The following is a 57671-nucleotide window of genomic DNA, read 5'->3' as shown; positions in this document are numbered from 1 at the left end:
AGATTCTCTTTTGAGTTCAATAAATCGGCTTTAGCCTTTTCTAATTGAGCAATTGATGCCGATAAATTACTCTTTTTTGTAGCTAGCTCTACCTCTCCAATAATTCCTTTTTCCACCAAAGGCTTTACCTGAGCTACTTCCAATTCAGCTCTTTCTACATTAGCTTTGGCAACCAACACCAATGCTTCTGCTGCTCTTACAGTCTGTTTCTGGTTTTCGCTATTAATAGTAAATAGCACGTCTCCTTTTTTTACTTCCTGCCCCTCAATAATGTTGCAACTTTCAATAAAGCCTGAAGTTTGTGGGCGAATTTCGATAGTCTGTATTCCTTCAATATTGGTAGCATACTGACGAGAAATTTCGACATTAGAAGTGTTTACCGATTTTGTTTTTAGATGAAGTTCTTGTTGCTGCGCGCGCTGTTGTTTAGGACCGCATGCACTTAAGCTTGCAGCCAATACAACAACACCCAAGCATTGTTTAGTAAAATTCATAATAGTTGTAGTGTATAAATTAAGTATTGTTAAAATTTATCTTTCCAAAAAGAATTTAAATCTTCGATAAACTTTTCTATTGTTTCAATTTGCTTAGTAAGGTACTTTGTGTAATTAGATGGATTAACCAATGGCAGTTCTAGTTTATCATCATCGTTTAAAATTTCATTCGCCTCTACTTTAAAAAGGTTAATCCTATGATGCATTTCTAAGGAGTTCTTAGCCTTTTCTAATTCATCTTCAAGATTATTAATAAAGTGTTTGGGGTTTGGTCTAAAATAGCGTTTTCTATCACCTGGCTTGGTATAAAAGGAAGCCATCTTTTTGTCTTCTAATGTTTTTAATGCACCTGATACGGTAGCTTTACCGGCTCCTATTGTACTTATTATTTTATCAAAAGATAAACCTTCTGAACCTTTTATTATTAATAATGCAAAAACACGAGCAACAACAGGTGATATTTTATATGTCTTTTGAAATAATAGGCCTTGCTCTTCAACGAGCTCTTTTACGCCTAATAAAACTTCTTCTTTTGTCTCCATTTAGGTTATTTTATTTCACAAATATACAATTAGTTCGGGAATAACCGAACTAACCATACATTTATCTACCCAATTTGTTGTTTAGTCATTTTTAGATGGTTCAAGTAAACCAACTTAAACCCGTTGAAAAAATATCGAGAAGAGTACATTAATTTTCTTGAATTTACGAACAAATACAGGACTCGTTCAAAACACCCTGCCTGTTAAACACAATAATCATCTGTACTAATTATACGGTACTGTAGCTTTGTAATTTAAAATTTACACCTATGAAATACATATTACAACACCCATTACTAATTGCTTTATTAGTGTTTTTTTTATGCACAAACATCGGTAAAGCTCAAAAAACTTACTCTGTATACAAGGCTAATAGCGATATTATTATTGATGGCAAGGGAAACGACAAGGCATGGACAAATGCAGAGGAACGAAGCTTTAATAACTTCTATGATATTGAGAGGCCTAGGGATAAACAGTTCACAAAATTTAAAATGATGTGGGATGATGAAAACCTTTATCTGTTATATCAATGCGAAGACAAATATATAACGGCTCGTGAAACCGAACGTGATGGTATGCCTTTTTTAGATGATTGTGTAGAAATATTTTTAATTCCGGCAGATACTAAGTTAAACATGCATTTAGGCTTTGAAATTAATCCGTATAAAGCGAGCAATGATTTCATATACCTCAATAAAATACATAAGAACAAAAAGATGGTAATCAAATCATATAGCCCTAATTTTGATGTTGAAGTTACCATAGATGGAACAATAAACGATAACTCTGATATTGATAATGGCTGGACTTTAGAAATGGCAATCCCGTTAAAAGCATTTCATATTACCGGAAATTATACTCCAATTACAGAAGGTGTAAAATGGAATTTCTTTGCCTTGCGAAAAGACAGAAATGATATTGAAGGTGATCGCGTGAGCCAGTCAACGATATTCCCTACAGTTAGAAAACACCAACAAGTACACAACAAAAACCACTTTGGTCTAATGGAATTTATGAAATAGATTGTTTACTAAATTTGAAGAAACTATTCTTACATCATACTTAGCTTAATACATAGAATTTGGATTAGCCGATTTTTCTGGTATTTGCTGAATAGAGTCCCAATGCTCACATATTTTACCTTCTCCATCAAAACGAAAAAAATCCATGGTAACATATTGGTCATTTCCCGGCCAAATTTGATGAGTGTGCAAGGCTACTAAATTTTCTTCGGCAATACAACGTACAAATTTTATGGTTTTATCAGGATATTCGCTTTGCATTCTCTCAAAATAATCAATAAAGCCTTGTGTTCCATTGGCAACATCTGGATTGTGCTGGATATAGTCATCTCCTACATATTTTTCTACAGCTTCTCTAGGTTTGCCTTCATAGGCCATTTGATAAAAAGCAATGGCATTTTTTTTATTCACTTCTAAATTCATAACAAAGGATTTAAATTAATAGAGCCATATACAACTTACGCATAAAAATGAAAATATCAAACACTTACCTTAACTCACTGAAAGATACGACTTGATTAATTGAGAGAAAAATCATGTTTACTTGGTAAGATGAACTATCCTTCTACACTTATATGGTTTTCACATATTAATTAGCATATTTGTTTTCTTCTATTTTAAACATAACAGAATGAAAGATCAAAAAGCAATATTGCATAAATGCATAAAAAATGATGAGCCAGCATTTGTAATTGCAGGTCATGATATATCTTCAATAAAGACCCTAGAAACCTATTACATCATTGCCAAAGAGAACGGAGCAACAAGTGAATTCTTAAAAGATATGGAACTGGTAATTGAGGAATTTAAAGTGTTTCACCAACAAGAGCCTGATAAAATTAAGATGCCTACAATTAAGGACAATGAGCGTTAATGGTAATCGCTAATCGAATATTTTTTTTGTATATGTATACGCTTATAAGAACCTCATCAGAGAACCCCGATTTTCAGAAATTAGTAAACCAGCTAGACCAGAACCTAGCCAAGAAAAATGGAGACTCTAATGACTTTTTCGCCCAACATAATAAAATTGATTTGATTAAAAATGTTGTATTAGCTTATGATAAAGAAGTTGTTGTAGGCTGTGGTGCTATGAAAAGCTATGATGCATCATCTATGGAAATCAAACGAATGTTTGTACTCCCTCAGATGCGTAGTAAGGGCATTGCAACTTCAATTTTAAACGAATTAGAAACATGGGCTAAAGCATTAAAATACGAGAGATGTATTATGGAAACAGGCGCTAAAATGCCTGAAGCAATTTCTGTTTACAAAAAAAATGGTTACAGCGTAACTCCTAATTACGAACCCTATATAAACATTAGCGACAGCATCTGTTTTGAAAAACTATTGGATGCTTAACATAGCTTATATGTCTTAATTATTATACAGTACGGATATTAGGCTCATGCTTAATTGCGAAGTTACACGAATTGGCTATAAAGCACATTTCATTTGCCTTTTTATGCAATTCTTTAGCTTTTATAAGTTGATTAGCATCTGTTATAGTTACGTTTGGTGCTAGAGTTACTTCAACAAACTTACCACTACCATTGTCCGTTTCAGTCATTATTCCGCTAGCCTCATCGGTATATTCCACAACAATAATTTTATGAGCACTACAGAGGTGTAAATACCACAACATATGGCAAGAAGATAACGATGATAAAAATAATTCTTCAGGATTATATCTGGTAGACTCACCCATAAATGATGGATCAGAAGAGGCTTTTATAGTATCGTATTTCTCGCTGACTATAATCTCATGATTACGATTATATGAGTTATAACTTTTTGTACCGAAGCCCTCATTCCCTGTCCACTCAATCTGCACCTGATATTTGTGATTTTTCATTTATTTGATGAATTAGATTTATTAATACTCTTCCTTTAACTGTGTATTAGTTCGCTAGAGAAACTATTGTTACAAACAAAACTGAATCGCTTTAGTTTTGAAGTTCAACCATACTTAGTATTTTATTTCCGAGAATAAATTGAATTGAGTTACAAGAAACAGGCACTTCTGATTGTTTCGAGGAATTCTATTTTAATATAAACGACGCTAACAAATTATTTACCACACCTTGTTATAAGTGAAGAAGGGAGAAGAGCTACAATAATAGTATTCTCCCTTTATTAATTATATGATATTATGAAAGAGTCATTTTTCTTCCAAAATAAAGGATATAGGTAAATGATCGCTATAACCAGTTAAATTTGGTTTTTCTTGTCCAAAACGAACTGGAGTATTATACTTGCCTTTAACCATACCATCATACACCTCAATAGAAATGGAATCTTCATTCACTCTAAAAGTACCATTTGATTTAAGCGCCCCTTTGGCAACCATAAACTGATCAATCATCAAAGGACGACCTCCAAATATATAACTCGATGTTCGCTCACCCATTAATGGCCACATCAAATTATACAAATAAGGGTTTCTACCCGATATCACTTTAGCCTTATTCCTAGTGCTTAATGCATAATCGCTTAAAGCTCTATTGAAAGGTTCATCATTAAAATCGCCCATTACAACTATAGCTGTATCAGAGCCCTTAACCTCTTGTATTCGTTGCACAAAATAGCTCAAGGTCTCCCCTGTTATTATTCTAAAAGGTTCTGATTCGTATTGACCTGATGTACGTGATGGCCAATGATTACCGAGTAAAACCAATTCATTACCTTGCTTGGTTTTTACAGTTGCCTGAATAATTTCACGAGTAGCATACCTCTTCACAACAGCATGCTGAAAAAATTCGGTATCAATGTAGGTATACTTCTTTTTGTCGTAGATAAATGCAATATCAATACCTCTACTATCTTCGGAGTTGGAATGGATAATATCATAATCTCTATCCAATAAAGTAATCTTAGACAAAAGCTGTTTAAGTACATACTTGTTTTCAACTTCGCAAGCCCCGAGAATATCAGGTCCCATACCATTATTCATTTGCGAGATAACCCAAGCCAAATTATGTAATTTTTGCTCAAGCACATCAACTGTCCAAACCGATAAATCAGATGCAATTTTACGTTTCACACGCTCTGGTCTGCGCTCCAATGGCGCATCCTTAACATCAAATAAGTTCTCAACATTCCACCATGCAATAAAGTGATTTTCCATTATAAATAAGTTTAGGTTAAAAATTAATTGTTTCAATATCTAATTTATTACTAAAGTTTTAGATGTCAAAATTAATTTTAGCACACTCTATATCAATACATAATATTAATTAGGCAACGTATTTATCATTTGGGTATCTCATAACCATAAGAAACAATAACAAATCAACTCTAATTGAAATAATATGAAACAATACCTTGATGGAACGAAACTTTATGGTAACGACTTTTCAATTGAAGACATTGAGAAATGGTATTTTGAAGAAAACGAAGCCTATGCCAATTTAGGAACCAAGAATCGCGATTCTAATTCATATAGCTATCACTTAATAAACAATTTATATGGTTATAATAAAATCAAACAAAATCAGTTTAAGAATGTGCTTGGTTTTGGTTCTGCATGGGGTGGCGAATTTGAACCTATCATTAATAATATTGAAAGCTTAACCATTATTGAGCCTTCAGAGCAAATGGTAAGTAGCTCAGTTAAAAGCATAACACCGAAATATATTAAACCTGCCTTAGATGGAAAAATTGCCATCAACAATAACCAAATAGATTTAATAACCTGTTTTGGCACTTTACATCATATACCCAATGTATCCTTTGTTCTTAGCGAGTTAATTAGAGTTTTAAAACCCAACGGATACTTACTTCTGCGTGAGCCAATAATATCTATGGGCGACTGGAATAAAGAAAGACATGGCTTAACCAAAAATGAGCGTGGCATCCCTATTGATTTTTTTGATGATGAGTTTAACAAACATCCAGTTAAAGTGCTCTCTAAAAAACATTGCTTTACCATGAATGCATTTCTACAGCGCAAAATAGGAAGGTACTTTAAAAAGAAGCTACACTGCTACCTTCTATATATCCATTTGGATAAAGTAATATCTCAATTACTAAAAAATAATGTTACCTACCATGCCACATCAAAGTATGAGAGAATTGCACCCTCTTCTATATATTATATCATTAAAAAGATGAGTAATTAATACCATAATAAGATTAGATAAACGAATACTAATAAATTTACAAGTCAAAAAATAAGAAAGTTCATCACTACGCTATTTTCAATATCCCTATCTTTGAGGCTAACCAACAAATTATAGCATGTTCAAAATAACACTTACTTCTCTTATTGCCCTATTTATTAGCTTATCACTATCAGCTCAAATTAATGAAAGCATAAAGCAAACAGTGATCAATTATCCAAAATCTATTTCTAACTATGAAAAATTATCCAAAAGAATTAATTCTGATTATAAAACTGACAGAGAAAAAGCCAGCGCAATTTATGTTTGGATTACTCATAATATAGCTTACGATGTACCTGCTGCTAATGCCAATATAAAGCCGAAATCATATTCTTATCGCACGCAAGAAGAGAAACTGGAAATAGAAGGCAAGTACAATCATAAAATTATTACCAAGCTATTTAAAAAGAACAAGGCCATTTGCGATGGCTATTCGCGTTTATTTAAAACGCTCTGCGACTTAAGTGATATTGAATGTGTAATTATCAGCGGAACCTCGAAAACCACAACTCATGATATTGGAAAATTACCAAAAAGAAGTGATCATGCTTGGAATGCCATTAAATTAGATGGTAAATGGGAATTAATTGATTCCACTTGGGGTGCAGGAAGCGTAAATGCCCAAACCAATAAATTTACTCAAGATTACGATGAAACTTACTTTTGCACTGCCCCTGAGCTTTTCTTTTTAAAGCACTTTCCTGATGATGAACAATGGTTACTAGTTAAAAGAAACGAAAAAGATTTTGCAAACTTGCCATTGTACTATTCGTCTGCTATTAATTCTAACATACAAATAATAAAGCCGAATAATGGGGTAATAGAGAAAGTAAAAGGCGATGCCATACAATTTACAATTAATTGTGATACAGAAATAAGTAAGCTTAGTTATGCCTTTAGCAAAGATAAATATTCTACAAAGCTTAAAACTAAATACAACAAAGGAAAAACTAGTTTTAGTATACCTATAAAAAATATAAAACGTGGTTACCTAACGCTATATCATAACAACAAAGCCATTGTAGCATATAAAATCAATTTGAAATAATTTGCAGCATGATAATTCACATTAAAAAATGTTGATAATTACGCTATTATTAGCTTCGCAAATAACACATTTAAAAGAATATGGTTTTATGAAGAAGATAATCTACGCTATACTATTCTGTTTCCCACTGCAGATGATATCACAAAAAAGCACAGATGACCTAAATTTAGCAGACAAATTATTAGAGGTTAATGAAGATAACATTTTAATAAATGCGGATTATCACAATTGGGGCTCTTCTATAGTAAAAGGTGAGGATGGAAAATACCACCTTTTCTACGCACAAATGTCTGAAGAAATTGGCTTTAGCTCATGGCTTACTGATGGTATTGTTTCTCATGCTGTGGCAGACTCGCTTTGCGGACCGTATGTGCATAAAGAAGTTGTTTTAGAAGGACGTGGAGCTGGTTTTTGGGATGCCCACACCGCTCATAATCCCAGAATTAAGTTTTTTGATGGTAAGTACTACTTATATTATATGTCAACAAACACAGGAGGCAGAACCTTAACTGAATCTGAGTGGGAACAGGCCAGGCATGGTGGAATTACTAATGAGTTTAGAGCTTTAGTTCGAATGAATCAACGTATTGGAGTTGCTGTTTCTGAGAGTGTAAATGGCCCTTGGGAACGGTTTAACACTCCTCTTGTTGAACCCTCAGGCCCTATTGCACAAATTACCTGCAACCCTGCTGTAACACAAAGACCGGATGGCGGATACATAATGATTATTCGAGGTGACAAACCAGATGTTGAATATGCCAATGGCAAATGGCCTTCGCAAAATGAATTGATACGAAGTCAGGCTATAGCCTTGTCTGATTCACCCATGGGACCATGGGTAATTCAACCTAAATTGGCTGTTGGGAATTTAAATTCAGAGGATCCAGCAATTTGGTATGATGCAACTAGAGAGCGATATTATGGAATATACCATGCCTTTGGATATATGGGTATGATAACATCGGAGGATGGCCTTAGTTGGGAAAAAGCAAAACATTATAAAGTACTTGATAAAGCCATACAAAAAGCAGACGGCACTGAAATATTAGCTGGGCGACTTGAACGACCATTTATTTATATGGAGGATGGTAAAGCAAAAGTTTTAACTGTAGCCGTACTTGAAAAAAATGGCAACTCATACTCACTTTTTATTCCACTGGATTAGGTCACACTGATCTGAATAAATGAGATTCAGATTACAATTAAGATATTAATATCATTTTAAAACCACTATGGCAAAAGCTATGGTGGTTTTTTTATGTTGTTTTACATAGATACTCAAAAAAATACGCTCGAATAAAACATCCTATAAATAGTCTATTTTTCTTAACAAACTGTATTGATAACCTTTAGGGATCATGCTTACGTCTAAATAATTTAGTCTCGTTATAAATTAATATGTAAAGCATACATTTAGTCAAACCAAACTAAGCATTTGTTAATTATTTCCCTATTTTCAGGCCTGATAAAGTCATTATTCACTAAATCCAATCAATGCTGATTATTGACAAGGACGAAACACACTGCTTAAAATATTTTCTTTTACAAAAACCCAAAAGTATACGCCTAATGAAAGTTCTACTCCAATTAAGTTGCACCCTTATGGTGTTATTATTCGCTTCTTGCTCAAATAATATTTCAAACGAAATGGTTGGTAATTGGAAGGTTACAGATTTAAAAGTAGATATGAAGAACGTACCCAAACCACTAATTCAGAATGCAAAGATATTGGCTCTTGCTACTAAATATGAATTTAAAAACAATGACACTTATTGCATGACTATTTCTAAAAATGCCTTAGAAAATGGAAGAAAACACAAAGGAACCTTGTCGGTAAGTACTCTAGGAAAACAAATTACTCTTAATACTGATACATTACTTTTTGAAGAGTATGGCAAATGGAAATTGATAGAAAAAAACAATTCTAATTCGGCTATTTTTAACTCTATAAGTATGAAAATTGAAAAGGTCTCCCCTAATCAAATCATTTTATCTGAAAAAGAACACAACGGTATGATGTATTATACTTTAAATCGTTTTAAGAATTAATTAGATTTTATCATCTGCTTAGTCATACTAAATAGTAACAAAGGCATTCATAAGCGTATCTTTTTTATAATCAAAAAATCAAGCTTAATCAAATAATAAAACATTGGAAGCATACTTTAAAGATATAAAGTTTAAATACAAATGGAGACCCTATCAAAAAAGAGTACTCCTTGATTTAGAAGAGCACCTTGATGATAATCATTTGCATATTATTGCCCCTCCCGGCTCAGGGAAAACGGTTCTAGGACTAGAAGTAGCAATACGATTAAATAAACCAACCTTAATCTTTGCCCCTACCATAGCCATACGTAACCAATGGGTTCAGAGATTTTGCGAGTTATTTTTACAAGTTAATAAACAACCTAACTGGATTTCTCGAGATATTAAAAAGCCTGAGTTTTTAACGATTGTTACTTATCAAGCACTCCATGCTACTTGCACAAACACAACAATTGATGAAGAAATTGAAGACGATGAAGACGAATTAGAAAAGAGGTCTAATCGAAAAGCTACGAGAATTATTGATACGAAAGAAATTGTTAAAGCCTTAAAAGCAAAAAATATTGGAACAATTGTAGTTGATGAGGCACATCATTTAAAAAACGAATGGTGGAAATCATTAAATGCAGTTAAAACTTCAATTAAACCAACTATTGTTGGCTTAACAGCAACTCCTCCATATGATGTGTCATATAAAGAATGGGAAAGGTATATAGACTTGAATGGGCCAGTTGATGCAGAAATATCCGTACCTGAACTTGTTGTTGAAAATGATCTTTGCCCGCACCAAGACTATGTTTTAATATCTGAACCTACCGAAGGGGAACACAATTTTATTTCGCAGCATAGAAAGAAAGCATTAATAGTTTTTAATGATATTATAAAAGACGAGAGCTTTATAAATGCTCTCATGTCTCATCCCATTTATGAAGCCCCTTTAGAAAACCTTGATTCGATTTACTCTAATCTAGAATATTACTCTGCCGTACTTATTTTTCTGAAAGCAGCAGGAAAGATTGTTAGCCAACAGCATGTGGAAATAATAGGAAACAAGAAATTTGAAATTCCTCCACTTAATTATGAATGGATTGAGATTCTCCTTTCATTCTACCTATTTGATAAAAATAACTATAGTGACTATTATGAGCACAAAGAAAGTCTTATTAATAAGCTTAAAAGAAATGGATTGATAGAAAAGAAAACAATTAGGTTTAGGCATAATAAAAAGATTAATAGCTCTCTTAGCAATTCTTTAAACAAGCTAAAAAGCATTGACAAAATAGTTGATCTCGAACATGATTGCCTAAATGACAAGTTACGGATGGTTATTTTAACGGATTATATTCGTAAAGACTTTTTAATAAATGAACCTGTAAATAACCTTGCCTTAAACAAAATCGGAGTTCTTCCTATTTTTGAGCAATTAAGACGAACAAATGATAGGAATCTAAAACTAGGAGTTCTAACCGGTTCTTTAATTATTATTCCTCAGAAATCTTTACCCGCTTTTGTTGAAGCTGCAAAGGCAGTAAACATAAATAGCTTCACTCACTCTTCGGTTCCTTATGATCAACAATATATAATTATAAACGCTAGTGAAAAGCTGAAGCATGACATTGTTCAGATCGTAACGCAAGTTTTCGAACAAGGTGAAATCGAGATTCTTATAGGCACGAAGTCTTTGCTAGGTGAAGGTTGGGATGCACCAACAATCAACTCCTTAATACTAGCAAGTTTTGTTGGGTCATACGTTCTCTCAAACCAAATGCGAGGTAGGGCCATCCGCTCTGATAGAAATAATCCTAACAAAACAAGTAACATATGGCATTTAGTCTGTGTAGATCGTTCTGACATGCATGGTGGAGATGATATTCAATTATTAAAACGACGTTTTAAATCATTTGTAGGTGTATCCAATGGAAATGATACAACAATTGAGAACGGCATAGAGAGACTCAATTTACCTGAGGAGCTTAATTCTTCGCACTTAAATGACTTTAATAAAAAGATGAAATTAAATGCAGGAGAAAGAGAATTATTAAAACAAAAATGGCAGGCTGCACTTGTAAATGGTGAATCGCTAACCGAAGAAATAAAAGTTCCATTCCCTGAGGATAAAAATTACAAACAAACAAAGAAACTATACTACGATAAAACTATCGCTAATATGTTTGCCGTATTAGGATCTAGTTTAATAGCCTTCTTAGATTGGATCTTAGAAATTTTTGGTAGGACTGCAAAGAATATCCACTCTCAGCAAGATTTATATAAAGTTCTTATGGTTATTGGCGCAATTGGTGTTTTATTTTTTAGCAGACAAACCTACTTAACTTTCAGGCTATTTATCAAATATCATGATATTTCAAAAGACATTCACCAAATAGGTGAAACACTATTGCAATCCCTCATAAAAATGAATATTATAAACACCGAACATTCCAAATTAGAAGTAGTGTCTTCTGTTAACGATTTTGGAGCCATATATTGTCACCTTGAGGGAGGAACAACATATGAGAAATCAACATTTATCAAAGCGCTACAAGAGATAATCTCTACCGTTGATAATCCACGGTATTTAATAATCAGAAAAAAACTATTTCTTAAGCTCATTTCTCAGAAAGATTATCACTCAGTGCCTGAATTTATTGGTCGAAATAAAAAAACAGCAGAGTACTTTGAAAAACAATGGAGAAAGCTTGTAGGCGCTTGTGAGTTAGTATACACAAGAACTATTGAAGGAAGAAAAATACTCTTGCAATCGCGCATTAATTCTTTATCATCAGAGTTTGAAGAAAAAACAGAACGAATTAGTAAATGGAGATAATATCTCTTTAGTAGAATATAATAATCAGAACCTAAATTATTATGGAAACAAAAATTAAAGAAAACATTGATAACCCAGAAAAGTTAGAACAAATATATAGGGGTGATAAAAAGAGCTTTCAACAAACATTCTTTGATATTTACCCTCAAATTGCAGATTCTGATATTGCTAATTTTTGGAAAGCTCGATTGGAATTTTCTAACTCAAATGAATCAAAGCCAGAAGTTAGAAAAATAGATGTTTTCTTTTTGGTTCTTATCTGCTTAAGTACTGGTTTCCTCGTTAAAATACCACACTTTTTCGATATTAATCTTCACAATTATTTCTTCTACGAAAAAAATGTTGGATTAATCATACTATTAGGATTATCAGCGTATTCATTCCTCACAAAAAATCAAGTTAATTACAAGCACCTTATCAATTCAATTGTAATATTTGGTATTTCTGCTATCTATATAAATGTATTGCCTTCAAATAAAGACAGTAATTCAATTGAATTAGCCTATTTACATTTGCCATTCCTATTATGGAGCATATATGGTTTGATTTACATTGATTTTGATACCAAAGACAAATCTAAAAGAATTGATTTCATAAAATACAATGGTGATATAGCTATTCTTTCGGCTATAATCCTAATTGCAGGTGGAGTTCTAACTGGCATAACACTGGGCTTATTTTCTGCCATTGATCTACAAATTGAGGACTTTTACTTTGAGTATATCGTTATTCTCGGATTAGTTTCTGCTCCAATTGTGGCCACTTATATTGTTAAAAGCTTCCCTACAGTAAGCAATAAAATTGCTCCAATAATAGCAAGTATTTTTAGTCCACTAATACTTATTACTTTGGTAATATACTTAATAAGTATTTTAATAACAGGTAAGGATCCCTATAACGACAGAGACTTTCTAATTGTTTTTAACATTATGCTCTTAGGGGTCATGGGAATAATTGTATTCACTATTTCTGAAACTTCAGGAAATAGGATACAAAAGTTTAACGAACTAACACTTCTTATGCTTTCCATAATAACCTTAATTATTAATCTGATAGCATTGTCAGCGATATTATACCGCCTAGGTGAATTTGGCTTTACCCCTAATAGAACTGCGGTTTTAGGTTCAAACCTTTTAATTTTTGGACATCTTATTTTAATTATGATTGATTTACATAGAGTGAATTTTAAAGGAAAAGATATTAACGAAGTTGAAATAACCATAGCCAAATATCTGCCAATATATACAGTCTGGACCATTCTAGTAACTTTTATTTTCCCATTTATATTTAATTTTAAATAATAGCACCCCTCCTATAATCTATTTATCAATTACAATCGTAATACTTTTTATTCTTTTATATTATGTGCCTTTCTTACTCTGGTTTGCAACAAGAGTATCAGGCATTCAAATATCGCTACTAGACTTAATAATGATGCGCATTAGAAAAGTACCCCCAGCAAAAATTGTAAAAGGTTTAATTGCTGCTAATAAAGGTGGTATCAAAGTTAGTAAGGAGGAATTAGAAACCATTTTCCTTGCAGGATGTAATATCGAAAATATTGTTCACGGAATGATTGCCGCCAAACAAAATGAATTAAAACTATCCTTCAAAAATGCGACAAAACTTGATTTAGAAGAAATTGACATTGTAGAAACCATAATGAATAAAACGGAAAACCAATCGGAATTTGAATAAATACAATTTGAATAATCTTCAGAAGCAACAGGTAGCCTTAAGGAAAAGCCTAAATAAATAAACATCCAATTCACTAAATAATCAACAAAATCACCATGGAACAAAACGAACAATTAGTAAAGGTTAGCAAATGGGTTAAACCCCGATTAAATAAATTAGAACTTTTTTTAGTGCCTGTATTTATACTGTTTTATTCATTAACAGAGTACATCAGTTCAGCATTCGAGATAATTATTGTAGCACCATTGGGTATTCTTGGCATCTTTTACTTTTTAAGTGCCTTCTACCCTAATGAGGATGCTAAATTTACCGAATTGGCTAAAGTAATTTCAAAAGTTTCTGCAATATCTTTAAGCGTTACAGCAATAGGAATAATTTACACTATTATGCATCTTCCCGGCTCAAAGAGTATGTTATTAGTTACAATTCCTTCGGTTACCATTGCATTAATCCTATTCATCTATTTAAAAAAAAGTGAACACTCAATAAAGTTATTTGATAACCGAATGTTATTGAGATTGGTAATCAGTTTATTGGTCAGTATATTTTTAGTTTTTATTGTATAAAAAATAACAGCACTTACAATTATAAACAATAACTCATGAATTGGATACTATTAATAATTGCCGGCCTGTTTGAAGTAGCCTTTGCTGCCTGTTTGGGTAAAGCTAAAGAAGCTACTGAGATTCAAGCTACATACTGGTATCTTGGATTCTTACTTTGCTTAGCCGTAAGCATGTTTCTTTTGGTTAAGGTAACACAACAATTGCCCATTGGAACTGCCTATGCCGTTTGGACAGGCATTGGAGCCGTAGGCACCGTGTTGGTTGGAATCCTTGTATTTAAAGAACCTGCTACCTTTTGTCGCATATTCTTTATTAGCACATTAATTATCTCAATCATTGGACATAAAGTAGTTTCACACTAAACCAACTAATACTATAAATACACTCATATGAATACAAACCTCAATCATCGACCAGCAATTTTAATAGGATGTTTATTATGGATTGCTTCATTTTATGGCGAGCTCTATAACTATCAACCCTATTCTACTATTGGGCTTATTAGCGCTCCAATAATCACCTTATTTGGCATCTTTCATTGGTTTAAATACTATAAAGCTACACGAGGACATTATCCAAAGTTTTTAAAAATAGCCAAGGAGCTAAATAGGAAAATGAGAAAAAATCCTTTTACAGGAATAAGTTTTATGTTTAAGCACTTATTAAAAACCTGGACTTTTGCAATTATTGGTTGGATGGGTATGGTTTTAATGGGCTTTCTAATTTTTGAAAATTCAAACGCTTTTAAAACCGCCAAACACTATTGCGAGAATAATACTGTTATAAAGGAGCAGACCGGCAATATTTCTTATTATGGGATACTCGTTAGCGGTGGTATAACAAATTCAGGAGAAACAGGCGAATCGGATTTACTCTTTACCATCGTTGCCGAAAATGGGAACTTTAAAGCCAATGTAAACTTGCTAAAAACAAACAATAATTGGGAAGTTTTAAATTGTTCAATTGATAAATAAAAGGATCACAATTGATGCTAGCTAGTCTTTTTATTCCCTAGCATCAATACTAATTTCCATTGTATTATTAAGAAATTTCATAAAAACACCTGACCAACCCACACCCATAATCAACTGAATTAAGAATACTTACACCGAACACATTCTTTTTATTTGAAGAGAAATTAGTTCTGTAATTTTTTTAATACATTTAAATCAAATAAAAGTATATATTTGCGGGCTTTTTTCTTGAAACCAACTTAAATCAAAATAAAAGATTGGTTAATAGATAATTGCAAAGCGTTCTTAACACAGTGAGTATTTTTGAGTTTTGGCCCTAATGAGAGTCATTACATTTTTTAAACAATTAGTTTTTGTCATAAAAAAATGAACAAAGTATTGGTTATTGGTGCCGGAGGCGTAAGTAATGTAGTAGTACATAAATGCGCAGCAGTTCCGGAAGTTTTTGGTGAGATTGTATTAGCATCTCGTACCAAAAGTAAATGCGATAAAATCGCAGCAGACGTTAAACAGCGTTTGAACCGTGAAATTATTACCGAAGCATTAGATGCTGATAAGGTAGAAGAAACGGTTGCTCTAATCAAAAAGCACCAGCCTAAGTTGGTGATTAATGTGGCCCTGCCCTATCAGGATTTGGCCATAATGGATGCATGTCTGGAAACAGGTGTCGATTATCTTGACACGGCCAACTACGAGCCTAAAGATGAGGCTAAATTTGAGTACAAATGGCAGTGGGCTTATCAGGAGAAATACAAAGATGCTGGTTTAATGGCTCTGCTTGGTTCTGGTTTCGACCCAGGTGTTACCAATATGTTTTGTGCTTATGCGCAAAAGCATTTATTCGATGAGATTCATCAAATAGACATTGTGGACTGCAATGGCGGTGACCATGGACAAGCATTTGCTACCAATTTCAATCCTGAAATTAACATTCGCGAAATTACAGCCAACGGGCGCTATTGGGATCAAGGCGAATGGCATACAACTGCCCCATTATCTGTAAAACAAGATTTTGAATTTCCAGGTGTTGGTACACGTAAAATGTACTTGATGTATCACGAGGAAATGGAATCGCTATGCCTAAATATTAAAGGCCTGAAGCGCATCCGCTTTTGGATGACCTTTGGCGAAGAGTATTTAACGCACTTGCGTGTGATTCAAAATTTAGGTTTAGATCGTATCGACGAGGTAGATTATAAGGGTCAGAAGGTAGTGCCGCTTGAGTTTCTGAAACGTCTGTTGCCTGATCCTGGCTCTTTGGCTGAGAATTACACTGGTAAAACATCCATTGGTTGTGTTATTGAGGGTATTAAAGACAGCAAAAAGTCGCGTAAATTTATTTATAACATTTGCGACCATGCCGAAACCTATAAGGAAGTAGGTTCGCAGGCTGTTTCTTACACCACAGGTGTTCCTGCCATGATTGGCGCCAAAATGATATTGACTGGCAAATGGAAGCAAGCTGGTGTGTACAATATGGAGCAATTAAATCCGGATCCTTTTATGGACGATTTAAATGCTTATGGTTTACCTTGGCAGGTTGAAGAATGGAACAGTTCGGTGGAGTAAAGCTTTCGGAGCAGCAGCTAAATGAGTTAAAAACACCGTGTTATATTGTTAACGAAAGTAAGCTTGAGGAGAACCTCAAGCTGCTTAAATATGTGCAAGATAACACGGGTGCTAAAATCCTTTTGGCCTTTAAAGGTTTTGCTATGTGGAGCATGGCAAAGCTTATTCGTAAATATTTACCCGGTACTTCAGCTAGTTCGGTTAGCGAGGCTATGCTTGGTCGTAATGAGTTTGGCGGCGAGTTGCATTGCTATGCCCCTGCCTATTCTCAGGCTGATATGGATGCGCATGTAAAATTAGCCAATCATATTGTGTTCAATTCGCTTGGGCAGTGGAACAGATTCAAGGAACAGTTAAAGCAGCATCCGCATATTCAAACGGCCATTAGAGTGAATCCGGAGCATTCAGAAACCGATACGGCTATTTACGATCCTAGTGGTCCCAACAGTCGTTTAGGCACTACGCTTGATAACTTCAAGGCTGGCTTAGATGATTTTGAGGGCATCACAGGTTTGCATTTTCATAACCTATGCGAACTGAATGCCGATGCGCTTGAGCGTACCCTTGCGGTGGTTGAAGAGAAGTTTGGTTTTTATTTTGATAAGCTAGAGTGGATTAACTTTGGTGGTGGGCATCATATTACCCGCCCCGATTACGATGTTGAAAGGCTCATCCGAATTATAAACAATTTTAAGCATAAGTATAAGCTGAAGATTTATTTAGAACCTGGCGAGGCTATTGCTTTAAATACCGGCGTATTGGTGTCTTCGGTTTTAGATGTGTTCAATAATGGAATGAATTTAGCGATTCTGGACACATCGGCCACAGCCCATATGCCGGATGTTTTGGAGATGCCTTACCGTCCGTTTATCGAAAATGGCGATGAGCCCAATGTAAAAGCACACACCTACCGTTTGGGCGGTGTAACTTGTTTGGCGGGCGATGTAATTGGCGATTATAGTTTTGATGCGCCATTAGGCATTGGAGATAAACTTTTGTTTGGCGATATGGCCCATTATACCATGGTTAAAAACACCACGTTTAATGGCGTTCGCTTGCCTAATATTTACAAATTTAATTCGGATATGGGGCAACTTACACTCGTTAAAGAGTTTGGTTATCACGATTACAAATCACGCTTAAGTTAAGATGATGAACATAGATTTTTCGAAACACTTTTGTGGCGAAGATGGCTATTGCCTCGATTACAACAAGGCTGAAATGGTTATTCTTCCTGTTCCCTACGATGGCACAAGTACCTGGATAAAGGGATCAGACAAAGGCCCTGAAGCCATTATTGAGGCCTCAGGAACCTTGGAGATGTATGATATCGAAACCGAATTGGACGTGAGCAAAAAAGGTATTTATACCCTAGCCGCTGTGGATGAAAAAGCCAGTCCGGAAGCCATGGTTTTGGCCGTTGAAAAAGCCGTTAACGAGCAGTTTAAAAACAATAAGTTTACGGTATTAATTGGTGGCGAGCACTCGGTAAGCATTGGCGCTTTTAAGGCTTATGCACAAAGGTATAAAGACCTTAGTATACTGCAGTTAGATGCGCATGCTGATTTGCGCCCAAAGTACGAGGGTTCTGAAAATAACCATGCCTGTGCTATGTATCAGGCACGCGAAGTGGCACCCATTGTACAGGTGGGCATCCGCAGCATGTGCGAGGAAGAAAAGGCTTTTGTTAATGCCGACACCATGTTTTTCAGACATCAGATTAGAAAGCAGAAAACATGGAAAAAGGAGGTGCTGAAGCAGCTCAATAAAAACGTTTATCTCACCATTGATTTAGATGTGTTTGACACCTCTATTATGCCCTCTACAGGTACGCCTGAACCGGATGGATTATTGTTTAATGATGTGATTGACCTTATAGAAACAGTGGCATCCAAGGTAAACATTGTAGGATTTGATGTGGTAGAATTATGCCCTAACAAAGCCAATAAAGCACCCGACTATTTGGCTGCAAAGTTGATTTATCGCATCCTAAGTATTATTTATAAAAGCAAGCAATAACAGCTACTACGGTAGGTTTTAGTATAAGAATAAAATGAGAAAGTGGAGCATTGACGATTCTGTTGAACTTTACAACATTAAAGGCTGGGGAATTAATTATTTCTCAATTAACGATAAAGGAAATGTAACCGTTGCACCTAAAAAAGATGGTAACAGCATCGATTTAAAGGAAGTGATTGATGAACTTCAGGTGCGTGATATAAACACGCCTGTTTTACTACGTTTTCCGGATATATTGGATAATCGAATCCTAAAAATGAACGACTGCTTCAGGAAAGCAAGTGCTGAATATGATTTCAAGGGTGAAAGCTTTGTGGTGTATCCCATTAAGGTAAATCAGACTCAGCCTGTGGTTGATGAAATTGTAAGTCATGGTAAAAAGTTCAACATTGGTTTAGAGGCAGGTTCAAAGCCTGAATTGCATGCTGTTATTGCATCAAGCACCAATAACGATTCGTTGATTATTTGCAATGGCTACAAGGATGAAGATTACATTGAGTTGGCCTTGTTGGCGCAAAAAATGGGCCGTCGTATATTTTTGGTAGTTGAAAAGCTCAACGAACTTAAAATGATTACTACCATTGCTGAGCGCTTAAACATTACACCACACCTTGGAATCCGTGTTAAACTGGCCAGCTCGGGTAGCGGCAAGTGGGAAAGTTCGGGTGGCGATGTAAGTAAGTTTGGTTTAACATCGAGCGACTTAATTGAGGCCATGGATTATCTTGAATCCATTAATATGAAGGACAGCTTAAAGCTCATCCATTTTCATATTGGTAGTCAGGTAACCAATATTCGCCGCATTAAAATTGCCCTTCGCGAGGCATCACAATTTTATGCTCAATTTCATAAATCGGGCTTTAAAGTTGAGTTTGTTGATATAGGCGGTGGTTTGGGCATTGATTACGATGGAACCAAATCGGCCAATAGCGAAAGCAGTGTAAACTATAGTATTCAGGAGTATGTGAACGATGCTATTTCGTGCATGGTAGATGTGTCGGATAAAAATGAACTACCACACCCTAACATCATTACAGAATCGGGCCGCTCATTAACGGCGCACCATTCGGTATTGGTATTTGAAGTGTTAGAATCGTCGTGTGCCCCGCTTTGGAAAAACGAAGTGGAGCTAAGCGAAAACGACCACGATTTGGTTAAAGAGCTGTATAACTCGCGGGAATGCCTAAATCAATCTAAAATGTTAGAGGTTTGGCACGATGCGCAACTCATCCGCGAAGAAGCCCTAGATCGTTTTAGCTTGGGTTTGTTAGATATTAAAACACGTGCACAAATTGAGCGTTTGTTTTGGAGCATTGCGCGCGATATTTACAAAATAGCATCAAACCTAAAGCATGTGCCGGATGAATTGAATGCTTTATCGAAACTATTATCGGAAAAATACTTTTGCAATTTCTCCTTGTTTCAGTCTTTACCCGACTCATGGGCCATTGATCAGATATTCCCGATAATTCCGATTCATCGCCATAACGAAAGGCCTGATGTGGAAGCTACCATACAGGATATTACATGCGATTCGGATGGTAAGATTGAGAATTTTATTGCTACTAAAAATATTAGCTACAATTTACCGGTTCATCGGCTTAAAGCCAACGACTCGTACTACATAGGCGTATTTTTAGTGGGTGCGTATCAAGAGATACTTGGCGATTTGCACAACCTGTTTGGCGATACTAATGCAGTGCATTTATCAGCCACTAAAGAGGGCTACTCTATTGATAAAATAATAGATGGCGAAACCGTTGCTGATGTTTTGGAATACGTACAGTACAACCCTAAAAAACTGGTACGTACGGTTGAGGCATGGGTAACTGCATCGGTTAAGCAAGGTAAAATTTCGCCCAAGGAAGGGAAAGAGTTTTTATCGAACTACCGATCGGGCTTATACGGCTATACCTATTTAGAGAAATAATATTTAAATTGCTTGAATATCATCCATAAATGCTAAAGAAATGACTGAAAACAAAATAGTAGTAGGTAGTGAAGAGTGGTGCGGTTTACCCCAAATTAATATTCCGGCTATTAAAGCGCGTGTAGATTCGGGTGCAAAAACCTCGGCGCTACATGCCGTAAACATTACCCCATTTAAGAAAAATGGTAACCCTTGGGTGAGTTTTGAAGTGCACCCTTTGCAAAACGATGGTAAAACCACTATACATTGCGAAGCGCCTGTTTACGATAAACGCAGAGTTAAAAGTTCGAGCGGACAAAGCGAAAGGCGTTTTGTAATTAAAACGTCTATTTCAATAGCTGAGGATACTTGGGAGGTTGAGGTTACTTTAACCAATCGGGACTCTATGGGCTATCGCATGCTTTTGGGCAGACAAGCCATGAGTGGCAAAATGTTGGTTGACCCAGAATCATCGTTATTATTGGGCGACTTAACACCTGATGTACTTGAAACCTACTACAGCACCAATATTATTAAGCCTACGGGTTTAAAAATTGGTTTATTGGCCTCTAATCCTGATTTATATAGTAATCGGCGTATTATTGAGGCAGGCCAAGAGCGCGGTCACGACGTGGAGTTTTTGAGCATTAAAGACTGTTATATTAAGCTTGATGGTAAAAACCCAGAGATGCACTACCGTGGTGGTCGTATTTTATCGGGTTTTGATGCCATTATACCTCGCATACGCCCCAGTGCCACTTTTTACGGAACAGCACTTACGCGTCATTTTGAAGCAATGGGGGTTTACACGCTTAACTCTGCATCGGCAATTACGCAGTCAAGAGACAAGCTGTACTCTTTACAGCTACTTATTAACAGCGGCTTACCAATTCCCACTACAGGCTTTGCCAACTCACCACTTGATACCGATGAGTTGATTAAAATGGTGGGTGGTGCCCCTTTAATTGTAAAACTATTGGAGGGTACACAAGGTAAAGGCGTGGTTTTGGCCGAAACCAAAAAAGCTGCAGAAAGCTTAATTAATGCTTTCAAAAGCCTGAGAGCAAACATATTGGTGCAAGAATTCATTAAAGAAGCCAATGGTAAAGACATTAGATGCTTTGTGGTGAACGGAAAAGTAGTTGAAAGCATTATGCGCACCGCAGCTCCTGGTGAGTTTAGAGCTAATATACATATGGGTGGCTCGGCTGCCATAACTAAAATTACCCCTGAAGAACGACGCATTGCTATTTTAGCTACCAAAACCATGGGACTAAAAGTTGCGGGTGTTGATATTATTCGGGGTCAGAATAGTCCGCTATTGCTTGAGGTAAACTCATCACCCGGTCTCGAAGGCATTGAAGGAGCATCGAACAAAGATATTGCAGGAAAAATGATTGAAGCCATTGAAAGAGACTTGAAATTTAAAAGGCCATAGTTTAGCGCAATAGCAGCGCTTTTTAGTGAAGTGTTAGTTCGTTGGTTTGAAGTCATAAACAACTTCTATTACTAATTCAAATCAAGGGATAAAATAAGTAAAAACACAGAGACACGAAGACGCAGAGTGTGATTATATATATTCAAACAGTTAGCTTAGATTTGAATCATGTAATCAGCAAATTAAATTAATAACTCTGTGCCTCAGTGTCTTTGTGTTCATTTTCTACTAATTCAAATCAAGGGATGAAATAAGTAAAACACAGAGACACGAAGACGCAGAGTGTGATTATATATTAAAACAGATTCATGGAAAAACTGGACGATAGTAATATAAAGCACTACACCACAACAATGTATATATTTAATAGCGCCATCCCCCACTCGTTATAGCGCCAAAGTAACAATATATAGATTCAGCATAGCGTTTCGCTATCTCTTATTTACCAAGCTGATAGTCCAATAATTTCACCATTAGGACCTACAAAAAAGGTATACTTATCGCGAACATAATTTTCGTTTTCCAACGTGTAACCTTCTTCTTTCAGCTTATCTCCTATTGGTCCAATATCATTCACCTGAAGCATAAAGTGGTTATGGTTGGTATTTCCAACAGGGCCAATGGTATGTAAATATTCTGGAGCTGTAAGTGATAATGTTATTGTAAGGTCATTTGCCTTTAGCTTCATTGCCAACATCCCCTCAATTCCTTTGCCTTTAAATACATCAGCATCGTCTAATTTAAAACCTAAAATCTCACGATAAAGTTTTAAGGTTTTTTCAAGTTCTAATACATGTACACAAATATTCTTTAATCCAATAACCCGTGCTTGTTCTTTACTAGTATCGTTTGCAACAGCTTGCTCTGAATTTTGTGCTGAAATAAAAACGGTACTTACTACTACAAAAACTAAAAGGCATAAAAACCTATATGAAAAATTAAATTTACAAGTATTCCCTTTTCTTTTTGTTTCAATTTTGCTTTTCATAATTAGCGATAAATGGTTGTTATTTAATAGAAATTGTAATTTACATAAACTTATAATAATATTCCGGATTATATAAAATATATGAAAAATAGATTGTATTTTCGATGGATTTCTATCTCAATCAATTCGGAATGTTTTACAGTAAAAACACAACTTGGATCAAGTTTAATTATATTCAAATGAAGTTTATCTATTTTTCAATTATCATAACGCTAATATTAACATCATGTAATAATGTTGCAGAGAATCAGCATTCTAATAGGAGCAGCAAGTACGAATGGAAAAACTTAGTTGACCAAAACCTTACGGAATGGGATGTTTATTTAAGTTATAAAATTCAACCTGGTTACAATGGAGCACAGCCTAAAGATGAGCAAGGAAACCTTATTGAGCCCATTGGATTAAACAATTCTTCTTATAATGTATTTTCTACTATTCAGGAAGGTGATAACTTAATAGTAAAAAATTCGGGTGAGTATTATGGATGTTTGGTAACAAAACAAGAGTATGAAAATTACCACTTCCAACTAAAATATAAATGGGGAAATAAAAAATGGGCTTACAGGGAGAATTTATTAAAAGACTCTGGTATTCTATACCATTCAATAGGACCAATTGGTGTTGATTATTGGAGATCATGGATGCTGTCACAAGAATTTCAGATTATGGAAGGACATACTGGAGACTTTTGGAGCCAGATAACATCAGCAATTGATATTAGGGCATATAAACCAGAAGGAAATATAAACCCTATGGCTCACTCTTCTCAAGACTTCCTACCAATAGGTTTTCAAAGTCCTTATAAAAACTACTGTTTACGAAGTGGAAATTATGAAAAAGAACACGATGAATGGAATACGCTGGATTTATATTGTTTTGAAGATAAGAGTTTACATGTTGTGAATGGAAATGTTGTTATGATTTTAAAAAACTCAAGATATACTGATGAGCAGGCCAACATAAAGCCCTTAACAAGGGGTAAAATTCAGTTACAAAGTGAAGCTGCAGAGATATTTTTTAAAGACATTAAAATTCGAGAAATTGATTCGCTAAGTAGTTCCCAGCGTGCACTTTTCTAAATCTTTATTAATTAGTGCAACTAATTATGGTAATTATATTCCCAAGGGATAAAAAAGCCATAATTCCGATGTTTGTATTTTCGGTAATACTAGGAGCAGGAATTGGAATTGCAGGAGCAAAATTTATAGCATAAACGAACGAACCTAATTTTTAAAAAATGGATATAAAATTTCATTCAACTGTAATAATGACCCATAATTTCGATAAGATGAAAGCATTTTATCAGGAAATATTACAACAAGAAATTGATGTTGATTTTGGAAACTGCATCGGATTTAAGAATGGTATCTCTTTATGGAAACTTTCAGAGGATTATACAATTGCCAAAAAGCTTGGTAAAACTTACCATCCATCGGGAAATAAAAATCTGGAAATATGTTTTGATACGGATGATTATGAAGCCGTTATTACCAAATTAAAAAAACACGATTTGATATACTTACACGAGACTATTGAGGAATCGTGGGGGCAGAAAACAATTCGGTTTTATGATCCTGAAAACAATTTGATTGAGATTGGAGAAACCATTCCGTGTTTTGTAAAACGTTTCTACCATGAAGGAATGAGCGTTAATCAAGTCTCTGAACGAACATCTGTACCTATTGAAATGGTAAAAGAAATATGCCTAACAGAATGAGGTATAATGCAAGGCTGCCGCAAGAGTCCTCTCTTGTGGTAAACACTGATAAAAGAAACACCAACTCCCGCTGCATGGGGCTGCGGGAATTCTTTTTTCAGCTCACTCCTACTTTAAAAGGGGATAATAATTTATCAATCGGCTTCATCTAGCCAAAGATTATAGGTAATAATTAAGTAGTCACAAATAATAAATATTTAAAACGATGATAATTTTAGTAGCAATTGTAAGTTTTATTTTAATCATATTAGTTACAATTTACAACAACCTTATTAGGCGAAAAAACGAGGTAGCCAATGCGTTTGGGTCAGTTGATGTAATGTTAAAAAAGAGATACGACTTAATACCAAATCTTGTAGAAGTTACAAAAGAGTATATGAAGCATGAAAAAGGTGTTTTTGCTGAAATAACAAGACTTCGCACACAGGTTATTAGCGAAGGAAGTGTAACTGAAGATGTCACAATCCATAATAATCTTCAAAGTAAAATGAATGGATTATTAATGAATGTAGAAAACTATCCTCAATTAAAAGCAGATTCTACTTTTCTTGCGCTTCAGGCAAATTGGACTTCCTCAGAAGAACAAATTTCGGCTGCACGAAGGTATTATAATACCGCTGTAACATCATACAATAATGCAATTCAAGTGTTCCCCTCTAATATTATTGCAGGCTTACTAGGTTTCAACGAAAAAAAGGTTTTTGAGGCCGAGGAAATTGAACGCGATAATATTAAAGCGTCAGATTTATTTAAAGCTTAAATAATGGAATTTTCAAATAAAGATTTCGATACTTTTTTTGCTAAAATATATCCTGTTCTCGAAGAGGTTGAAATTGTACGTGAAAAATGGCTTAATGAAATGCAGATCCTTTTTAAATGGTTTGTTGCATTTCTTGTTTCTGTACCAATTTTTTATTTTTTAATTCCTATCGAATTTACTATACTCCAACTAATTATAACTGCACTAACTTTTTATGGTCTGATTAATGGAAAAAGACAAAAGGCATTTAAGGAATTAACACCAATATTCAAAAATAAAGTAATTACAGAGCTCCTATTATATTTTTATGAAGATGTAAGATACTTACCTCGCCAAAGGATGAGTCCTGTTGTTTTAACCAATAGCCTTTTATTAGGAGGGAAAGTAAAGAGAACAACAGGTGATGATTATACCGAGTGCAGAATAGGTAATACACATATACACTTCTCAGAAGTTCAAGCATGGGGTATATATGATATTTTTTTTACCGGTATTTTTATCGCAGTACGATTCAATAAAACATTTACTTCTAAAACTGTTATAATGCCTCGTTCTAATGTTTCTTTATATACTAAGGTAAAAATTGGCATTCATAACGAAATGAATATTAAGCTTGAAGATATTGAGTTTCGCAAAGAGTTTACCGTAGTCGGTGAAGATCAGGTAGAATCGAGATATAAACTAACACCTAGTTTAATGCACAGAATGCTCGAATACAAAAAGAAGGTGAATAAAAAAGTTGCCTTTTCTTTAATAGATAACTGGCTGTATGTTGCAATACCTAATAATGTTAATTTGTTTGAAGTAAATTTACTGAAGCCCATTACTAGTAAAGAGTTTATGAAAACTCATTTTGATTATTTTGAACTTCTTACTGGTTTGGTTAATGATTTAGACTTAAATACAAAAATTTGGAAATAGAATACCGCTGCCGCAAGAATCCCTTCTTGTGACAAACCAAAACATATAACAATTCCCGCAGTGTTGACTGCGGGAATTGTTTTTTCACCTCACAAGCAAAATCCTGTACCTTCTAATTCTTAATATATATTTCCTTAAGCTTAAAATATATTAGCTCCTCCTCCGCAAATATTATCTCAAGTTCAAAATACACTTCCTCCTCTTCCGCATACAGAAACTCCTACTTAAAATACATCATCTTGTCTTCCGTATACATTTTCTCTTATTCCGCATACAAAAACTCTTACTCAAAATACATAATCTGGTCTTCCGTATATATTTTCTCCTGTTCAATATATATTTTCTCTTCTTCCGTATACATTTTCTCATTTTTACCGGGTACATTAAAGCCAGGCTAAGCCATTATAAGATGTTGTTTACATGCATATTACAAATACTATCTTATTGCAGATTAATTAAATAATAGTATATTTAATATATTAGTTATAAGTGCCCAATAAATAGTACTGCTCAAACTCTGTTAAAAATGAGAAGAGCAGTTTTTTATTAAAAAAAACCAAATAATCATGAATGACATTAAAATCTTTAAATTTTCAATTGCAGAACTGTGCCAACGAAGCGATAAATTATCATTATCCTTTAACCGCGACCAAAATGAATTTTTAAATTATGGCTACGATGCTAGTACAATAGAAACCTTACAAACAAGGACAGAAGTACTTAAACAATTTCCCTCTGATGCTTATTACGAAGGAAATCAGAAGCTAGCCACCGATGCTAAAAACAATTCCCGAACTACTTTAGAAGCTAATATTATTGATTTACGCAATAGAGTTAAATTTGTATATGGCATCAAGTCTGTTGATTACGGTATATTTCAGTTTGGCAAAATAGGCGATAGTACAGATAGTGAATTGGTTCAGATTGCTTTACACGTTTGCCAAGTAGCTGAGCCTCGCCTTGATAAATTGGCTGAACGCAAGGTGACGGCAGAAACCATAGACGAAATTAAGGCAAACAGAACAGAGTTAGACGACCTAATTGATGCACAGGCAATAGCCATTACCGAACGTAAAGAAAAGACCCTGGAACGCATTAAATTAGCGAACGAATTATACAAACAAATTAGTGAGCTTAGCGATGTAGGCAAACTAGTTTGGAAAGGCAAAAACGAAGCTTTTTATAACGATTATGTTATTTATGGAAGCACTAAATCAATGATTGAAGAAAGTGAAATAGTAGAAACAGAATAACTTATTTTTTAACACCGCACTTATAACAAAGCCCCATCTCCATTCATTCGGATTTGGGGCTTTTTTATTTTCAACACGCCTGAGATCGCCACGTGCCAAACGATAATGCAATAACGTGTATACAACTTGCAAAGTCATTAATAAGCGCCTCGTCATTGCGACGAAGGAAGCAATCTCAAGGCAAGCCGTAAAGCTCTTGATACTTGTGTCTTGATACTTGATACTTGATACTTGATACTTGATACTTGATACTTGATACTTCTCATAACCACCTTGAGATCGCCGCGTGCCTCGCGATGACGCAATAGCGTGGGCAAGCTGTAATTACTATTAATAATTATTAAGCGCCTTAACCAAATGCTTTTAATTTTGTTGTTATTGAAGCAGTAAGATAAAAGCATATGCAAGACGAAAAGAAAAATAAAATCACCAAATCGGGCTTATCAAAAGTCTTTAAACTATATAAATACATTAGTCCGTATCGCCGCGAATATTTCTTAGGCTTATTCTTCCTTTTGGTATCTAGCCTAGCCAACCTTACCTTTCCTAAACTATTGGGCGATTTGGTAAACGCCGGATCAGGCGAGGACTCGTGGGCCAACCTAAATCAAATTGCTTTGGTATTGGGTATTGTATTGTTGGTGCAGGCCACCTTCTCCTATTTCAGAATTATTTTATTCAACAATGTAACCGAGAAAAGTTTAGCCCTGCTAAGGCGCGATACCTTTAACCACCTTATAAAACTACCCATCACCTTTTTTGAGAAACACCGTGTGGGTGAATTAAACAGCAGAATATCGGCCGATATTTCATTATTACAAGAAACCTTAACCACTACATTAGCTGAGCTTATTCGCCAATTAATCATTATTATCGGAGGCGTTACCTTACTTGCTTTTACCTCGGTAAAGCTCACCCTTTTTATGCTAATTATTTTGCCACCGACTATGATTGTAGCCCGTTTCTTTGGCAAGTTTATTCGTAAATTCTCTAAGGATGTGCAAAAAAACGTAGCCGATTCTAACACTATAGTCGAAGAAACCCTACAAGGCATACAGAGCGTGAAATCGTTTACCAACGAGGCTTACGAAATAGATAGATATTTTTCGCGTACCGAAGATATTAAGCTGTTGGGGATGAAAAGCGGAAAATACCGCGCTATGTTTTCGTCGTTCATCATCTTCGGAATGTTTGGAGCTATTGTTGCCGTTATATGGCGTGGATCTTTGATGCTATCAACGGGAGGCATTAATTCGGGACAACTTTTTTCCTTTGTAATCTACTCGGTATATGTGGGTGGAACCATTGGTGGACTTGCCGCTGTTTTTGCTAATATTCAAAAATTTATTGGTGCCACCGAAACGCTTTTCGAACTGCACGAAGAGGATGAAGAAGAAATTATTACCCTGAATGAAATTTCAGAAGAAAATCAGATTCAAGGACAACTTGAGTTGGTAAACCTTTCGTTTGCCTACCCTTCACGTCCCGAAACAAAGGTATTGAAGAACATCAACCTTACCATAAATAAAAACCAGACCATAGCTATTGTGGGTGGCAGCGGTGCCGGAAAATCAACCCTTGCCGCGTTATTATTACAAATGCACGAAACTAATGAGGGCGCCATTTTATTTGACCAAAGACCCAATAACGAGTTTAATGTTTCGGCCCTGCGTAAGCAAATTGCCTTGGTGCCCCAAGATGTATTTTTATTTGGCGGCACCATACGCGAAAACATTGCCTACGGACGCCCCAATGCCAGTGATGCAGATATACTAGCTGCCGCCAAAAACGCCAATGCATTAGAGTTTATTGAGCGCTTTGAAGAAGGATTTGAAACACTTGTGGGTGAGCGTGGCACTCAGCTATCGGGTGGACAAAGGCAGCGTATTGCCATTGCCCGAGCCATTTTAAAAGACCCGAAGATACTCATCCTCGATGAAGCGACTTCATCACTTGATTCTGCTTCTGAAAAACTGGTGCAAGAAGCCCTAGATACACTGATGAAAGGACGAACTTCGCTCATTATTGCCCACCGCCTTTCTACCATCCGCAAAGCCGATACCATTGTGGTGCTTGAGCATGGCGAAATTACCGAAAGAGGAACACACGATGAGTTGATGAAAAACCCCAATGGCACCTACCGTAAATTAAGCGAGTTGCAGTTTTCGGTTTAGTTTAAATCAGGGATAAGGGTTAAGGGTTAAGTTATAAATGATAAACGCTTTGCTTCTCGCTTATAACTTAACACTAATCATTTATACTTAAAGAAGCTCCTCGTCATTGGTACGAAGGAAGCAATCTCAAGGCAAGCCGTAAATCTCTTGATACATGTGCCTTAATCCTTGCTACAAACCATAATCACCTTGAGATCGCCGCGTGCCTCGCGATGACGCAATAACGCGTTGGCAACTTGAAAAATCATTAACAACTATCAATTAAATAACGCCTCGTCATTGCGACGAAGGAAGCAATCTCAAGGCAAGCTATTAAACTCTTGATACATGTGCCTTGATACTTGATACCTCTCATAACCTCCTTGAGATCGCCGCGTGCCTCGCGATGACGCAATAACGCGTTGGCAAACCACAAAGACACAAAGAACGCTTAGAAAAACCTCAGTGTACTTTGCGTCTCTGTGTTAAAACTACATAAATACAAGCCGTAAAACTCTTGATACTTATGTCTTGATACTTGATACTATCCCTCTCTATTTAACACTTACTTTAAGCTTTTTCTTATTATCAAAGGCTAAAATGTAGTTCCCTTTTTTCCAACCTTGGGTACTTATTTTTAGCTGTTGCTGATTGGGTTTTACCTTAACCTTAGTTTGCAGACTTCCATCCACGGCATAAACTTTTAACATATTCACGCCAGTTAGTCCATTAAATTTCACATTCAATACCCCTTTATTTGGGTTCGGATATACACTAGGTCCCTTGGCTTTCTTTATCTGCTTTGCTGAAGAAGTGTTGCATTTAATACCATCCACATCAGGATACACTATCATTTTAGAGCCCAAATGCGTACCACTGATATCAGCAGCATCAGGTAATTCAAGTTGAATTGTATAACATCCTTGCTTGCTGCCATCACAACCATTATTGGCATCGGCATTATTTCGCACAACTGCAAGTGAATAACCATTGGTACTCTCGCCATCTAGGTTATCGTATTTGTTTGCATAAAGCTCATTTTGTAAATCGCAGCTATACAAAGTAAAATCCTTTGTTTTAACCTGGGCTCCTTTTCCTCCACTCACCTCAGTAATGGCATCTACAATGGAGTTACTACTAAAAGTACCCAAGTTATCTACCCCACCTTTTTTATCGTAAAACCCTGCAGCTACTTGCACTGCATTTGTTGAGTGGATGGCTTTAATGCCACTTACATCAATTACGCCCTGCTCTGCCCTATGTGGCGAAAGACACAAAGCAGCATCTCCCTTGCGCACCACAATATTACGACCAACAACCTGATCAATTGTAGCCTCTTTACTCACTAGCGCACGGGTAAAACCCGATTCGATACGCAAAGTAATACCGCCCTCACCATCTAAATTTTTGAACAGGATGCGCTTACCGGCTCTAATTTGAACTACACCATATCCCACATGATTTTTATACGACACCACATCTTTAATGAGGCCTTGAGCAGGTATATCGCCTTCTACTCTACTTTGATCTTTACGCAGATTACACTCAATGTTAGAGTATACTGAGTAGCAATCAGAAAACGCAATACCCGATACCTTAAAATTATAGGCAGAGAGAACATCCATAAATTTTACACGAGAATCTTTATCACCAGTAAATTCCACTTTAAAGAAACTTTGTGAATCTGTATTGTCCTCATCCATATTTGTAAAAGCCACATTCTCCACATTAGAGTTTCCACCAAACTGAAACATTATAATGTTGCGGGGTGCATTACCCCCATACCAAGGTCGGAAAGTAACCTCTGAATTCACTTTAATATGTACATTACTCAATACCTGCACTCCTCTAACATAAATGTAAGATGCATTTTGTGGCTTATTAATTTGCAGGTAACCACCGCCCTGTTCTGATAAATTGCGGATAGCAGCACTAATTAATTCGGAATCATTACCATCATCTAAGCCCGACAAATTATCGATGACCTGTGTGTTATTAGGTATTTTATTCACATAGTAATCTGCCTCATTATCGCTAAGGCGTTGAGCATAGGCTCCTAATATTCCGCTAATTATAAGCACTAGGCTTATGGTGATTGTTTTATAGATCTGTTTCATATTTTTTGAATTAGTATCTAGATTCAAGTATCCAGACACAAGATTTATTTACTTTTTACCTTAATATCGAAGAGAGCCTCGCGATGAGCAATATCGTATAAGCACCTTGCAAAATCATTCGCAACTAATAATTAATAAGCGCCTCGTCATTGCGACGAAGGAAGCAATCTCAAGGCAAGCCGTAAATCTCTTGATACTTGCGTCTTGATACTTCTCTTAACCACCTTGAGATCGCCGCGTGCCTCGCGATGACGCAATAGCGTTTTGGTACCTTGGAAAATCATTAACGATTACTTAAGACTAAACTTCATTTTCTTTTCCTTGGTAAAAGCGATTATATAATTTCCTTTCTCCCAACTTTCAGTGCTAATGCGGACCTCTTGCTCATTAGCTTTTAGTTTATGTTTTGTTTCAAAGCTTCCGCTTAGGGAATAAATTCTGAGTATCTCCACATTCTTTAAGCCGTTCAATTTTATTTTCAGCATATTTTCTTCATCATTTACAATAACCTTGGGCTGCTTTTCTTTTTTTGCCTTATCTGCGGCTGAAGTTTCGCAAGTATACTTTTGTACATTACTATAGCTAATCGGATCACTGTGTAAGAAAGTACCACTGATTACTTCATCTTTGGGTAAATCTAATTGAATGGTATAACAGCCCATTGGTCTTTTACCTTCAGAAGAACAACCGTAATTGGGGTGCGATGAATATTCTACCACTGCCAACGATGTGGCATAAGAACTTTCTCCGTCAGGAGCTGTGGGAAAATTGTCCTTTAATTCTGTTTGCTGCTCACATTCAAACTGAGAGAAGTACTTACTCTTAACCTGTGCAGTCTTGCCGCCTACTACCTTTTTAAAATCGCCCACATACGAATCGCTACTAAAGGTCCCAAGGTTGTCAACCCCGCCTTTATTATCGTAAAAGCCATTGCCTATTTCAACAGCTGCCATTGAGTTGTAAGCACTAATACCACGTATATCAACCCAACCTTGCTTAATTCGGTGCGGCGACATAGATAAGGCTGATTTACCATTACGGATAGTTATATTTCGCCCCACGCATGCATCAATACTAGCATCTGCACTCAATACCTTCCGTGCAAAGCCCGATTCCATGCGCAAGGTAATACCACCCTCGCCATCTAGGTTCTTAAATAAGATACGCTTGCCTGCTCTGATTTGTACAATACCATATCCCACATGGTTGTTGTGCGATAATATATTTTTGATGATACCTTGAGTTGGTAAATCGCCTTCCTTAAGGCTTTGATCCCTGCGTAAATTACACTCAACATTTGAGTATACCGTGTTGGAATCGAAAAACTCCATGCCCGATACTTTAAAGTTGTATGCCGATACGATATCAATAAACTTAACTCTATTACTTTTCCCTCCAGTTAATTCAACTTTAAAAAAAGTTTCCGAATCATTACTATCTTCCTCAAGGTTAGTGATGGCTACATTGCTGATATTCTTTTTGCCACCCAAGGAAAACATAATCTTATTTCGAGGAACCTTATCGCCACCATTCCACAAACGGAATATTACATCTGGTTCAACCTTAATGTGCACATTACTCTGAAGGTTTACCTCTCGCACGTAAATGTATTTACTCTGTTTGGGCTTTTTTATTAATAAAACCCCTCCTCCAGCTTTTGATAGTTTAGCAATAGCTTGATTCAATAATTGAGAATCGCCGCCATCCTCATTTCCCGATAGGTCATCGAGCACAATTACTTTATTGGGTATTTTATTGATATAAAAAGCAGATTCCTTATCATTAACGCTTTTGGCATCAATAGTATTAAAGCTTAATAAAATTAAAAGTGTTAGTACAATGTTTTTCATAAGTAGATTGTTTTTTATCTCTGTTAAGAGTCTTCAAAATTCTTATGTAAATATCTCATCTTAATCCCTAAGGTATGTTCTTAGCGGTAATAAATTCAGAAGCACATTACACTTACTACACATTTACTAACAGCGAGTTGCAATCAATGTTAATTAAAAGTAACAGCTAGGCATCTGCATTCTCAAAAGTACTTTTAGGCAGTTTATTGCTAATACGAGAAAAATTTAACGGGTATAAAAAAACCCTCTAGACATGAAAATCTAGAGGGCTCTTAAGTTCAAAATGATCCAAAAAAAATGGTTTGTATTATGGAAATACGATACCTGGCTGATTGTTTACATCGGCACTAGGAATATTGGCATTGTATTTTGTGTTTATGGCTTTAATAAATTCGTTGGCAAATAAGGCAGCCCCTTTCATTGAGGGATGTAATCCATCAAGAGAAAATACGTTACCGCTTACAAAAGTAGTTGTATATAAATTACCATCAACCAACAAACCGGTTTCAGCAAGGCTATTGAACCATGTATTCATATCAGCTAAAGCCAAATTGCTAGCGGCAGTCTTAATAATTGCATTAAATGCTGTTGTAGCATCGGCAATACTTTTTAGTTCAGCATCGGTTAACACTACCCCATCAGTTAAAGGAAGTACTTGTCCAGCTGGCCAAGAGGCTATTTCGCTTTGAGCCGATAATAACACTTTTTCTGTAGCTTTCATTTGGCGAATCTGTAATGGATAAGTAGCATCCTCAATAACAAAGGCATTAGGACCCTCAACAAAATCCATGGTTGGTAAACCATTTGCTGTTGCAGCCGCATTATAATCAGTAAAATATAAGTTTAAACCTTGCGCTTGTTCCGCCGTTAAAACCAATGCCATATGAGGCACTGTGGTAAAAAATGGCATTTTACTGATATCAGGAATGTTTGCTACTACTCCCATCGTATTATTGGCCGATAACATGGCAATGGCCCCATTCACCGACTGCCCAAAAGCATCTGTTGAAGTGATATCGCCAGGCATTAGTCCTGACTCACTTCCAACTCCACCATTGATTGCATAATCAAGCACATCGTTAATACCAGCCCAATACACAAAAAAGCTAGGCTCGTTAACTAAAGCATCTCCCACCACGGTTGATGTACCAGGCATGGTAGCAAAACGACTGTAGAAAGGATTAAAGTTGCCTTCGCCTAAAGTATAATCTCCCAATAATGGCGATACTAAATGAATGGCTTTAGCACCAGGCACAGATACATTTGCAAAAGGAGCATCCGCATTAATCCATTTACTAGGGTCACTTAATAAGCTTACATCACCTTCAGTCGGAACTGGAGACAATGCACCATCAACAATCTGAAGTACATACTTTCCATTTTGCATTGAACCAATGGACTTACCTGCTTCAATTAATGGTAGTTTGTTTAAGGTATTTCCTACGGCGGATAATTGATTACTCAATATAGCTCCAATGCCATTTTCTTGCCCTTCGGCATATAGCGCATTATCCATATAACCCGCTAAATACGAATCACCAACAACAACGGTTTTTGTAAAATCTGCACTTCCAGTGGAAGCATTAAATTCTTTATCGGCTAACTCACAACTAAATAAACCTAAAGCAAGTAAACCTGTATATATTATATTCTTCATATATTTCTTTTCTATAAATTACTTATCAAACCACCGATACTAAAAAGCATAGTTAACACCTATACCAGGGATGAAAGCCTGTGAATTATAGGTACCGTAAAAATTAGCTGGCTCGTATCCGCCCTCGCGTTCTAAACCTTTAATGTATAACATTGAAGCATCTATTGATAGCTTCTCATTAGCTCTAAAGGTAAAACCACAGGATAAACCAATTTTGTTTGCCCCCGGAGTTTCAGGATTCAATAAATGATCTTCGATTGGGGTTTGATCGTAGTAGGCTCCTGCCATAATATCAAACTTATCTGATAAAGCATATTCAGCTCCCACACGGTATATCATCGTATTTTTATACTCACGCGGGTTTATTGATGTTGGAATCGTTTCTGAGGCAAATTCAAATACCAACTCTTCATAAGTAGACCAAAATACATATTGAAAATCAGCTGCCAACGTTAGTTTATCACCAAGCTGATAGCCTAAGCCCAATGTTAAATTAGCCGGTAATGGCAACTCTGAATCGAAAGTAGTATTCGCAAATTGTCCCATCAAAGAATTAGGAATATTAGAGAAAGTAGCATCTCCACTCTCCATTGTCATAGTAACTTCAGAACGATAGTTTAGACCTAGCGAAAATTTTTCACTGGCCTGATAAAATATACCTAAGTTATACCCAAAGGCAGTAGCTGTACCATTTAAGTTGGTACTTGCCTCTCCGTTTGCACCAGTAATTGGTAATGCTTTATTTAAATCAACACTACCTGCAACAATCATTGCACCTGCACCAATACCCAATTTTTCGTTTATTTGATAAGATACCGTTGGTTGAATAAAAAAGCTGCGCAAAGTAATGTCTTGAATTAAATAACGTCCATCCCAATCTTTCTCCCATGACAACCCATTACCATAAGGTGTTGTTACGCTAAGACCAACAGCCCAACTTTCGTTTAATTTAGCTGCTCCATAAAAATACAAGGGTGTTCCTACCGGACTATTGGTTTGAGCACTATAATTGCTTCCGGCTTTATTAAAATTAACGGTTGACATTACAAAACTAGCTCCTGCTGAAAAGTCGTAACTATTCTCCATCATGCTTAAAGCACCCGGATTGAAATGTATGGCACTAGCCCCGTTAACCAAACCTGTTCCGGTGTGGCCCATCGCCGTATTCTTTTGTCCTTGTAAATTTACTTGATATCCCTCCGCTTTTGATGTTAACATTACAGATGAAACAACAATGAGAGATAAATAACGCATCATAAGTGTTTTGCTTATGAATCTTTTTAAGCTTTTAATCATTCTTTATTCATTTTAGAATTCAGCTTGTTCAACGAATAAAGAAACGCTAGGTTCTGTTTTTGAGTGAATTATTGTTCATATCCCGTGAAGATATATTCACTTTAGAGTACCACACTACTGTTAGTTCTAACTAACAATTGATTATACTGTAACTACAAAAATAAATACAGAACCTAAAATCGTTCTTAAGAGAGGCGAAAACAAAAAAAGCAGGAAACCCTTTAATAGGATTTCCTGCTTCATATATTATTAGTATTTGCCTTTATTTCTATACTAGGCAAAACACAAGTAACTATTGCTAGATACTATTTATTCATTAAGTACTTTTTCAATTCTTGCATATCTGCTTTCATGCTAATGTTTTTTGCTTCACCATTCATGAAAGCTTGTAAACGAGCTGGCACTTCAACTTTACGACCAATAACTGGCTCAACAACTTCAGGGAACTTAGCGGGGTGCGCTGTTTCTAAAAATACACCTACCTCAGTCTCCTCAAGATCATTTTCTAAAGCTTTAAAACCTGTAGCTCCGTGCGGATCAAGAATATATTTGTTATCAACATCTACGCGCTTAACCGTTTCTCTAATTTCTTCATCAGTAAAAGAATAACCCGTTAAGTTAGCTGTTACCTTTTTATGCTCGCTATCGTATAAATCCATTATACGAACAAAGTTACTTGGGTCTCCAACATCCATTGCATTAGCAATAGTTGCTTTCGACGGAGCCGGTTTATACTCTCCAGACTCTAAATATTGAGGAACTATATCGTTAATATTAGTGGCTGCAATAAAGCGTTTTACAGGCAAGCCCATGGTTTGCGCTACTAATCCGGCAGTTATATTTCCAAAGTTTCCGCTTGGCACACAAAAAACAAGGTCTTTAGTATTTCCTGCCTTTTTCATTTGTGCATAAGCATGATGGTAATAAATAGATTGGGGCAACAAACGTGCTAAATTAATTGAATTAGCAGAAGTTAGCGTTAAAGCTTCGTTTAGTTCTTTATCTAAGAAAGCCTGTTTAACCATGCGCTGGCAATCATCAAAAGTACCTTCTACTTCAATAGAAGTAATATTTTCTCCTAAAGTTGTAAACTGCTTTTCTTGCACCTCACTCACCAAGCCTTTAGGATACAATACAAATACCTTGATGCCCGGAACTTTGTAAAAACCATTTGCTACAGCACTTCCTGTATCACCTGATGTTGCAACAAGAATATTAATCTCTTTATCTTGCCCCTTAACAAAATGAGAAAGAATACGAGCCATAAAACGACCACCTACATCCTTAAATGCTAAAGTGGGTCCATGCCATAACTCTAAAGAATAGATGTCGCCACAAACTTTAACCGTAGGCATTTCAAAACTTAAAGCATCTTCAACCAAAGCCTTAAAATCATCCTCTGGAATATCAGGACAAAAGAATGGTTTAAGAGCCATAAAGCCAATTTCGCTTAAGGTCATATTCTCAATATTGTCCATTGTTTCAGGATCAATTACAGGAATATACTCTGGCATATATAAACCATTATCGGCAGCTAAACCTTTTAATACAGCTTCCTTTAAGGATACTTTTACCGATGGCGAATTTGTACTATAGAATTTCATCTTGTTGTTATTTGAGTTGTGCTAAAATAGTCAATTTTAAGAGACTACTTTAGCACTATAAATTTTGTCTGTTATAATTTATATTACGCATCGCTCAAAAGCAATTGCATAAATTCGGGTCCGTATAAAGTACCAAAAGCTCCTTTTTTAGCGGCATCCTCGTTGTACTCATTTACATCATCGGGCTTTTGACCCGGCTTTGAAATTAGAAACGGAACTGCATCACGCGTATGCGTTCTTAAAGCACAAGGTGTTGGATGATCGGGTAATAAAGCAATCGTTACATCCTCGCCCATTTTCTGCACTTCTTCGAGCACATATTTTACTACACGCTGATCTAAAGACTCAATAGTTTGTGTCTTTAATTTCCAATCTCCTTCATGACCTGCTTCATCACTAGCCTCAATGTGTAAAAATACATATTGATTCTCTTTTAAAGCTTTTATTGCAGCCTCTGCTTTTCCTTCGTAGTTTGTATCGTACAATCCTGTTGAACCTGGAACATGCACGCCTTCTAATCCGGCATAAGCACCTAAACCATAAATTAAGTCTACTGCTGAAATTACCACACCCGACTCAACACCATAAAGCTCCTTAAGCGTTGGCATATCTGGCGTATTTCCTGCCGACCAAGGCCATATCATATCTGCTGCGGGTTTCCCTGCTGCTCTTCTTTTTACATTAACTGGATGATCTTTTAGTAATTCCTTGGATTTAAGCATTAAATCGATTACGATATCCACTGTAGATTGCGCCGCCTCATTTTTAGCACTTGGCAACACATCCTTAAATGGAGTTCCAGGAACATCGTGAGGAGGAACACAGTTAATTTGATCACTACCGCCATCAATTACCATTAAGTGACGATAACTAACCCCTGCGTAAAAACGGTTTTTCTCATCACCCAATTTCTCATGAAGAAACTCCATAATCTCTTTGGCCTCTTCCGTTGAAATATGTCCTGCTGAGTGGTTCAGTACTTTTTCATCCTCAATAGAAATCAAGTTACAACGAAATACTAAATCTGTTAATGAAGTCTTCACTCCCATTGAAGCCGCCTCAAGCACTCCTCTACCTCGATAGTATTTTTCAGCATCGTAACCCATTACCATCATATTAGCAACTTCACTTCCTGGATGTAAGCTTGCTGGCACTGTATCTAGTAAACCCGATACAGCACTTTTTGCTAATTGATCAATATATGGAGTCTTAGCTGCCATTAACGGAGTTTTACCTCCTAACTCTTCCAAAGGCTCATCTGAAGCCCCATCTGATAATATTACTAGATATTTCATAAATCTCTGTTTAAGTAATTCCTGACATTAGTCATATTCTATTGCTAAGAAACCACGATTTAAACACTTGGTTCTATCAGGAATTGTTAAAAACTAATAATTATTTATTAGCCACTTTAATGATATCGGCAAAAACACCTGCTGCAGTTACATCTGCACCAGCACCATAACCCTTAATTTGCATTGGATGCTCTTTATAGTGCTCCGAGTTAATTAGGATAATGTTGTTACTTCCCTCTAAATCGTAGAATGGATGCGCTTGGTCAACTTCAATGAAACCAACTTCAGCTTTACCATCTTCTAACTTAGCTCCGTAACGAAGTCTTTTTCCTTCGCTAACTAAACGCTTACGTTGTTCTTCAAAACTGTCGTTTAGTTTCACAACCTCTTTCATAAACACATCTAATGATGGTGCATCCATATACTCTTGAGGTACAAAAGGAGTCACTTTAATATCACTCTGCTCCATTGCATAACCTGCTTCACGCGCTAAGATTAGTATCTTACGAACCACATCAGTTCCACTTAAATCAATACGTGGATCAGGCTCACTAAACCCCTTATCTTTAGCCTCTTGAATAACAGCAGATAATGGTTTATCCTCGCTTAATGTATTTACGATATAGTTTAAGGTACCCGATAATACAGCCTCTAGTTTTAATATTTTATCTCCACTCATTACTAAATCACGTAATGGTGCAATAATTGGCAAACCAGCCCCCACATTTGTCTCAAACAAGAATTTAACACCTTTGCTTAAAGCAGTTGCTTTTAGTTTTTGGTATAATGAATATTCTGAAGAGCTAGCAATCTTATTAGCCGTTACAACTGATACGTTGGCATTTAACACATCATAATACAACTCAGAAATAATTTGATTGGCTGTACAATCAACCATCACACTATTGGCCAAGTTATATTCTATCACTCGTTGCTTAAATACATCTAAATTAGCCTCTTCTCCACGCTCCATTAATTCCGAAGTAATTGATTTTGCATCAATACCCTGTTTATCAAAAAGCATTTTTCTACTATTGGTTATACCGGCAATTCGTATTTTAAGCTTGTTTTCTTTTAGTAATGTTTCTGATTGATTTTTTAACTTCTCAATCAACATATTACCTACAGTTCCTGTACCTACTAAAAACAGATTTAATACAGTATAGTGCGATAAGAAGAAAGCCTCATGTGCTACATTTAATCCTTTTTTAAGATCCTTCTCTTTAACAACAAAAGAAATATTTAATTCTGATGCTCCCTGTGCAATAGCGAAGATATTAATACCATTGCGTCCCATGCTATTAAATAGTTTAGCTGAGATACCAGTGGTATGTTTCATGTTTTCGCCCACAATAGCGATAACAGACATATCCTTTTCTACAGAGATGTTGTTAATTTGATTTAAGGCAACTTCTGCTGCAAACTCTTCTTGTAATAACTCAACTGCTCTATTGGCAATGCTTGATTCAATTACCACGCTAATAGAATTCTCTGAAGAAGCCTGAGAAATTAATATAACGTTGATATCATCCTTAGCTAAGGATTTAAACAAACGCATTGAAATACCAGTAACACCAATCATACCAATACCTTGTACCGTTAATAACGACACATCGCTGATAGATGAGATACCTTTAATCTTTTTATCTTTTATAATTTCCTTTTCATCGTTAATTAAAGTACCAACAGCCTCAGGGTTAAAGGTATTTTTAATACGAATTGGAATTTTCTTTTTAAATACGGGTAATATTGTTGGAGGGTAAATGACTTTAGCTCCAAAATGCGATAACTCCATAGCTTCAGAATAACTTAACTGATCAATACAGTAAGCTCTACTGATAATACGAGGATCAGCCGTCATAAAACCGTTCACATCAGTCCAAATCTCAAGTACTGAAGCATCGTATGTTGCAGCTAAAATAGAGGCTGTATAATCTGAACCTCCTCTACCTAGAGTTGTTAATTCTTTATTTTTATTTGTTGCCACAAAACCAGGGAATACAGATACATCTCCTAATTTATCTTTAATGGTATTCAAATTTTCTGCTGTTAAATCATAGTCTACAGAATCTTTACCATACACTTCGTTTGTTATAATATATTTTTGCGACTCAAATAAAGTAGCTCCAGAAATATACTCAGCAACAATAAATGATGATAAGCGCTCGCCAAAACTAGTAATTATAGCTTCACTTTTACGTGTGATCTCCTTTAACATGTAAACACCTTTAATAATAGTGCTTACCTCATCAAATAATTGATCCACCTTATATTTAATTCCCTGAGCAATTTCAAGTGTAAATAAATCACTAATAATAGTATAGTGCTTTTCTTTTACATCACTTAAAATATCGAAACAAAAATTGTCTCCAATCTTAGCTAAGTTGGCAGCATTGATAAACTCATCTGTTACTCCACCTACAGCAGAAACAACAACTACAACTTGCTCACTCTGCGAATCTATAATACTCTTTACCTGCTTTATACTATCAGATGATCCTACTGATGTACCGCCAAATTTTAATACCTTCATTTACATTTGATTTAGGTATGAGAATAGCTACAATTCTATATCTCATTATCATTTTAACCTCAACTAAGAGATTGTATTTATTAATTTTTGAAAACTAAATAGTTAAAGAAATAACTACCTTAACCTTGTGCAAAATCTAACTTTGTTAAGTTTATACAACAAGGAGATAATTGATTACTTTCATCAATTATCTTTTTTTTGAGAGAATAATTAATAGCACCCCCAAGGGGTGATAAATGATTTAAGTATGATATGGTAATAGTTATAAACCATAAGTAACAGTTGACATATTTCTATTAAATTATATTGCAAAAATAGAGTTTTATTTTAATTCGCAAAATAGACATATGATATTTCGCAGTTTTTATACATAAATTAAGAATTGAAATTACATTAATAAACAATTTGGTTTGCTGAAATGAGCCCATAAAAAAATTGCACTTAACGCTTAAGTGCAATTTTAAAGATATTGTGTGGCTTAAATATTTATTTTGCGTGAAACACCAAAAGTGGTGTTGTTGAGTGAAATAACATCTTTTTTGCCACTGATGGGTTTAATAAACGAGTTATAAGGTTTCGTTTGTAAGTGGTAAATGACAGTACGTTGATTTTTTTCTCCTGAACGAAATCTTCAATACCCAACCAGAAATCATCATTTTTAATCATCTCAAAATTAATTTCCCCTTCTAGTTTTTTCTTGGTGTAATTTTCAAGATGCTCCATTTTAATCCTGTTCTTATCTAAATCGGATTCCTTTGTAACGTGAGCACAAGTAATATTTGCGTTTAATGGATTTAATATTTTTAATAGCTTTTCTAATGCTAGATAATCGGGCTCTTCAAAAATTGCGAGATAAGCAAAACTTAATAATTGGTCTATACCTTTATAATCAAACTTTTCAGGCACAGCTAATACTGGCACTTTGGCCATCTCAATTATTTCAGCTGTTACACTACCTATTAAATCAACCACCTTTTTATCAGCCCCTCTGGTTCCCATCACAAGTATTGAGGGCTTATATTCATCGGCATAATTTAGAATTTCATATTCTGCTACACCTCTCTGAATGGAAGTTTTAACGCTTACACCCTTAATATCTTCCTTTTCAATCTTTTCTTCTAGGCGATTTTTGCACTTCTCCATCTTAGCTTCACTCTCCACTCGTAAACTCATACTGAGCTCTTCGGCATTAACATCGTACATGTTTGTGTCACCAAAGTTAAGTGCACTACCTAAAGGACTGAAATAACAATTGAAAAGGGTAACCTCCCCTTTAATTTTACAAACCCAATCGAAGGCAATATCAATAGCCTTATTAGAATACTCAGAAAAGTCGATTGGTACTAGAATCTTGAAGTCTGATTTATAATCAGGGATAGCATTATGCTTATCGGAATACTCTACCTCCCGTAGAGCATCAAAAATACCAATGGCCGTTTCAAAATCAGCTTCATTGATATTTATTTTTACACCTGTAGATATGGCTCCTTGAATTAAGTTAACATGCTCTAAAAAACAACTTACTCCATCATTATCTAATAATGATTTTATTAATTGAGCCTTTTCGTAAGTAACCGTTGCTAAAGTTATTATTTTATCACTCATCTCGTAAGGTTTTTATATTTATAAATTACAGCTTTAATTTACCATAATTTTTACAGAAAAGCCATTTTGAGATGAGGATTTTAAACTATTAATTAATATTTAGAACCACTATAAAATTGATGTGATTTAATGGATGGGTTATATTGAACTTGTTTTACAGATTTTAAACTTACCACTTTTTCGCCTTGGGCATAGTTTACTTCATCTAAGAAGTATAATTCCCCAATCTTTTTGTATGAAGATTCCATAGTAAATGAAACCTCTTTTTTTGATGCATCGGCAGAGGCCATAAAGGTATTACCAAACATTACAGACTTACCTTTTGTAACTGAAACTGTATTTTTTAAAATGGCATAATTTTCTTTTGATATAATTATAGTACCATTATATTTTTCTACATCCGTACAAGCTGTATTGGCAATAGTAGGTTTTAAGCAATCGTAAGTTATTACCCAAACTGAATCATTATTGTAAACAGATTCTTCTTTTATATTAATATCAAAATCATCAATAGTCTTTAATGATAGTACATTACCAGTTACCCTAACAACATCTCCTAATAATAGATACTCCATCCAATTAACCCCTTCTTTTAATATAGGGTGTGAATCATTATCTTTCACTTCATCAAATTGATAAGATCGGCTCTTGTAACTTTCTGTAAAGGAACGATTAGTATAAGCAAACTCATCATGCACAGCCACCTTACGAATAGACTTATTTTTATCATACAACCCTTCATTCGCAGAGTAATCATATTCTATTGCAAATGAATTCTGCGGATAATTTTCTGCAACCAAATTAGATGCTGTTCTAATTATTCCGTAGGCTATTTTTGATTTAGCTTTAATATCCACTTCTGAAATACCATAGTTTGTAGGAGCTAGTAACACCTTTAAATCTGTAGCCGATAACCACTCTCCTACTTTTACAGTTTTAGGCTTAAATCCAACCGCAGAAATTCGAATGGTATTATCAGATAAGTTTTCTGATAGCTCTAACATAAACTTTCCCTCAAAATCACTAGCTGCACCTAAATATGTTCCTTCAATACCAATGTTAGCAAACTCCACAGGAGTGTTTGTTTCAGCATTATATATTACACCTTTCACTTCAGTAGTTTGACTATTTGCCCATACTGACAATAAGCAAAATGCAATTGTGGATAATATCTTTCTCATGGTAAATCAATTTATATTAAAGTAGCAATTTTGCATTGTTACTATCTAATTAACTATTTAGTTCCGCTAAAGTAAATAATAAAAACATTTATTAAATAATAATTCCAAAATGTATTCAATGATACCTAAGAATTTTCTTACTTTTGGTTCTCTTCTCAAAAATGAAAGTTATGAATATTAAAAAATTATATGTTTTTATAGCCTTACCTTTTTTATTTCAAGGCTGCATTGTTTCTAAAAAGAAATACGACGAGGTTGTTCTTAAAAATACTAGCCTAAATAAAAAACTTAAGGAGGCGAATGGCGAGAATAAGGATTTAAAGAGCAAGCTTAATATTAATATTACTGATTTTGAAGAAATGAAGACTGAGCTTCATTTAAGCAATGCTGTTATGAGTGATGAAATGAGTGACCTATTGATTAAGGTAACACAACTTTCTGACGATAATGATAAACTAAAATCAGATTTAGATAAAACCAAAGCGCTTTATAGCTCACAACAAAAAAGCTCACTTTCGGCTGAAGATCAGATAAAGAAACTACAAACAAACAACAATAAGTTAAAAAGGGATACTGCTAGTATTAAGTATGCCCTTAAATTAAGTAATGAACGTTTTGCCAAACTTGAAAGCGAACTTGCTGTTCAGAAAGACAAATACTATACATTAAGTACTCAAAAGAAAGAATCAGACAAAGATTTACTTGTGCAAAAACAAAAGTTAGCTTCATTTGAACAAGAACTAGTAAAAAATAAAGAGAAACTTGAAGTTATTTCAAAATCATTGGTTGATTTGCGCAAAGAAATGTTATCGGCAAAAGGTGATAATATAATCCTTGACCCAAATAAAAACAAGAATATTGATAAGATGGCAAAAGAATTAGGCCATTATTAAAGAATAGTAAGAATATTACAAATTGTAAGCAGAATTTATTTCAGTATTGAAATGAATTCTGCTTTTTTTATGCATTTTACAACGAACCCCTATTTTTTTACACACTTTGCCCATTAAAAGTATTATTTACATTTAATACCCTATACTTTTTAGTTAGGCACCCCATATTTAGCAACTTACTTTCACCTCCCCCCAAACTACACCTCCTTTCAATTAGTAAGCACAAGTGCCTTTTTTGTAATAAATCGTAAATATTTATTGCATTTATAAATGAAATGTATACTTTTACACATGTTTTATTGACAAGTTAAAACCTAAACGAATTTAAATTCAGAAAATATATGTGCGGATTTGCAGTTTATACTGGTGAGGATAAGATGGACAAACTATTGTTTGCCAGTGAGTTTGAAAAAATAAGTTATAGAGGGCCAGACAACTCATTTATTAGAGACTTTGGAAATAATGGATTAATGGGATTCCATCGCTTGAGCATTATGGATGTTTCAAGTAACGGTAACCAACCTTTAGTGCACAATGAAATAAACCTAGTATGTAATGGCGAGGTATATAATCACATTCAATTAAGAAAACAATACGAGAAAACATACAACTTTCAATCGTCGAGCGACTGCGAAGTTATCATTCCTTTATTTATGGATAAAGGTATTGAAGAAACCGCAAAATCACTTGATGCTGAGTTTGTATTTGTAATATATGATTCTGTAGCTAAAAAGTATTTTGCTGCAAGAGATCCTATTGGTATTCGCCCGTTATTTTACGGCTATTCTAAAGCTGGTGAAATAATGTTTGCTAGTGAAGCAAAGGTGCTACACTCTTTCTGTGAAGATATCAAGCAATTTCCTCCAGGCCACTATTACGATGGTGAAGGATTTCATTGTTATAAAGACATCTCTAAAGTTGATGAAGTTATTGAGCACGAATTAGAAGAAATTTTTGCCAACATTAATGAGAAATTGACAAAAGGGATTGAAAAAAGACTTCAGGCAGATGTACCTGTTGGATTTCTTTGTTCTGGTGGTTTAGATTCAAGTTTAGTATGTGCAGTTGCAGCTAAAATGCTAAATAAGCCTATTAAAACTTTTGCTGTAGGCATTGAGGATGATCCTATTGATACTAAGTATGCTAAAATTGTAGCGGATTACTTAGGTGCTGATCATACAGAGATATTATTTACAAAACAAGATATTTTTGATTCATTAAGTACTCTTATTTATAACATTGAAACATGGGATATTACAACCGTTCGTGCGTCAATGGGTATGTACTTAATTTGTAAAGCAATTAGTGAAAATTCTGACGTTAAAGTATTAATGACAGGTGAAATTGCCGATGAGATTTTAGGATATAAATATACTGATTTTGCTCCCACCCCTGAGGCATTCCAAGCGGAAGCCGAAAAGCGAATCAGAGAGATTCACCAGTACGACGTGCTAAGAGCCGATAGATGTATTTCATCTTGTGGACTTGAGGCCCGCGTACCTTTTGGTGATCTTGAATTTGTTGATTACATCATGGCATTGAACCCTACCAAAAAGATGAACCATTCAGGTATTGGTAAATTCTTATTGCGTAAAGCTTTTGAAGGCGATTATCTTCCACAAGAGATTTTATACCGTCAGAAAGCAGCATTCTCGGATGCAGTAGGACATAGTGTTGTTGATTATCTTAAAGAGTATGCTGAAGAGATGTATACCGATGAAGAATTTGAGACTAAAAAACAACAATATACTCATGGTACACCTATCTCTAAAGAATCGTTAATGTATAGAGAGATTTTTGAAAAGCACTTCCCTGGAAGAGGCGAATTAATTAAAGATTTCTGGATGCCTAACAAAGAGTGGGAAAACTGTGATGTAAACGACCCTAGTGCTCGTGTGTTACCAAACTATGGTGCAAGTGGCGAATAATGCAATTAGATAACTATTAAAAAAGGGTAATTGAACTAAGTTCAATTACCCTTTTTGCTTTATTATACTGTCCAAATTTATAGTGCCAGTAACTCTGGTTTGTTTAACTCCTGCGGAGATTGCAAGCCAAATACCTTCAATTTTAAAACTACTTAGAGTTTCACATGGCTTTAAGCTTATTTTAAAAAACTCTTTTATGAGATAATATGATTATTGGTATAAAGTAATCCTCTACTTTATTTAAATAAGCAGCTATACAGCTCTGTCACACACAACCGATCGACTATTGATATGATCAAAGCTTAACTCAATATTACTGTTCTGTTTTAGCCTTCAAGAGTTTCAAGATAGAAATGAATAATTTAACTTATACGCAGACACCATCAAGACCTATCTGTATTTTATGACAAGTAATTTCTATAAAATGCAAAGAGGAGGAATTGCTTCCTCCTCTAATTTATCTAATAATTATAGACATAAATTGATATTAATATCATCATAGTACTATGAAGTTGCTATTTAGGGACGCACTGGTACGTCAACCTTTCTCAAGCCCATATCATCTAAGTAGAAGGTTTGATCGCCTGAAACATCAGGGTTTATATTAGCCTCTATATAATAAGTATACCTCACTTTACCATCACTATCATTATAAGCAAATGGCATGTTAATAATTTGCTTAATTGTAACCCATTCATTACGCTTTATATTTTCAACATCCCATAAGGCCTCAACATCTGAAGCCCAGCCATTACTTTGTCGAGCTAGGTCTGTACGTATAGTCTTTAAATCTGAACCTGCTTCGATATAAATCTTATGACTTACCTCAAAGGCACCTGCTTGAATATCAACATTAGCGCCAAATGCCATTCCATAAAGCTTATTTACATCAAACCCACCGGTGTATTTCATACTAGCTACTCCTGAAGCAGCTATATCTGTTGTGCGTTGCCAAGCCACGGCAGCACCAACATAATATCCATCTGCTCCAGCATTATTAGGATCTACATGAGCTGTTTCAAAACCAGCCCAATCATTTCCTGCTAATAGATCCTCTCCTGCAACTGGTATAGCCACTTTTTCAGCTTCGAAAGATAATATAGGCAACCCATCAACAGATAAAATGGTATTTTCCTCATTTTCGTCGTTGTAAGATATGGTAATCATATCATCTGCATATATTTCTTCTGCAATTGTAAATTGTAAGATGTTTGCATTAGCAGCATCAAAAGTTACCTCAGTAATGTCAATATCCTTATCAACAAATTTACTGCTATTGGTAACATGAACTGTAAACCCAGCTTTAGGATTCTCACCTAGACTTGCTATATTACCTGACAGCTCAAATTCAAATGCGAGCAAATCAGTACGTATGGCACTATTTGGAACAATACTTAAAGGTAAAACATCTGTAACAGTAATATTTACCGTTTTAGATGTAGCCTTATGCGTTGGAACTGATGGAGTAAAATCAACTTTTAACTCGTGAGTACCCAAAGGCAATACTGTTCCTAAAGCTGGAGTATACACATAAGTACCTTCAAGTTCAATTGATGATGTATCGCTATACACAGCAATGGCATTTAATTGCTTCTCGCTTAACTTAGTATTCTCTAAAAGAACAGCAGGATCTTCCCAGATAATTACCGGAGTATACTTATCTACAATATTTATAGTAACCGTTTTTGACATACTAGAATAGTTTTTAGTATCCTGCGGTGTAAACTCTGCTTTAAGTACCTGATTATCGCCTAAGGGTAATATTTCGCCCAAGGCTGGTGTAAATACCATAGTTCCGGGAACATTTGCAGTGGCATTCAATTGATCTCTGCTTAATTCAATACCCACAACCAATTCAGCTGGATTTTCCCAAGTCATTACAACTTCTTTTACTAATAACAATTCATCTTCCTTACAACTATTAAAGGTTGTTATCAATACACTAAGAATAAATATATTCAGAAATAATATTATATTTTTCTTCATTTTTTTTCAATTTTGAATTTTACAATTGTCTCCTATTAATAGCCGTAATTCTGAAGCATTTTAGGAGCCTTTTCAACCTCTGATTGAGGTATTGGCAAGTAATACTGTTTGTCCCACCAGCCACGTTCAACTACAGTATATTCTTCAAACGAAAGTGTACCACTGCCAAGCATTGTCCACTTTAAACCTTGCACATTAAAACCAAGGTGAGCAGTGTTCATCCATCTACGCTCGTCGAAAAAGTTATGACCTTCAAAACATAGTTCTACACGTCGTTCGCGTTTAATAGCCTCTAATAAATCATCGCCACTAGCGTCTATTTCAGGTTGCAATGCACGCGTTGATACTTTATTTAAGTATGTACGAGCTTCATCTTCTTTATCCAAATGGTATTGTGCTTCTGCATAATTTAAATAAACCTCTGCCAAACGATACAAAATATATGGGCGCTCTCCTGAAATGTCCGTAACCTCATCTAGGCTTTCATCATGAAACTTACGGATATTGTAACCCGTTTTTGATGAATGTTCTGTGTTTCCAAGGCCCTGAGGCGAATCTAGTCCATGCGGATACTGAGAAGGATTCTCTGAAAGATAATACTCTATATTTCTACCTCTAAAGTACGCTCCATTATAATTAAGCGTTGCATAATAACGCATTTCTCTACCATTATTAGGATTAAGCTCATCATAGGTACCATCTTCTGCCGTTGTAGTACTACCATCGCTCATGTTGTATTCTAATGCAAAATTATGTGTAGGCGATGATAGTCCCCATCCACCATAACCATTAGGTGTTTGATTCATATCAGGTAGTGTATTAACATCTGTACCAAACTCATAATATGCACTACTATATGGGCGAGCAAATATTATATCAGCATTTGGAGAAAGAAATAAACTTTGATAAGCTTGTGCATCAGCTACTACTATTAAATCTCTTCCTTCAACCATATCAATTATATCTTTTGCTGCTTTTGAAGCATCTTCCCACTTAGTTGATTTGGAATACGAATAAAATTCTGAGTTTTCTGCTGGCACATTAACCGGATCGTGTAATTTACTCGCAGCATATAATAGTGTTCTTGATTTTACTGCTAAAGCAGCCATTTTTGTGGCTCTACCAAATTCTGCATCCGGACGTGTTTCAGGAAGTACATCAACAATTTCGTCTAATTCACTTACAATAAAATTTACACACTCTTCGTAGCTATTGCGTACCAAATTAAAATCATCCTCTAACCCTAAAGCATGTTCCATAATTGGAACTCCACCGTAATTCTTTATTAATTTTGCGTATAAATTTGCTCTTAAAAAGCGCATTTCAGCTTTTAAGACGCCAACCATATCTGGGTCAGAAGCCATTGCTGGACTATCATCAATTCTATCTAAAAATTCATTGGTCAAACGTACGTAATCCCAATAATTCCTCCATCTATCACCGAAGATGCCAACATTAGCTGGAGTCCATCCCGCTCTTACTCTATATAAATCTTGGTCCTTAAAATTAAACTTGGCTTCAAACGAAGCACCCTCAATATTAAAATGACGTCCCCACCATTCAAAACGGTTTATTGCCCAACCTTCTGTACTATTATAAGCCGTAAATACTAAACGCTCAACCTGAGCAGGATCGCTATAAATTAAATCTTCAGCAAAAGCACTTTTTGCTTCTGTTTCCAAAACATCTTTACAAGAGCTAAACGCTACCATTATAATTGAGACGTAAAGGAATATTTTATGTAAGTTTTTCATTTTTATCACTTTATAATTTACCATTCGTTTTCAATACTAGAAAGTAAAGTTTAACCCAACTGTATAAGTCTTTAAAGACGGATATCGTGCATCTCTAAAGTTATTATACCCCACTGCTTCAGGGTCTAATCCTAAATCATGAACATCAGAGAATAATGTTAATAGGTTAAAGGCTCTTACAAATAGTTTTAAATCGCCAACACCAATCTGCTCTTTTGAGAATGTATAACCTAAATCAACTTGTTTAAGACGAAGGTATGAGGCATCATGCAACCACAAATCAGCTCCTTGGAAGTTATCAGCCTCTCCACTTTGATTTCCACTATAAGGATCATTTTGACCAAAAGCTCTAGGATAACGTGCATCTCTGTTATTTTCTGTCCAACGCTCATTAAATACATATTCAGGTTTTGCGCCATTCTGATCAAACATTATTAATATTTCAGATTTGGCTTGTCCTTGGAAAAGGAAGTTAAAATCCCAACCTTTCCATTGTAAGCCACCATATACCCCGTATTGAATTTCTGGCACATTAGAGGTGTATTTTCTAATTCTATCATTGGCATCAATAACTCCATCACCATTAGTATCTACATAGTGTGGCTCTCCTTCAACTGTTCCTTCTAATTTAGCAGTAGCATTATCAACCTGGTTCTGATCGCGGAAAATACCAAAGGTTGGGTAAACAATATAAGAGTCTAAAGAGTGCCCTTCTTGTCTCATATATTCAGGTACATCAGCGGCTTCATCCATATAAACCACTTTATTTTTGGCATTGGTAAAATTGGCTCCAACACTGTAGCCTAATTCTCCAACTTTATCATTCCAATCTAATTGAAACTCCCATCCAAAGTTATCAACCTTACCTAAGTTTTCATCGGGTAATGTTAGTCCTGCTGCATCAGGAATAGATGCTGTACGTTGTACTAAAATATCAGTACGTTTTTGATAGAAATAATTAACATCAGCTGTTAACCTTCGGTCTAAAACGGTAAAGTTGACTCCTACATTTTTAGTATCTGCCTTTTCCCAAGTTACATCTGGATTTGGAACATTATTACTTCTGTAGCCATTTTGACGAGTTCCTGGACTACCAAATATATAGTAATTAGGCTGTGCAGCATTTGTATCACCGCTATAATCATAACGCGTTAGGTGCTGGAATGCATCTATACGATCGTTACCCATAATAGCCCACGAAGCACGCACTTTAAAATCGTTAAGCCAACTATCCGTAAAATCCATGAAGTTTTCATCGGCTAATGCCCAAGAAACGGCAACACCTGGGAAAGTACCAAATCGTTTGCCATCAGCAAAGTTACCCGAGCCATCGTAACGTAATGTTAAATCGACAAAGTATTTCTTGGCATAATCGTAAGAAAACGACCCAAAATAATTCAATCTAGCCCATTCATCAGAAGTTCCGTACGATTGCTGACCTTCATCGCTACCAGCAAATAAATCAGGATGATCATCACTTGGAAAACCTCTACGTTCGGCCCAGAAAGTACGTTGACTTGAAGTCATTTGCTCAACCCCTACAAAACCTCGTACTGTATGTTTCTCATCAAAAGTTCTATTATAATGTATTGTAGCGTTTAGCATTAACTCGTCGAATTTCCAAAAGGTTTCGCGTAATATGCGTTCGTTTCCTCTTTGCGAAAAACCTGGAGTAGCTACATACTCATCTGCACCTTGCTGATACTGATATACAGTCCATGGGGTGTACCACGCTTTAATATCATTACTCATTTTTCTAATACCAACAAAACCCTTTGCACTTAAGCCTTGTGTTAGCTTATCAAGATTCCAGTTTCCCGAAAACTTAGCGCGTATATCATTGTCGGATTGTTCTTGAAAACCAGACTCAGAACTAGACATTACACGTGGATTGGCACCATTTTCGCCACCCCAACCAGGAAGTCCATTGGGGTAAATACCTACTTCAGTTGGGAAGTTGGTATAAATATGCTTGTAAATATATCCATCGTCAACTCCTGGTTGATTTCGCGTTCCGAAACGACCTGACAAATCCACTCCTAAAGAAAAACTATCCCAAACTTTAATATCGAGATTAGAACGTACTTGATACTGATTAAAACCAAGATCACCTGACTCATACATACCTGTTTGATCTACATAATCACCACTAACAAAATATTTAACTTTCTCAGTTCCTCCTGAAATTGAAAGAGTAGCACGATACTCTGGCGAATAATCAGCAAAAGTTAAGTCAGCCCAATCGGTACTAGGGTAATTAATTGGATCATCTCCAGCGGCATACTTGCTGATATCTTCTTGTGAGAAAGGACGATCTCTTCCATACCTATCTGCAATTTCATTCTCATAAATAGCAAATTGTTCAGATGTCATTAAATCTGGTTGGGCCGAAAAAGATGAAACATTATAAGTTGTTGACAAATTAATGGTAGGCTTACCTGTTTTACCTCTCTTAGTAGTAATAAGAATAACACCATTTGCTGCACGTGCACCATAAATTGCAGCTGCACCATCCTTTAAAATCGTTAAAGATTCAATATCCTGAGGAGATAAATGAGAGAAAGTGCTAGCTGTAATTCCATCAATAAGTATCAAGGGTTCATTGTTTCCTAATGTTGACTTACCACGAATCAATAATGTCATATTATCGGTTTCGCCCGGATAACCTCCGCGATCGGAAATAATTAAACCAGGAACCTTACCCGATAGTGATTTAGCCACATCTTGACTTGAAGAATTGCTTATCTCTTCAGCTTTTATTGTGCTAATTGAACCTGTTACCTCTCCTTTTTTACGAACCGTATAACCAATGGCAACTACCTCTTCGAGGTCAACGGCATCTCCTTTTAAAGTTGCATCAATTGTACTTTTACCGGCAGCTGGTATTTCTTGAGATGCCATACCTATAAATGAAATAACCAATACGTCGGTGTCGTTTACCCCCGGCAAAGTGTAGTTTCCATCAATGTCAGTAATTGTTCCGTTTGTTGTACCTTTAATACTAACCGTAACGCCAGGAAGTGGCATGCCAGAATCGTCAACAATGGTACCTTTGATAGTTTTGGTTTGTTGAAGAATACTTTCTTCGAATTTTGGTTGATCAATAAACTGATCTGCTTTTGCCAAAGTGGGAGTTAGAGAAGATCCCAGAGCAAATAAAATAGCAATTCTAAAGCGGTTACAATAGAATTTGGTTAAAAGAGGCAAATAAGTACGCTCCTCTTTTGACTTCTGCATTTTTTTCATAAGTTTTGCATTAGAGTGAATAAATTGTTTTGTTCGCAAAACATTGTATTCAGCAGAGAGATGTGCCAGCTTCTCTCTGCATTTACATGATTTTTACAATCGCATGTTTTGTAGTTACATTTCGCTTTAATTTGTTAACCGTGCCAGCGATTAACAAATCGTAACAAATTTCTATAATTTTTAATTATCAAGATGAGCGTATTTTAACTCATACCTACACTATTTTACCCCATAAATTAATTCACTAATCTTTTTAAATGCAACAAACGATTAGTTACCTGAGAATTATATAAAAATTCACTTATTTAGAGATGATAATATTATCCTATTTTTAAAACTATAGGTCCTTCGATACCCCTTTGTATTCTTTTGAATAGTATTATTCGTACTATAATAGAATCTGTATTAAATTTGCATCAAATCTTAAAACAACAACACATTGTCTTATATTTTTGAATTAACCGGAATTAACCCAAAATGGTTCTTAATATGGGTGGGCTCAAGTATTCTGGCTATTAGCATACTCCTACTTATAATTAAACAACTCAGAAAGGCCACAAACAAAAAGCAAAAGAAGATTAACAAGAAAAGAATCCAAACTTGTATCGAGTTGATCGTAGGAATATTAATACTAATAAGTACGTATTTATATATAGAAGGGGATTATACGAGCACACGAAAGGAAAATACCTATCTATCAAAATCAGAGCACCTTTTTGGCATTGACATTTCTCATTATCAAGGTAAAATTGAGTGGGATATCCTGAGGACTTCAAAACATCCTGTTGAATTCATATTTATTAGGGCTAGTATGGGTTCAGACGGAAAGGATAAGACATTTAAAAATAATTGGAAAAAAGCAAGCGAACGCGAATACATTGTTGGCGCCTACCACTATTATCGTCCAAATGAGAATTCAAATTTACAGTTTAACAATTTTAAATCGCAGGTAAAACTTGGTTCTGGTAACTTACCTCCTGTATTAGATATTGAAGAAGCCAGTAAGTATGGTTCAGAGAACTTGAGGAAAGGAGTATTGAATTGGCTGCACCTAGCAGAAAAACATTATGGAGTTAAACCTATCATTTATACAGGTCGTGCTTTTTACAAGCAACATTTAAGTGGACATATTGAGCACTATACACTTTGGATTGCTGCCTATTCTGGATCGCACAGAATGCACTCCATAAATTGGAAACTTCACCAATTTACTGATGAAATAATTATAAAAGGTTCTAATGAATTTGTTGATGGCAACTTTTTTAATGGTGATATAAATGATTTACAAAAACTATGTATTCCCTAATTAAGTAACACATAATCGGTGATATTTAGAATTTAGAACAAGTTTGTTTATTTATTCTCAAAGCTAAAGAATGATATACGATCTGTTAACTTATCAGCCTTTTCTTTCAATTCTTTAGACCTTAGTGACATTTGCTCTGCTGAAGATGTGTTATTTTGCGTTTCACTATTTAACATCTGAATGGCATTATTTATTTGAGTTGCCCCTTCATTTTGCTCAATACTACTAGCCGTAATCTCGTGAATTAATTCTGATGTAGATTCCATCAAAGGCATTGAGGACTTTAAAAGTTCTATGGCTGCTTCTGATTGCTCAGCTCCTTGTACCGAAAACTCTTGAATTTCTAGAGCCGCTTGTTTACTTCTCTCAGCCAACTTTCTTACTTCACTTGCTACTACAGAAAAGCCTCTTCCATGCTCGCCTGCTCGCGCAGCTTCAACAGACGCATTAAGAGCTAATATATTGGTTTGTTCGGCTATGTCATTAACCACTTTAATTTTTTCAGCAATATCCAACACCGATTGTAATGCAACCATGGCTGCAGTGTTTCCTTTACCAACTGCTATATTGGCTTCCTGCGCAATTTGTTCGGTTTTCTTTGATGTTTCTGTACTTTGATCAATATTTGCAGCCATCTCTTCCATAGACGAAGAAATCTCTTCTAGAGAGGAGGCCTGGTTAGAGGCTGAATCTGCAATGCTAGATGCCGTATCATTTAAGCCATTCCCTACTTCCATTAAGTCATCTGCATTTTGATCTATATCTTTAACAACCCCTCCAAAAACATCAACCATTTTAACTATTGATCGCTGTATTGCCCCTATTTCATCATCGCTTTTTAAACGACTCATATTTGCTCTTAAGCTAAGATTTCCTGATGCTAACTTTTCTAAATCATCCTTAGTATTATTCAATGGATTCTTTACTATCCTACTGGTTATGTATACTATAATAAATGTAATGGCAATTGTTATTAAAAAAGCTAAAGCATAAGGATATACATCTTTAAAATTTTCGGCAAATCGCGTATTAATTACCACCAACATGATATTAATACCCCAAAGCAAACCTATTTTAAAAAAAATACTCTTTTTAAAAACAGTTTTTAAAATAAAGGTAAGGGCAATACTTCCTCCAATTAAGGTTAAAATGGCTTTTAAAACTATAGGATTCATAAACAATTCAGTAAAGTTTAATTATTACCTTAACGGAAAAAAATAATTAAGGTTACTTATCCTTAAAAATTCCTTTCATGTCTATAAGACTAAATTAAAAGCTCATCTCAGCTCTAAAAAAGATACCATGCTTAT

The 57671-nt window shown here is 35.3% G+C and carries 47 protein-coding genes (2 of these 47 cut by a window edge); 27 read left to right on the top strand and 20 right to left on the bottom strand.

Going from position 1 to position 57671, the window contains the following annotated elements; translation table 11 throughout:
- Together QMO11_RS05365 and QMO11_RS05360 are read right to left on the bottom strand one after the other, a co-directional pair.
- On the bottom strand, window positions 1-494 hold the 5' portion of the coding sequence (locus QMO11_RS05365; protein WP_282036368.1) for an efflux RND transporter periplasmic adaptor subunit. The gene continues 616 nt to the left of window position 1, outside the view; the window shows 494 of its 1110 coding nt (coding positions 1-494); its start codon is at window positions 492-494; its stop codon lies off the left edge, out of view.
- A gap of 29 nt (window positions 495-523) precedes the next feature.
- Window positions 524-1036, bottom strand: a complete 513-nt coding sequence (locus QMO11_RS05360) for a GbsR/MarR family transcriptional regulator (RefSeq protein ID WP_282036367.1) — start codon at window positions 1034-1036, stop codon at window positions 524-526.
- 269 nt (window positions 1037-1305) lie between these two features.
- Here QMO11_RS05360 and QMO11_RS05355 point away from each other — a divergent pair, with 269 nt between their 5' ends.
- The gene (locus QMO11_RS05355; RefSeq protein ID WP_282036366.1) at window positions 1306-2061 is read left to right on the top strand and encodes a carbohydrate-binding family 9-like protein; all 756 of its coding nucleotides are present in this window, start codon (window positions 1306-1308) and stop codon (window positions 2059-2061) included.
- 45 nt (window positions 2062-2106) lie between these two features.
- Here the strand turns inward: QMO11_RS05355 and QMO11_RS05350 are convergent, their stop codons facing one another.
- Window positions 2107-2484 (bottom strand): nuclear transport factor 2 family protein, encoded by a 378-nt coding sequence (locus QMO11_RS05350; protein WP_282036365.1) that lies wholly within the window; start codon window positions 2482-2484, stop codon window positions 2107-2109.
- A 208-nt stretch (window positions 2485-2692) separates the two neighbouring features.
- Between QMO11_RS05350 and QMO11_RS05345 the strand changes: the two genes are divergently transcribed.
- Together QMO11_RS05345 and QMO11_RS05340 are read left to right on the top strand one after the other, a co-directional pair.
- Window positions 2693-2935: a hypothetical protein gene (locus QMO11_RS05345; RefSeq protein ID WP_075602557.1), complete on the top strand. Its 243-nt coding sequence runs from the start codon at window positions 2693-2695 to the stop codon at window positions 2933-2935.
- A 32-nt stretch (window positions 2936-2967) separates the two neighbouring features.
- Window positions 2968-3423: a GNAT family N-acetyltransferase gene (locus tag QMO11_RS05340; protein WP_282036364.1), complete on the top strand. Its 456-nt coding sequence runs from the start codon at window positions 2968-2970 to the stop codon at window positions 3421-3423.
- A gap of 22 nt (window positions 3424-3445) precedes the next feature.
- On the opposite strand, the gene QMO11_RS05335 is transcribed toward QMO11_RS05340, so the two are convergent.
- Together QMO11_RS05335 and QMO11_RS05330 are read right to left on the bottom strand one after the other, a co-directional pair.
- Complete coding sequence (locus tag QMO11_RS05335; RefSeq protein ID WP_282036363.1) at window positions 3446-3916, bottom strand: OsmC family protein; 471 nt, start codon at window positions 3914-3916, stop codon at window positions 3446-3448.
- 306 nt (window positions 3917-4222) lie between these two features.
- Window positions 4223-5188 carry an endonuclease/exonuclease/phosphatase family protein gene (locus tag QMO11_RS05330; protein WP_282036362.1) on the bottom strand — a complete coding sequence of 322 codons (966 nt, stop codon included), beginning with the start codon at window positions 5186-5188 and terminating at the stop codon, window positions 4223-4225.
- Window positions 5189-5372: 184 nt separating this feature from the next.
- Between QMO11_RS05330 and QMO11_RS05325 the strand changes: the two genes are divergently transcribed.
- From QMO11_RS05325 to rimK, 15 genes are all read left to right on the top strand, one after another.
- Window positions 5373-6182, top strand: a complete 810-nt coding sequence (locus tag QMO11_RS05325; protein WP_282036361.1) for a class I SAM-dependent methyltransferase — start codon at window positions 5373-5375, stop codon at window positions 6180-6182.
- A gap of 118 nt (window positions 6183-6300) precedes the next feature.
- Window positions 6301-7272 carry a transglutaminase domain-containing protein gene (locus QMO11_RS05320; RefSeq protein WP_282036360.1) on the top strand — a complete coding sequence of 324 codons (972 nt, stop codon included), beginning with the start codon at window positions 6301-6303 and terminating at the stop codon, window positions 7270-7272.
- A gap of 88 nt (window positions 7273-7360) precedes the next feature.
- Window positions 7361-8437: a glycoside hydrolase family protein gene (locus tag QMO11_RS05315; RefSeq protein WP_282036359.1), complete on the top strand. Its 1077-nt coding sequence runs from the start codon at window positions 7361-7363 to the stop codon at window positions 8435-8437.
- Between the two features lie 404 nt (window positions 8438-8841).
- Window positions 8842-9321 (top strand): hypothetical protein, encoded by a 480-nt coding sequence (locus QMO11_RS05310; RefSeq protein ID WP_282036358.1) that lies wholly within the window; start codon window positions 8842-8844, stop codon window positions 9319-9321.
- A gap of 103 nt (window positions 9322-9424) precedes the next feature.
- Window positions 9425-12145, top strand: a complete 2721-nt coding sequence (locus QMO11_RS05305) for a DEAD/DEAH box helicase family protein (protein ID WP_282036357.1) — start codon at window positions 9425-9427, stop codon at window positions 12143-12145.
- A 41-nt stretch (window positions 12146-12186) separates the two neighbouring features.
- A complete protein-coding gene (locus tag QMO11_RS05300) occupies window positions 12187-13446 on the top strand; it encodes a DUF4153 domain-containing protein (RefSeq protein ID WP_282036356.1) in 1260 nt (419 codons plus the stop codon).
- Entirely contained in the window at window positions 13436-13843 is a 408-nt protein-coding gene (locus QMO11_RS05295; RefSeq protein ID WP_345741852.1) for a flotillin-like FloA family protein, read from the top strand. The genes QMO11_RS05300 and QMO11_RS05295 overlap by 11 nt, the downstream gene beginning before the upstream one ends.
- Window positions 13844-13938: 95 nt before the next feature.
- Window positions 13939-14409 carry a hypothetical protein gene (locus QMO11_RS05290; protein ID WP_282036355.1) on the top strand — a complete coding sequence of 157 codons (471 nt, stop codon included), beginning with the start codon at window positions 13939-13941 and terminating at the stop codon, window positions 14407-14409.
- A 35-nt stretch (window positions 14410-14444) separates the two neighbouring features.
- The gene (locus tag QMO11_RS05285) at window positions 14445-14771 is read left to right on the top strand and encodes a DMT family transporter (protein ID WP_282036354.1); all 327 of its coding nucleotides are present in this window, start codon (window positions 14445-14447) and stop codon (window positions 14769-14771) included.
- Between the two features lie 27 nt (window positions 14772-14798).
- Window positions 14799-15383 carry a hypothetical protein gene (locus QMO11_RS05280; RefSeq protein ID WP_282036353.1) on the top strand — a complete coding sequence of 195 codons (585 nt, stop codon included), beginning with the start codon at window positions 14799-14801 and terminating at the stop codon, window positions 15381-15383.
- Between the two features lie 366 nt (window positions 15384-15749).
- Window positions 15750-16952, top strand: a complete 1203-nt coding sequence (locus tag QMO11_RS05275) for a saccharopine dehydrogenase family protein (RefSeq protein WP_282036352.1) — start codon at window positions 15750-15752, stop codon at window positions 16950-16952.
- A complete protein-coding gene (gene nspC, locus QMO11_RS05270) occupies window positions 16931-18100 on the top strand; it encodes a carboxynorspermidine decarboxylase (protein WP_282036351.1) in 1170 nt (389 codons plus the stop codon). Before QMO11_RS05275 ends, nspC begins: the two co-directional genes overlap by 22 nt.
- Window positions 18101-18104: 4 nt before the next feature.
- Entirely contained in the window at window positions 18105-18971 is an 867-nt protein-coding gene (gene speB, locus QMO11_RS05265) for an agmatinase (RefSeq protein ID WP_282036350.1), read from the top strand.
- Window positions 18972-19005: 34 nt separating this feature from the next.
- Window positions 19006-20901: a biosynthetic arginine decarboxylase gene (gene speA / locus QMO11_RS05260; RefSeq protein WP_282036349.1), complete on the top strand. Its 1896-nt coding sequence runs from the start codon at window positions 19006-19008 to the stop codon at window positions 20899-20901.
- A gap of 40 nt (window positions 20902-20941) precedes the next feature.
- The gene (gene rimK, locus QMO11_RS05255; RefSeq protein WP_075602571.1) at window positions 20942-22318 is read left to right on the top strand and encodes a 30S ribosomal protein S6--L-glutamate ligase; all 1377 of its coding nucleotides are present in this window, start codon (window positions 20942-20944) and stop codon (window positions 22316-22318) included.
- A 442-nt stretch (window positions 22319-22760) separates the two neighbouring features.
- Here the strand turns inward: rimK and QMO11_RS05250 are convergent, their stop codons facing one another.
- Window positions 22761-23306, bottom strand: a complete 546-nt coding sequence (locus QMO11_RS05250) for a VOC family protein (RefSeq protein WP_282036348.1) — start codon at window positions 23304-23306, stop codon at window positions 22761-22763.
- Between the two features lie 179 nt (window positions 23307-23485).
- On the opposite strand from QMO11_RS05250, the gene QMO11_RS05245 reads away from it, so the two are divergent.
- From QMO11_RS05245 to QMO11_RS05220, 6 genes are all read left to right on the top strand, one after another.
- Window positions 23486-24385, top strand: a complete 900-nt coding sequence (locus QMO11_RS05245; protein WP_282036347.1) for a 3-keto-disaccharide hydrolase — start codon at window positions 23486-23488, stop codon at window positions 24383-24385.
- Between the two features lie 158 nt (window positions 24386-24543).
- The gene (locus QMO11_RS05240; RefSeq protein WP_282036346.1) at window positions 24544-25023 is read left to right on the top strand and encodes a VOC family protein; all 480 of its coding nucleotides are present in this window, start codon (window positions 24544-24546) and stop codon (window positions 25021-25023) included.
- A gap of 205 nt (window positions 25024-25228) precedes the next feature.
- Entirely contained in the window at window positions 25229-25783 is a 555-nt protein-coding gene (locus QMO11_RS05235; protein WP_282036345.1) for a LemA family protein, read from the top strand.
- A 3-nt stretch (window positions 25784-25786) separates the two neighbouring features.
- Window positions 25787-26704, top strand: a complete 918-nt coding sequence (locus QMO11_RS05230; protein ID WP_282036344.1) for a DUF3137 domain-containing protein — start codon at window positions 25787-25789, stop codon at window positions 26702-26704.
- Window positions 26705-27270: 566 nt separating this feature from the next.
- Window positions 27271-27957 carry a gluzincin family metallopeptidase gene (locus QMO11_RS05225; protein WP_282036343.1) on the top strand — a complete coding sequence of 229 codons (687 nt, stop codon included), beginning with the start codon at window positions 27271-27273 and terminating at the stop codon, window positions 27955-27957.
- Window positions 27958-28358: 401 nt separating this feature from the next.
- A complete protein-coding gene (locus QMO11_RS05220) occupies window positions 28359-30131 on the top strand; it encodes an ABC transporter ATP-binding protein (protein ID WP_282036342.1) in 1773 nt (590 codons plus the stop codon).
- A 533-nt stretch (window positions 30132-30664) separates the two neighbouring features.
- Here the strand turns inward: QMO11_RS05220 and QMO11_RS05215 are convergent.
- The 9 genes from QMO11_RS05215 to QMO11_RS05175 form a co-directional block, all read right to left on the bottom strand.
- Entirely contained in the window at window positions 30665-32227 is a 1563-nt protein-coding gene (locus tag QMO11_RS05215) for a T9SS type A sorting domain-containing protein (protein WP_282036341.1), read from the bottom strand.
- A 290-nt stretch (window positions 32228-32517) separates the two neighbouring features.
- Window positions 32518-34077 carry a hypothetical protein gene (locus QMO11_RS05210; protein ID WP_282036340.1) on the bottom strand — a complete coding sequence of 520 codons (1560 nt, stop codon included), beginning with the start codon at window positions 34075-34077 and terminating at the stop codon, window positions 32518-32520.
- A 307-nt stretch (window positions 34078-34384) separates the two neighbouring features.
- Window positions 34385-35734 (bottom strand): SGNH/GDSL hydrolase family protein, encoded by a 1350-nt coding sequence (locus tag QMO11_RS05205; RefSeq protein ID WP_282036339.1) that lies wholly within the window; start codon window positions 35732-35734, stop codon window positions 34385-34387.
- A gap of 39 nt (window positions 35735-35773) precedes the next feature.
- Window positions 35774-37030, bottom strand: coding sequence for an OmpP1/FadL family transporter (locus QMO11_RS05200; RefSeq protein ID WP_282036338.1), 1257 nt, complete (start codon window positions 37028-37030; stop codon window positions 35774-35776).
- Between the two features lie 305 nt (window positions 37031-37335).
- Entirely contained in the window at window positions 37336-38634 is a 1299-nt protein-coding gene (gene thrC / locus QMO11_RS05195) for a threonine synthase (protein ID WP_282036337.1), read from the bottom strand.
- Between the two features lie 83 nt (window positions 38635-38717).
- Window positions 38718-39929 (bottom strand): cofactor-independent phosphoglycerate mutase, encoded by a 1212-nt coding sequence (locus QMO11_RS05190; protein ID WP_282036336.1) that lies wholly within the window; start codon window positions 39927-39929, stop codon window positions 38718-38720.
- 100 nt (window positions 39930-40029) lie between these two features.
- The gene (gene thrA / locus QMO11_RS05185; protein WP_282036335.1) at window positions 40030-42462 is read right to left on the bottom strand and encodes a bifunctional aspartate kinase/homoserine dehydrogenase I; all 2433 of its coding nucleotides are present in this window, start codon (window positions 42460-42462) and stop codon (window positions 40030-40032) included.
- 486 nt (window positions 42463-42948) lie between these two features.
- A complete protein-coding gene (locus QMO11_RS05180; protein ID WP_282036334.1) occupies window positions 42949-44067 on the bottom strand; it encodes a universal stress protein in 1119 nt (372 codons plus the stop codon).
- A gap of 92 nt (window positions 44068-44159) precedes the next feature.
- On the bottom strand, window positions 44160-45248 hold the full coding sequence (locus tag QMO11_RS05175; protein ID WP_282036333.1) for a carboxypeptidase-like regulatory domain-containing protein: 1089 nt from the start codon (window positions 45246-45248) through the stop codon (window positions 44160-44162).
- Window positions 45249-45418: 170 nt separating this feature from the next.
- On the opposite strand from QMO11_RS05175, the gene QMO11_RS05170 reads away from it, so the two are divergent.
- Entirely contained in the window at window positions 45419-46141 is a 723-nt protein-coding gene (locus QMO11_RS05170) for a hypothetical protein (RefSeq protein WP_075602592.1), read from the top strand.
- 341 nt (window positions 46142-46482) lie between these two features.
- Window positions 46483-48069 carry an asparagine synthase B gene (gene asnB, locus QMO11_RS05165; RefSeq protein WP_282036332.1) on the top strand — a complete coding sequence of 529 codons (1587 nt, stop codon included), beginning with the start codon at window positions 46483-46485 and terminating at the stop codon, window positions 48067-48069.
- Between the two features lie 519 nt (window positions 48070-48588).
- Here asnB and QMO11_RS05160 read toward each other — a convergent pair.
- From QMO11_RS05160 to QMO11_RS05150, 3 genes are read right to left on the bottom strand one after another with little or no spacing between them, the layout of a single operon-like run.
- The gene (locus tag QMO11_RS05160) at window positions 48589-50055 is read right to left on the bottom strand and encodes a hypothetical protein (protein WP_282036331.1); all 1467 of its coding nucleotides are present in this window, start codon (window positions 50053-50055) and stop codon (window positions 48589-48591) included.
- 35 nt (window positions 50056-50090) lie between these two features.
- Window positions 50091-51809 (bottom strand): RagB/SusD family nutrient uptake outer membrane protein, encoded by a 1719-nt coding sequence (locus tag QMO11_RS05155; protein WP_282036330.1) that lies wholly within the window; start codon window positions 51807-51809, stop codon window positions 50091-50093.
- 36 nt (window positions 51810-51845) lie between these two features.
- Window positions 51846-55046 (bottom strand): SusC/RagA family TonB-linked outer membrane protein, encoded by a 3201-nt coding sequence (locus tag QMO11_RS05150; protein ID WP_282036329.1) that lies wholly within the window; start codon window positions 55044-55046, stop codon window positions 51846-51848.
- Window positions 55047-55494: 448 nt separating this feature from the next.
- On the opposite strand from QMO11_RS05150, the gene QMO11_RS05145 reads away from it, so the two are divergent.
- Window positions 55495-56361 carry a glycoside hydrolase family 25 protein gene (locus QMO11_RS05145; protein WP_282036328.1) on the top strand — a complete coding sequence of 289 codons (867 nt, stop codon included), beginning with the start codon at window positions 55495-55497 and terminating at the stop codon, window positions 56359-56361.
- 47 nt (window positions 56362-56408) lie between these two features.
- Here QMO11_RS05145 and QMO11_RS05140 read toward each other — a convergent pair whose 3' ends face one another.
- On the bottom strand, window positions 56409-57536 hold the full coding sequence (locus QMO11_RS05140) for a methyl-accepting chemotaxis protein (RefSeq protein ID WP_282036327.1): 1128 nt from the start codon (window positions 57534-57536) through the stop codon (window positions 56409-56411).
- 94 nt (window positions 57537-57630) lie between these two features.
- Window positions 57631-57671, bottom strand: partial view of a DUF5686 and carboxypeptidase-like regulatory domain-containing protein gene (locus QMO11_RS05135; RefSeq protein WP_282036326.1) — the 3' end only. It continues 2404 nt past the right edge of the window; 41 of the gene's 2445 nt are visible here — the last part of the coding sequence; its start codon lies off the right edge, out of view — the gene reads right to left on this strand; it ends in the stop codon at window positions 57631-57633.

This window comes from Saccharicrinis aurantiacus (genome assembly GCF_947489045.1).
Classification (GTDB): Bacteria; Bacteroidota; Bacteroidia; order Bacteroidales; family Marinilabiliaceae; genus Saccharicrinis; species Saccharicrinis aurantiacus.
Note: the sequence above shows the minus strand (reverse complement) of the source record. Positions and strands in the feature narration are given on the sequence as shown.

Excerpts from the sequence above, each read along its gene's own strand:
- QMO11_RS05360 (WP_282036367.1), bottom strand. The coding sequence starts at position 1,036 with ATGGAGACAAAAGAAGAAGTTTTATTAGGCGTAAAAGAGCTCGTTGAA.
- QMO11_RS05355 (WP_282036366.1), top strand. The coding sequence starts at position 1,306 with ATGAAATACATATTACAACACCCATTACTAATTGCTTTATTAGTGTTT.
- QMO11_RS05350 (WP_282036365.1), bottom strand. The coding sequence starts at position 2,484 with ATGAATTTAGAAGTGAATAAAAAAAATGCCATTGCTTTTTATCAAATG.
- QMO11_RS05345 (WP_075602557.1), top strand. The coding sequence starts at position 2,693 with ATGAAAGATCAAAAAGCAATATTGCATAAATGCATAAAAAATGATGAG.
- QMO11_RS05340 (WP_282036364.1), top strand. The coding sequence starts at position 2,968 with ATGTATACGCTTATAAGAACCTCATCAGAGAACCCCGATTTTCAGAAA.
- QMO11_RS05335 (WP_282036363.1), bottom strand. The coding sequence starts at position 3,916 with ATGAAAAATCACAAATATCAGGTGCAGATTGAGTGGACAGGGAATGAG.
- QMO11_RS05330 (WP_282036362.1), bottom strand. The coding sequence starts at position 5,188 with ATGGAAAATCACTTTATTGCATGGTGGAATGTTGAGAACTTATTTGAT.
- QMO11_RS05325 (WP_282036361.1), top strand. The coding sequence starts at position 5,373 with ATGAAACAATACCTTGATGGAACGAAACTTTATGGTAACGACTTTTCA.
- QMO11_RS05320 (WP_282036360.1), top strand. The coding sequence starts at position 6,301 with ATGTTCAAAATAACACTTACTTCTCTTATTGCCCTATTTATTAGCTTA.
- QMO11_RS05315 (WP_282036359.1), top strand. The coding sequence starts at position 7,361 with ATGAAGAAGATAATCTACGCTATACTATTCTGTTTCCCACTGCAGATG.
- QMO11_RS05310 (WP_282036358.1), top strand. The coding sequence starts at position 8,842 with ATGAAAGTTCTACTCCAATTAAGTTGCACCCTTATGGTGTTATTATTC.
- QMO11_RS05300 (WP_282036356.1), top strand. The coding sequence starts at position 12,187 with ATGGAAACAAAAATTAAAGAAAACATTGATAACCCAGAAAAGTTAGAA.
- QMO11_RS05290 (WP_282036355.1), top strand. The coding sequence starts at position 13,939 with ATGGAACAAAACGAACAATTAGTAAAGGTTAGCAAATGGGTTAAACCC.
- QMO11_RS05285 (WP_282036354.1), top strand. The coding sequence starts at position 14,445 with ATGAATTGGATACTATTAATAATTGCCGGCCTGTTTGAAGTAGCCTTT.
- QMO11_RS05280 (WP_282036353.1), top strand. The coding sequence starts at position 14,799 with ATGAATACAAACCTCAATCATCGACCAGCAATTTTAATAGGATGTTTA.
- QMO11_RS05275 (WP_282036352.1), top strand. The coding sequence starts at position 15,750 with ATGAACAAAGTATTGGTTATTGGTGCCGGAGGCGTAAGTAATGTAGTA.
- nspC (WP_282036351.1), top strand. The coding sequence starts at position 16,931 with ATGGAACAGTTCGGTGGAGTAAAGCTTTCGGAGCAGCAGCTAAATGAG.
- speB (WP_282036350.1), top strand. The coding sequence starts at position 18,105 with ATGAACATAGATTTTTCGAAACACTTTTGTGGCGAAGATGGCTATTGC.
- speA (WP_282036349.1), top strand. The coding sequence starts at position 19,006 with ATGAGAAAGTGGAGCATTGACGATTCTGTTGAACTTTACAACATTAAA.
- rimK (WP_075602571.1), top strand. The coding sequence starts at position 20,942 with ATGACTGAAAACAAAATAGTAGTAGGTAGTGAAGAGTGGTGCGGTTTA.
- QMO11_RS05250 (WP_282036348.1), bottom strand. The coding sequence starts at position 23,306 with ATGAAAAGCAAAATTGAAACAAAAAGAAAAGGGAATACTTGTAAATTT.
- QMO11_RS05245 (WP_282036347.1), top strand. The coding sequence starts at position 23,486 with ATGAAGTTTATCTATTTTTCAATTATCATAACGCTAATATTAACATCA.
- QMO11_RS05240 (WP_282036346.1), top strand. The coding sequence starts at position 24,544 with ATGGATATAAAATTTCATTCAACTGTAATAATGACCCATAATTTCGAT.
- QMO11_RS05235 (WP_282036345.1), top strand. The coding sequence starts at position 25,229 with ATGATAATTTTAGTAGCAATTGTAAGTTTTATTTTAATCATATTAGTT.
- QMO11_RS05230 (WP_282036344.1), top strand. The coding sequence starts at position 25,787 with ATGGAATTTTCAAATAAAGATTTCGATACTTTTTTTGCTAAAATATAT.
- QMO11_RS05225 (WP_282036343.1), top strand. The coding sequence starts at position 27,271 with ATGAATGACATTAAAATCTTTAAATTTTCAATTGCAGAACTGTGCCAA.
- QMO11_RS05220 (WP_282036342.1), top strand. The coding sequence starts at position 28,359 with ATGCAAGACGAAAAGAAAAATAAAATCACCAAATCGGGCTTATCAAAA.
- QMO11_RS05215 (WP_282036341.1), bottom strand. The coding sequence starts at position 32,227 with ATGAAACAGATCTATAAAACAATCACCATAAGCCTAGTGCTTATAATT.
- QMO11_RS05210 (WP_282036340.1), bottom strand. The coding sequence starts at position 34,077 with ATGAAAAACATTGTACTAACACTTTTAATTTTATTAAGCTTTAATACT.
- QMO11_RS05205 (WP_282036339.1), bottom strand. The coding sequence starts at position 35,734 with ATGAAGAATATAATATATACAGGTTTACTTGCTTTAGGTTTATTTAGT.
- QMO11_RS05200 (WP_282036338.1), bottom strand. The coding sequence starts at position 37,030 with ATGATTAAAAGCTTAAAAAGATTCATAAGCAAAACACTTATGATGCGT.
- thrC (WP_282036337.1), bottom strand. The coding sequence starts at position 38,634 with ATGAAATTCTATAGTACAAATTCGCCATCGGTAAAAGTATCCTTAAAG.
- QMO11_RS05190 (WP_282036336.1), bottom strand. The coding sequence starts at position 39,929 with ATGAAATATCTAGTAATATTATCAGATGGGGCTTCAGATGAGCCTTTG.
- thrA (WP_282036335.1), bottom strand. The coding sequence starts at position 42,462 with ATGAAGGTATTAAAATTTGGCGGTACATCAGTAGGATCATCTGATAGT.
- QMO11_RS05180 (WP_282036334.1), bottom strand. The coding sequence starts at position 44,067 with ATGAGTGATAAAATAATAACTTTAGCAACGGTTACTTACGAAAAGGCT.
- QMO11_RS05175 (WP_282036333.1), bottom strand. The coding sequence starts at position 45,248 with ATGAGAAAGATATTATCCACAATTGCATTTTGCTTATTGTCAGTATGG.
- QMO11_RS05170 (WP_075602592.1), top strand. The coding sequence starts at position 45,419 with ATGAATATTAAAAAATTATATGTTTTTATAGCCTTACCTTTTTTATTT.
- asnB (WP_282036332.1), top strand. The coding sequence starts at position 46,483 with ATGTGCGGATTTGCAGTTTATACTGGTGAGGATAAGATGGACAAACTA.
- QMO11_RS05160 (WP_282036331.1), bottom strand. The coding sequence starts at position 50,055 with ATGAAGAAAAATATAATATTATTTCTGAATATATTTATTCTTAGTGTA.
- QMO11_RS05155 (WP_282036330.1), bottom strand. The coding sequence starts at position 51,809 with ATGAAAAACTTACATAAAATATTCCTTTACGTCTCAATTATAATGGTA.
- QMO11_RS05150 (WP_282036329.1), bottom strand. The coding sequence starts at position 55,046 with ATGCAGAAGTCAAAAGAGGAGCGTACTTATTTGCCTCTTTTAACCAAA.
- QMO11_RS05140 (WP_282036327.1), bottom strand. The coding sequence starts at position 57,536 with ATGAATCCTATAGTTTTAAAAGCCATTTTAACCTTAATTGGAGGAAGT.